Origin of the sequence: Helicobacter equorum (assembly GCF_900198655.1) — a bacterium.
Classification (GTDB): Bacteria; Campylobacterota; Campylobacteria; order Campylobacterales; family Helicobacteraceae; genus Helicobacter_F; species Helicobacter_F equorum.
In genome coordinates, this window is the sequence record NZ_FZPO01000036.1 from 1 (window position 1) to 55,020 (window position 55,020).

The window sequence follows — 55,020 nt, forward strand, 5'->3', positions numbered from 1 at the left end:
TTAGGAAGATTGCCAAATGTCAAGGAGTATTTAGACCTTGTTCCTACCAAACTTAAAGGCAAAGAAAATAATGTTTATACATACCTAAACTTCGATAAAATCGAAGACTTCAGCCTCTAATTTCAACAAGCAATAGGCTTTTAGCCTTATTGCTTATATGTTTTTCTCACTTTTACACGATGTATTTTTCTCATAAACTGCTATAACCGTGTGTCCGTAAGTGTTAGGTGGAATTTGTATCCAACGCTTTCCCAAGATTCCAAATTTATTAATAAATTTCCGTAAGATGCCCTTGTCAATAAGAGGGGTGGGCAAAAATTTTTTTGCCCACATTATACTTTTGTAGAATTCTCTGTGTTCTGGTTGTATAGGTTCATGATAAAGTTTTATAAGGTGCAAATCAAAAAGCTTTGCAATATAATGAAGGGTTTTGTCGCTGAATCTAGAAATATGGTGTGGGGGCATATTCAATATACCATTGACACAATCGTGTAAAAACGAATCTTCACTAGGCACAGCAATAATGAGTTTTGGAGTGTTGTTTAATGTATCCCCCCCCCCTAATTGATTGTAAACATGTAATTTGTGATTGTAGAAATGTATGTGGATTACTAACATGCTCCAATACCTGAAAACTACAACTCACATCAAATTTACCACAATGTTCTTTGCAATATTCTTCGATAGGAGTATTTTGGATTATAATTCCGCGTTTAGCTGCCATTTCTTTAGCCTGTGTGCTAAATTCCAAACCAATATAATTTTCCTTGTGTGGAAGAAACTCCGCAAACGCAGCCTTACCGCAACCTACTTCCAAAACTTTAGAATCTGGAGCGATAAAATCCTTAGCGTAATGATATTCGTGTTTTTCATCAAAATAATACCAAGGTAAAAGATTGAGAGCATTATAAAATGTATCGTTGCCAGTGGGAATGATTCCATTTTCACAAACAAAAAATCTAAGATCACATTCTTGGCAGTGCATATAGAGCAGATCACTAGAAACGATGTTTGATATATCTATACCAAAATTTTTTTGGTATAACGCGACAAGATCATCTCTTCGAACACGATCTTGAATGATTGTGGTATTGTGGTGACACAAAATACATTGCATGGCTAACTCCTTAATATTCATATATTTCTTTATTATATATCATAAATCTTGAATTTATGATATAGGGGTTGGTGATAAAAAAGATTGAAAATTATAGTTTTCATAAATATATTATGCAATAAAATATAAATAGTATAAAAAATACATATTTTGACTGATTGGCTGAATCTAGCAAAATGGATTGATTGTAAGGGACAAAAAACAATCAAAAATTACAACAGAATTACAACAATAAATGATGACTTTTCTGAGTATATGAGGTCTTGGTCTTCTATCTGGAATGTAAACAACACCTACTGCAACCTTAGACTATGATAAACGATTACGGCACTTGCGATCAAAGAATTTAAAATCTTAATAACACTCACCCAAAGAAGATACAATAATAAAGTTTTGATTGTTTGATTGGTTGCGGAGGAGGGATTTGAACCCCCGACCTTTGGGTTATGAGCCCAACGAGCTACCGGACTGCTCTACCCCGCGACATAAGAAAAATGTTTGAAAGAAAAAGAATATGGCTGGGGTAAAAGGATTCGAACCTCTGAATGCCTGGACCAAAACCAGGTGCCTTACCGCTTGGCGATACCCCACCATCGAGATTTAGAAACTGAAAGTGCGTATTATAGTGATTTACTTCTAAAAAGTCAAGGTATATGTAAAAATTACACGATATAATGCGCACCTAAGCTTTTTTCTCGTGTTAAAGCTGATTGCACGATATTTTGTGCCACGAGTAGGCGTAACTTTAACATGCGCCCTATGTTAGATTCTAATAACGCTTCAATCCCACCAAGCGCAACATTGAGTTTGTCTTTTGAGCGCACAATTCCCACCTTTTCCCACATAATTTTACGTAATACATCCCGCAAATGTGTATCTCCCTCTTTTTCCAATACACTTTCATCAAAAGGAAAATACCGCTTTGGATTTGCATACATAGTATTAAGAATCTCGCGTGCCGCAATTTTTCCAAATACAAGACCCTCCAAAAGCGAGTTTGATGCAAGACGATTAGCCCCATGCACGCCATTATATGCACATTCCCCTATGGCATAGAGGTTTGTCATGCCCCGCACTCTTGTTGTATCATCGCACAAGATTCCACCCATACAATAATGAAACGCTGGAGAAATAGGCACGAGATCGTTTGGTATATCAAGTTTGCATGCACTGAGCTCACGATAAATATTAGGAAAGCGCTTGGCAAAAGATTGCTTACTAAATGCTCTCAAATCCAAAAATGCCTCTTGATTATGCTTTTGACAATAATCAACAATTGCCCTTGCCACAATATCTCTAGGGGCTAATTCTCCTCTAGGGTCATATTCAAATAAAAACTGCTTTCCTTTAGAATCTATGACTTTGCCACCCTCCCCTCGCACTGCTTCACTAATGAGATATTTACGCGCGGTTTTGGTTTGTACATACACACTAGGGTGAAATTGTAACATCTCCATATGTGCCAATTTTAACCCATGCTCAAGAATAATTCCATGCACATCACCACCGATTGTATGCGCGTTTGTATGGTATTTAAAAAGCCCTCCAATACCACCACTTGCTAGCACAACATGATCACTATAAATATGCACCAATCCCTTTTTGGTTTGCACACTGACACCATAGCACCTATCATCTTCTAGTAGCAAATCAATAACACGAGCACTTTTCCAAAGCGTATGCCCCAAAGAATACATCAAAAATGTATGCAGATTGCGTCCCGTGCCATCACCTCCAGAATGCACGATACGCGCAATAGAATGGCCGCCTTCTTTGGTATAGCTTAGCGCTCCATTTTCATCTCTATCAAACCCAAATCCATCACTCAATAATTCCTGCAAGATTCCTAGACTTTCTGTGCTTAGTCTCTCTACACTTCTTACATCATTGAGTTGCGATCCTGCAAGGATTGTGTCTTTGACATGGAGTGGTATATCTGCCTTATCTCGCGCAATGGTGATTCCCCCTTGCGCATAAAAGGTATTGCACTCCCACGACTGATTTTTGCATAGCAAAAGTACACGCAAATTTTTTGGCAAATGACGCGCACAATATAATCCAGCTACTCCAGCCCCAACAATCACGACATCATAATGTAATCTTTCCATAAATCCTAATCTCCACTATCTTCACTAAGGCTTGTAGGGTGTATGCTATGCACACTTTGGGATTGAAACATCTCTTGTGAATCTGTATTGACATTTTGCGTCTTATTTGTATCCTCATCTCGCTCATAATAGGGTTTAGACTTATAGCCACAACCTATAACCATACCACATACCATCATTAAAAAATATGCTATCATTACGCTATGAAAGATTCTAAGCATATTATCTCCCTTCTTAAAGCACAGCCAGAATTTGCAAAACTTCTCATAAAAGATGAGATTAATCTCTTTAAGGCTGCGTATCTTACGCCATATTTGCAAGAGCAGATTCTCTTTATTTTTGTCAAAAACCAAACACTTTTTTTTGCTGCCAAGCACCCAGCGTTTTGCCAAGAGTTTAATTATACACGCGAGCAGATAATACAGACTTTAAGGCAATATCCGCAAAAATTTCCAACTCTAAGCAAACTTAGCGAAGCAAAAGCATATGTCCCACGCCACATCTTAGCCCCAAAACCAATCCCCACAACAGAGATTAAACGCTATTTTAGCGAACATTCAAAAGGCATATTTATCAATCATTCCACCAACCCAGAAATTCACGCACTTTTTGAAAAACTTCGCCTTGCAATTTTGTGCAACCAATCTACCCAAGAGTGATAAAGTTACCAACCTCTTGTGATAGTATGGCATACTGTGCAAGAGTGCAAGATCTCTGCGTGAATCTCTGCAGCTTTGAGAATCTGATTATTTTGCAACGCATCTTGAAGGGCTTGAATATTCTCTTCATCTCGTTTAAGCGTGTTCAACACGATATTTTCCTCCATATTTTGAGAACCATTGAGATAATCATAAATATTATATTTTTTGAATTCGCCATAGGTTTGTTTAAAGCGTTTGAGTCCTGTAGCAATTTGTCCTCTATCATTATACAAAAAGCCTTTTTGTATAATATTTATGCTGTATTCCATATCTTGCATTTTTTTGGTAATCTCACTAGCTCCCAAACACACACTTCCTAGCACAAACCCCAAAATCCACAGATACTTCATAACACACCTTATCTCAAAAATTGATGTGGTATTATAGTGTATTCTACATAATGAGTACTTATAATAATGGCACATAATTTGCTGGATTTTCTCTAAAGAATCTCACAAAAGGCTTAATATGAATCATAATACGATAGCACACACTTCACAAGATTCTCTATCATCACCCAAATATAGCACCAACTTTACACTGCCCTACTCACTAAGAGGCAATCTCATTCTTGTGAGTGTGTGCTTTGTTGCACTTTTGGGGCTTTGTATATTTTTTGCTACCAATGCCTATCGCGCCACAATCTCTCAAGAACACACACAAAGCCTTAGTGATCCACTACTAGCCAGTCAAGATTTATTAGAACAATTTGACTTTATAGGGCAAGTATATGTACGCCTTAGCAATCTACTTACAACCCCTCAAGATTCACAAAATAGAGCTCTTATTGTTGCTATGCTAAAGAGCTGGAATGAGAGTTTTGTCAAAAATACACAGGACTTACAACCATACTATCAACGCCTTGGTAAAGCATTAGAGATAGAATCCAACACAGAATTTGCCACACAGATTCAAGAAATTTTGCAACAAATCTCCCATTTTTTGTTTCAAAAAGCAAATAAAACTATTATGGACATCATAAAAGATTGGAATCTTACAAGCCCTGCGGATTCTTCTTTTATAAAAAGTATATTTACTAGCACACAAACTCTCTTTATCACCCTTGCTACCATAGTTTTAGTTGTGTGTATTATACTTTTTGTGTCTCTTATAAAAATTTTTACTTCATTTACGCACTTAAAGTACGATTGGCAAGGATTTTCTACTCTCATTGATGATATGTCTAAACCCACCATTACACAAAACAACACACTAGACACACAAGATATAGGGATTTTTGAACCACTCAAAAAGAGTATACAAACCCTGCATACACACCACACACAATCTTCTCAAAATGGTACTAAATCCAAACTCCCTAGCCAAACGCTAAACACGCTAAAAAGCCAAATGACTTCGTTAGAGCAAAATGCCTCCAAAAGTCTAGAATCTAGTGGAGATATTCTCCAAATGATCACAGATTCTATGGAGCAAACCACACAATCCCAAGAACAAATCGCCAAAGAACAAGAGCAATTTCAAAACGCTAGTGAAAGCTTTTCTACTCTCTTTGAAAAATTAAGTGAGAGTATTGAAGTCCAAAATGCCCTTGGTGTAAAACTCACAGATCTTAATGGAAGTGTTGTGCAAATCAAAGACATCTTGCAATTTATCGATGATATCGCAAATAGAACGAATCTTTTAGCGTTAAATGCCGCCATTGAAGCAGCAAGAGCTGGTGAGCACGGAAGAGGGTTCGCCGTAGTGGCTGATGAAGTGCGAAAACTAGCAGAATCTACCCAAAAAAGCCTCAAAGATATTGAAGTTAATATCAATCTCTTGGCTGGTAGTATCGATGAGATTTGCCACAATGCACAAGAAAGCACACACACATTTGAAACACTTATCCAAAAAAGCGAGGATTCTAAGCAAAATCTTAAAAACATTCAAGATGCACTTCAAGTCATCACACAAAATGTAAGCACACAAAATACTACTACACTCAATCTCTCATCACAAATCCGACATATGATACAATCTTACCAACATATACACAGCCTTATCATACAAAGTGCACAATACCTCAAACAAATGTAGTTTAGATTCTAGGTATGAAAAATCTTTTACTTGCTGCATACAAACCAACAAACATTAGCTCCAATCACTTTTTAACTCACCTAAAAACTCACATAGGCGAGAAAAAAGCAGGTTATAGTGGCACACTTGATCCATTTGCAAGTGGGCTTTTGGTTATAGGTTTTGGACACCATACGCGCCTTTTACCATTTTTGGAGTTAAATCCTAAACGATATAGGGCGACATTATGGCTTGGTGCCCACGCACCAAGTCTTGATAGAGATGGTATAGATTCTGTGTGTGAGATAGCTCCTTTTGAGATCACACAGATTATAGAGGTGCTAGATTCACTAAAAGGCGAGGTATCCTACACGCCTCCACGCTTTAGTGCAAAACATATTAATGGAACTCGTGCCTACAAGCTTGCGCGTGAGGGTATAGAATTTGCGTTACAAACAAGCACAATGCAAGTTTATGACATCACGCTATGTGCATATAATCACCCATTTTTAAGCTTTGAAGTATATATCTCAAAGGGTGCTTATGTGCGATCTATAGGCGAGATGATAGCACATAAGCTTGGTGTAAATGGTGCGCTTAGTGCCTTGCATAGAATCTCTGAAGGCTCTATAAGTTTGCACTCTCCCACAACATCTCTTTTTTATCTCACATTTCATACAATACGCTGTCCTTGTTTCATCATAGATTCCCAAAATACCCTGCTCTACGAAAATCTTGACTTATCGCCATACAAACATCTTATTGCCAATGGCGCAAAATTCTCTTTGCAAAACACAAAAAGTGGTGTATATAAAACTTATTTTGAGGATTTTTTTTCTATAATTGAAGTTTTAGCTAACAAAGAGGTACGATACCTTTATAATAGGATTCCATATGCTGATACTCTCTAGAAAACAAGATGATGGCGTAATGATAGGCGATGACATAGAAATAAAAATCATCTCCATTGACAAAGGCAGTGTGCGACTAGGTTTCAAAGCTCCAACAAATATGCTTATCTTGCGTTCTGAACTCAAAGATGCTATTGCTATGCAAAACCAACAAGCATCTATCCACGCTTCAAACGATCTCACTTTACCAAAGGTAGGCACTATCAAAAAGAAATAATATGCAACCCCTTATCCTCAAGAGTTACCCAAAACTCAATATTTTTCTCAAAATCATCGGTAGGCGAAGCGATGGATTCCATCTCCTCTCATCACGTTTTGTCCTAGCAAAAGGTGCACTTTTTGATACCATAAGTATAGAATCTAGCTCCACAGGCTTTGTGCTAGAGGGAGAATTTGGGTGCAAAATAGAATCTAATACAATCTACAAAGCAAAATGTGCCATTAAAGAACTTGCGCAAAACAAATACAGAGATTCTCGCTTAGTGGCTTTTATAGAATCTCTTAAGGTCTGTGTGCAAAAACGTATACCTGAAGGCGCGGGTTTGGGCGGTGGAAGTGCAAATGCTGCAAGTTTTGTGCATAGTGTATGCAATCTCTATCATATATCTTTAGATACGCAAGATTATGTGTATATTGCGCAACGATGTGGGGCTGATGTGGCATTTTTTTTACACCGCTATGAGAGTGCCAATGTCGGTGGCATAGGCGAAGAAGTCATAGCCTTTGAAGAAACTCTCCCCGAATTTGAAATATTCACACCAAAGATTCTATGCTCCACACCAGCAGTGTATAAGGCCTACGCTACACACACTACTAACTTTAGTCCTTTGCCAACTCAATGGCTTAACACAAAAAGCACACAAATCCTACAATCCCATACATTACAAGACCTTAATGATCTCTATATGAGCGCGTGCTCTGTGACTCCAGCATTAAAATCTCTACACAAAGATCTTGGTAGTGGTTGGTTTTTTAGCGGAAGTGGTAGTAGCTTTTTTAGACCCAAACTCTAATGCAAGATACAATGAATTGGTGGCGATATGCGTGTGTGATAGCTTTTTGCACACTAAAAATACCAGCATATCCACAAGAGCAATCAAGCCTTAACATCACTCCGCCTAAAACCTTACAAGAGTATGAATACGCAGAAGGTGATGAAAGAGGGCGTAATTTTCGCTCACCATATGCAAACCCAAAAGATGGTGTATATTTTTTGGACAAATATATCTCATCGCTAGAAAAATTCTATGAAGCCCTCAATCTCAATTCTGCCAAGGGTCAATATGCACACTTTCGTGGCAGAATCCTCATAGATCACAAAACCTATGACTCCCTCTCCCAATCCCAAAAATCCAAATTTCAAGGTGCAGTTGTGATGAGTCGTGTGTATATTAGTGCATTTCTCAAATATAGTGAATTTGGAGGCGTAGGTATAGGAGGAAAGTTTCAACCTTCTGATGAAAAAGTTCGGTATTTTAGCGTAGATGGTCGGTATTTTACTGATTTACAAGAGTTTGGTGTGGATCATTTGATATATCTTTTGTGTGTGCTACCACGCTTTGATAAATGTATTGTATTAGGCATAGGCGAGGAATGGTAAGAGGATTGGATCCCCCAATTTTAAGGGGGATAAGGATTAGAATTTATATGCGTAAGCAAATGTTAGGACATTATTTGGTGTTGATGAGTATTTGAGTGGTCTTCCATCTATATTCATACTTCCACCATCACCTACATTATAGCCACTTTTGTATTTGTAAGTGAGCCAAAACTGATGATGGGCATTTAGGAAGTAATGCACACCAATACTTGAAATAAAGCTTGTTTTGGTATAGGAATCTAGATTAATAGAGCCCTCTTCAGTCGCTGCAGCAAGACTCTGTCCTATAAATGTCCCGAGCTCATAGCCTATGCCGACATTCATACCAAATGTGTGATGTTGGCTTACAATAAAATCATAGAGATAAGAGGCTTCTATGCCATAATGCAAGGCTGAAGAATTGAATTTTGCTGTTAGTGTATAGGTGCTATTCTTGACGGTTATATCACTGCCATATCCTGCATATCCAAAGAATGCTTTAAAATTCCAACCCCAATTTTTTGCACTATATACTTGCCATCCTAATATAAGATTGATAGGTATGGCATAGGTGCTTTGCGTGCCAGATCCACTTTCGGATGTATTATTTGAGAAAATATAATTCTTTACGCCTGGCGCATAGCCTACTTCTACACCAATGAAGCATCCTGTATTTGCATATTCACCTTTACAGAATCCTAAGAATCCACTTTTGTCTATTAGATTTACATTTTTTTGTTGCAACTCTAAAAGCTCATTTTCTTTTTTTAATCTTGCGATTTCCTCATCAGTAGTCTCTGCATATGTTATGCTACTAAACATTGCCATAAAGGCTAAACTTAATGCTAATTTTCTTGTTTCCATGTCTCCTCCTTGTCTTTTGGTTTTATTTTTATTCTATTCATTCCATACTTAAAATTACTTTTATTGTATTTGCTTTATCTTATTTTACAATTTGCATATATCTTGATATGAGATTCCTACTCACAACTACATTTACTTATATTTTGCACAATTCACATCACAGAAAAATATTGATCACTCTCTTGGTATATCCATCTTTTAATTTTTAAAGGGATAGAACTTTGTATTATGGATTCATAAATTATGTGCTTTGTGTGTGAGTGCAGAATCTATAATCATAGTATCCTTTGGAGATACTCCATACATTGCATAAGGGCTTTTTTGCGATGAGAAATATCGTTTTTAGATTCTATTTGTGCGAGGGTTTGTGTGTAATGCTCTGGAACAAAGATAGGATCATAGCCAAAACCCTTATTACCTTTTGGCGTGATAATTACCTTGCCCTCACATAATCCTTGGAAATTTTGAGAGATACATTGCCCATCTATATACCCAAAAAGACAGACATTAGCGACAAAACGCGCACTAGATTCTTCTATCCCACGAGATTGCAACTCATAAATAACGCGCATAAGATTCATTTCATCAAGAGAGAAATTGTTGGGTTTTATGTCTTGCCAACTATTATCACCAAAATCCCTAGAGCTAAAACGCGCACTATAGATTCCAGGTGCACCACCAAGAACATCAACACATAATCCGCTATCTTCACTCAATACAAGATATTGTGTTTGCATAGGTAGTGTTGTGAGAGCTTGATATACTGCCTTTGCTTTCATAGTGGCATTTTGTTCAAAGCTTGTGCCATTTTCTTCTATCTCAAATGGAGGCATAATATCCCCCACATTAATAATCATCATATCAGGAAGTGTTGTTGCAAAAATAGCTGTAATTTCTGTTTTTTTATGGGGATTAGAAGTGGCAAGAACAAGCTGCATACAAATCCTTAGGAGAATATATCGTAGTGGTGTCCTTGATGCGATTTGAACGCATGACCTCTCGATTAGGAATCGAACGCTCTATCCAGCTGAGCTACAAGGACTAGTAAAAATAAAAGCCTGGATTTTACTTATATTTTTTTTGGAAATCAATAAAATAGGGAGTTTTTATATTTTTTTCTTTATAATGCAAACTATCATTTATCTTACCTCAAAAGGAATAGTATGTCAGTTAAAGTTGCTATCAATGGAACAGGGCGAATTGGATTATGCACCGCTCGTATCATCGGAACAAGAGAAGATATAGAATTAGTTGCACTCAATACCACCGCACCTATTGATACTCTCGTGCATTTATTGCGCTATGACTCTGTGCATAGAGGCTATAATGTGCAAAAAATCGATGAACGCACCATTCAAATAGGAAACAACAAAGTTGCAATTCTTTCAGATAGAGATCCTGCTAACCTTGATTTTAGCCGATATGGCGCACAAGGCGTAATCGAATGCACAGGTAAATTTAACTCTCTCCAAGCCTCAAGTGCTCATATTAAAGATAATGTCAAAAAAGTTATTATTTCTGCACCAGCTGATGAGGCACCAACATTTGTGTATGGTGTCAATCATCTACAATACAGAGGTGAAAGTGTCATTTCAAATGCTTCTTGCACAACAAACTGCCTCGCACCTATCGCAAAAGTGTTGCACGATGCATATGGCATACAAAGTGCATTAATGACTACAATACATAGCTATACAAATGATCAAAATGTGCTTGATGTCAAACACAAAGATTTGCGTCGTGCGCGTGCTGCAGCACTAAACATTATCCCCACAAGTTCGGGTGCTGCCAAAGCTGTGGGACTTGTGATTCCAGATCTTGTAGGGAAGTTTAATGGCTTTGCGGTGCGTGTGCCAACCCCAGATGTAAGCCTTGTAGATCTTAGTGTGAATCTAAACAAACCAGTAGACAAAGAAGCTATCAATGATCTGTTTAGAGAAGTCCAGCATACAAGTATGAAAGATATTATCTATGTAGATGAGCAAAAGTGCGTCTCGAGTGATTTTATTGGATCGCCATATAGCGCAATCTTTGTGCCAGATAAGACATTAGTCATTGGTAATAGTGCTAAAATCTTGGCTTGGTATGACAACGAAATGGGTTACTCGACTCGCCTTGTAGATATGAGTGTATATGCCCTCACACATTAAACCAACAAAAAGGAGGAGGGAAGCCTATGCTAGAATTCACACATTCTTTTACCTACACAACAAAAGACGATACAGAGCGTTTGACACAAATTTTTGAATCTATTACCAAAGAGCGTGCACAACAAACAAGCGGATATTACGCATTGCCCTTTAGTCAAAAAGCCTTGCAGGATTCACAAAAATATCTCAAGCAGCACAAAGATCTCATCGCAAAGCTTAAAAATATTGTAATTATTGGCGTGGGTGGTAGTTCGCTAGGATTAAAAGCGCTAGATACTATGCTTAGTCCTTTGCCACAACGCAATGCCATTAAGCTTGGATTCTTGGAATGCACGGATTGTATCGCAGTGGAAGCGGCTCTTAAAAAAATAAAAGTGAAAAATACACTTTTTATCGTTATTTCCAAAAGTGGTAGCACCATTGAAACTTCCTCTATTTTTAAGTATGTGCTAGAAACTTACAATCTCTTATCCAAGAAACATACATCACATATCGTGGCAATCACCGATGAAGATTCACCACTGCAAAAATGGTGTCATAAACACAAAATCGCCTCCATTGGGATTGACAAAAATGTCGGTGGGAGATTTTCTGTGTTAAGTAGCGTAGGAATCTTGCCTCTTATGCTGCTAGGATATGATGTAAAAAAACTTCTCCAAGGTGCCAAAGAACTTGCTATGAGATTTTTTGATCGCAAAGAAGATCATATCTTGCAAAAAGCACTTTATCTAGTGCAAAATCGTGAGCAATATCCTATCAATGTGCTTTTTTCTTATTCAAGCATACTCAAGGAATTTAACGCGTGGTATGTGCAATTATGGGCAGAAAGCCTAGGTAAGCTTAATATTCACGACAAAGCGGTAGGATTAACACCTATTGGGCTTGTGGGAAGTATCGATCAACATTCATTTTTGCAACTCATCGTGCAAGGCTGTAAAGACAAAAGTGTTACATTCATTTCGCTTAAACCCACACATTACCCAAAACCTCGCATTCCTCACACTACACTCACATTTTTAGAATCTACGGACTTCGCTAATGGTGTAAGTTTTGCGACATTACTAGATAAGCAATGTCTTGCCACGATGCAAACCCTACAGGCACAAGGAATTCCTACAGATTGTATTGTGATAGACACAATTTGTGAATATAATGCCGGAGCACTTGTGATGTATTATGAACTTTTGACCTCATGTGCGGGTTGTGCCTTAGAAATTAATACCTACGATCAACCGGGTGTAGAATTTGGTAAAACACGCCTAAGAGAGATGTTTTAGGCGTGTAACTTAGTAATATAAAAATATAATTGTAATTGCGTGACATACTCATATATCGCATACATAAGATCTGTTATTATGTCTATAGCTTGTATGTTAGTTGCATATACGCACTTGCTCCAGCCACACGATAAAAGTCATAATAGCGATTATTTGTAAGATTATATCCACTCAAAGAAAGATCCACGCCATTGCGCCATACATACCCTATTTTTGTATTAAGACTAAATTGACTTTCATAATATCCATATGTATTTGTAAGTGGCGTAGAATTTGTATCATTACTAAAAAATGCAGGAGCATAATACGCCCACATCACGCCATAAAAGCCACTCTTTGGAAGATATTTTAGAGTAATATTACTCATATGTCTAGGCACACCCGCAAGTTGTTTGCCCTCTGTGTATGGCATAGCACTATTTTGCAAGATTCTAGCATTGGTAAAAGTATAATTTGCCCCTACATATACATATGAACTAAGTGCGATCTCTCCCTCTAACTCCACACCATGGATACGACCAAGTCCTGCATTGGTATATTGCCAAGGATTATTTTGCACACCGCTACCTGCACGATAAATCATATCTTGTAATTCTGTGTGAAAATAATACACGCTTGTAGAAAACCTTTGTGTGCGATATTCTGTCCCAATCTCAAAGCTTAACGCGCGCTCTTGCTTGAGATTAGGATTTATCGCCCATACATTGCTTGCGTGAGTAAATTGATACATATCGCGCAATGTAGGGACTCTAAAGCCTGTGCCAATACTAGAACTTATACGCCAAGTAGGTAAAATAGACCAAGAAATACCAAATTTTGGGCTTATAGATGAAAGTGTAGATTCTATCGTATCGCGGTTTTGCTCTGATGCCTGATTGTTAAAAAAATATCCTCTATAATTATGCCAATAATCATAACGCACACCGATATCGGTAGAAAAATTTTCCCACCATTGCGAATCTAATCGCACATAACCAGAACCCACAAATGCCCTTTGACCAAAGCCACGAAAGCTATCAAGACGTGTAGCAGAATCGCGCCAATTTGTCATATTGCGTTGTCTTTGTGTGTAAGTATAATAACGAAATGCTAGGGCAGTGCTTAAAGAATGTATGTTTAAAAAACGAGTATTCCATACTATATCAAGATAATTGCTACTTGAATCTATATCCTGCGTAGTGCCTGCACCACCAAAACGATCGCCACCATCGCGATTTGCATCTTGCCAAGTACTTAAGAGATTGAGGCTAGAGAGAGAAATTTTTAGCAATGAATCTGCCCCAAAAGTATGCGTATAGGTAAGATTTCCCAAAATATGCGTATAATCCCCTATGCCACCTAATCCAGAACCCACAAAATAATCCTTGCCACCGACAAGATGTGTAGATCGCCCTGTAGCGTTGTCATACAAATAACTTGTAAAATGTCCAAAATCATAAGTATGGTTGGATACACTCGCCATTGCCGAAAGCATACCAACATCACCTATATCATATTCTGCCTTAAGACGCACATCATAAGTTTGGTATGCGCGTTTGCCACCTGTGCCTATGATGTGATTCCCCGCCTTGTCTATATAATAACCACTAAGTTGATTAAGGTTAGTGCTTGGTGCGATTGTAGGAAAACTAGTATAACCACCGCTTTGTGTATAACCACCGCTAAGCTTTATTCTAAGCCCACCTTGCAAGAACACATCACCCACAGAGGCATAAAGCTTTATTAGATTTGTATCTGCACTATCACGCACCAACTCATTGCCGTAGCCAACTAACAGATTAGATTCAAATTCCTTTGGCATTGCAGTGATAAAATTTACAACTCCCCCTATAGCGCCTGTGCCATAGAGACTAGAAAAACTGCCTCTAGCCACCTCTATGCGCTCGACATCATACAGCGAGATTTGATTTAAGATTCTGCTCTCACCTTCCAAATCGCTTAAAATAACGCCATCAAGCATAACCAATGTGCCATTATTAATCCCGCGAATGACGATCTTTGGACGAGGATTAAACCCCACATCATTTTGAATTCTCACACCAGGAAATTTTTTGATCGTATCAGTAAGCTTGATATTAGGAGATTTACGCACTTCTGTGGTATCTATAACGCTTACATTTCCGTGTATATGCGACACATCAGTTTCTAAAATAGAAGAGGTAATGATAGAATCTGATAGACGTTGTTTATCCTTGGCATACACAACCATACAACTCCCAAGACATAACAACACAAATTGCATTGTATAAACCTTAGTGAATCTCTTCATCATTCTAAAGCTCCTAAAAATATTGTGATTTTTTTGGTTATAATACCTCATAACTTAAAATAGAAAAGTAGTTATTATGAGAGTGTCCCATTATAAAATCTCATCAATATTATTGTTTTTGTGCTTTATGTGTAATAATCTTTTTGCACAAAACATATTACGAGTAGCCATTAGCCAAAATGTTGGCGCACTCAATCCTCAAGGATACAACACAAATGCAATGTTTGCACAAAATATGCTGTATGAAGGATTAGTGCGTTTGGATAAAAATGGTGTGCTTAGCCCTTCTTTGGCAATATCTTGGGAGATTAGCAACGATGACAAAGTCTATGTATTTACCTTGCGAGAGGGTGTGCAATTCTCCAATGGAGAAAGCTTTAATGCCGATGCGGTGGTGCTAAACTTTGAATCTATCCTCAAAAATAGAGTAAGACATTCATGGTGCGGACTTATCCATGCACTAGATTCTGTAAAAAAAATCGATGATTTCCATATAAAACTGCATTTAAAATATCCCTATGCTCCCACCTTGTATGAACTCTCCCTCATACGACCATTTAGATTTTTGGCTCCTAGTGCATTTCCTCCAGATCTTGATCTCATAAAACACGACCCCAAACCTATCGGAACAGGTCCCTATATGCTTGTAGATTCACAACCTGGTATTAGCGATAGTTTCACAAAAAATGCATATTATTGGGATAAAGATCATTACAATGGAATCTATTTTGATACGATTGTTATGCGTGTTATTTTTGATCCCAACACAAAGCTTAGCGCCCTAAAAAGCGGACAAATCGATCTTATCTATGGATATGACATAATCCCTATTGAGATGTTTTTACAAATTCAGCACGATAAGAATCTAAAAACATATCTCTCAGAACCAATCTTTATCACTTCATTGGTGTTAAATTCTAACAAGCTTCCTGCATATATGCGAGAGGCTATAGCTACAGCCATCAACAAACAAGAATTAATCCGCGGTGTATATGGAGATATGCAACCTTGTAGCGATTGGCTTTTTATCACGCGTGATGAGCTTCCAAATTTTAAGTCTCAACCCCAACATACACAAACCATACAACATAAATTTAACCCTCAATCTTGTCAAACACCAGATACAGAGAAAGCCAAAACCTTGCTTACACAAGCAAATCCTACGCTCCAAACGCCCATAAAAATAGAATTGCTTTATAGTGGCGATAGTCCAGCCCAAAAAATGCTCGCCCAAATTCTTGCTTATGAGCTCCAAAGCCTTGGTATTGAATTAAGCCTAAGTGCTAGTGAGCCGACGATATATCGCAACAGGCAATTAAATGGTAATTTTGAAATCTCTTTTAATGATACATGGGGTGCGCCCTATGAACCTTTAAGTATTTTGTATTCTATGCTTACACCAAGTCATATAGACTTTAGCGCACAATCTGGACTTGAAAATGTCGATACAATTCGGACACTAATCACAAAGCTTTTGGCTCAAAATCCTCATTCCAAAAATGCACAAGCTCTATTGCAGCAGATTCTTAGTCTATTGTCTCAAAGCTATATCTATATTCCACTAACAGCACAACGCAACAAAGCCATTGCAAACAAAGATATAAAAGGCATACAAATGGGTATTTTAAGCTATGAAATACCATTTTGGGAATTCTATAAATGAGCGCATATATCATAAAAAGACTTTTAAGCCTTATTCCTATCTTGCTTATTGCCTCATTTGCAATCTTTATATTTTTGCGTTTGGGTGGCACAGATCCAGTCACACAATTTTTGCTAAACTCTCATATCCCACAAACCCCACAACTTATTGCAGAACTCACAGAGGAATTTGGGCTACATAAGCCACTTTTGGAACAATACATAGTATGGTTAGGTGGCGTTTTTAAAGGAGATTTTGGCACCTCATATATGAATGGAAGAAATGTAGGAGCAGATTTTTTTTATTATCTACCAAACACACTATTACTCGTATTTTTTGGCTTTATGCTTACGCTTATACTATCAATTCCACTTGGAATCTTAAGTGCTATCTATGAAGGTAAATGGCTTGATAAGACATTGCAGATTCTTTGTCTTGTTGGTGTGAGTGTGCCAAATTTTTGGTTTGCACTCTTACTTATTGCATTTTTTTGTGTGTCATTGCAATGGTTACCAGCAATAAGTGATGGAAGTCTTGTATCCTTTATTTTGCCCACAATAAGCATTGCACTTATGTCAATTTGCATCAACGCACGCCTCATACGCGCAAATATGCTACAGGTGCGAACACAATACCATATCTTATATGCCACACTTCGCGATATTCCACGATACAAGATTATCACAAAACATATCCTCTATAATGCGCTTATACCCATTGTTACCGCATTTGGTATGCATATTGGCGAACTTATTGGAGGCTGTTTGTTGGTTGAAAGTATCTTTGCTATACCAGGCATTGGGCTTTATAGTATCCAAGCCGTTACTAATCACGATTATCCTGTTATCCAATGCTTTGTGCTTGTGTTATGCGGGATTTTTACGCTTTGTAATATCCTTACAGATATTCTGTATGCCCTTCTTGATCCTAGAATCTCTAAAAACTTTAAAGGTGCGCAATGAAATATGATACCTACACGCCTTATAGACATACATCTTTCTTTGCTCACACACATAATATAATCACCACTATGCTATTTGTTGTATTTGTCTTATTCGCTATATTTGCACCCTATATTACCCCCTATGATCCAAATGCTATTGATATCACGCAAAAATTTGCACCTATAAGCTTTGACCATATATTTGGTTGCGATCATTTAGGGCGTGATATTTTCTCTCGAATCTTGCATGGTATGCGTATTTCATTAGGTTCTAGCACAATAATCCTTACTTGTATCGTGATACTTGGTATTAGTATTGGTGGGTTATGTGGATTTGTAGGAGGCAAGATAGATTCTGTTATTATGCGAGTGTGCGATGTGTTGTTAAGTATGCCTACCTTGGTGCTTGCACTCTTTTTTGTGGGGGTGCTTGGTGTGGGATTAGTCAATGTGATTCTTGCGATTATCCTCACACATTGGGCTTGGTATGCTAGGATCGTGCGATCCATTGTCTTAAGCCTCAAGAACAAAGAATACATCGTGCTTTCTAGCTGTTATGGTTGCAATCAATTCCAAAGTTTTAGGCGCCATATCTTACGACCAGTCCTTAGTCAATGTATGATTTTAGCAAGTATGGATTTGGGGCATATGATGCTCCATATAGCCGCACTCTCTTTTATCGGACTTGGTGTGCAAGCACCTATGGCAGAATGGGGTATTATGCTTAGTGAAAGCAAAGATTATTTATGGAGCTACCCTCAACTTATGCTTTATCCAGGAGGGGCGTTATTTATTAGTGTAGCGCTGTGTAATATCATTGGAGAGAAGTTGCGTGCGTACTATGATATGCCAATCTCTCATACATAGACTTATAACAATGATGAGTAATATTCATGCAGTATGATAGTAATAATCTTACAAAAACTTGCAATGCAATTCATATTAAAAACCTTAGCGTGTGTGCTAATGATACGCTACTACTAGATTCTATAGATCTTAGTATCACGCGTGGTGCTATCACCGCATTGCTTGGTGCAAGTGGTAGTGGTAAATCCCTGTGTATGCGTGCTATTAGCAACTCACTATCATCTGATCTCACACAATTATGTGGCACCATATCAATTGATAACTCCCCCATGCACAATGCCTCTACATATGTTTCTCATATCCTCCAAAATCCTCAAAGCTATTTTAATCCGCTCTTTAGCATACGATCTCACTGCCAAGAGACACTAAAAGCTATGCACAAGCCTTATGATACACATCATATACATCACGTGTTTAAGGAAAGTGGTTTTAGAGATACAGATATAGAATCTGTGCTTAATGCGTATCCTTTTATGCTTAGTGGAGGAATGCTTCAACGCGCAATGATTGCCATCGCACTTTTGCGTGAAACTCCCTTTTTACTTGCTGATGAACCAACAAGTAACCTAGATACACATACTCAAGAAGAGATTCTTTTTACACTTGTAAAACTACGAGATACAAAGCATATTGGAATATTGCTTGTTACACATGATATGAGTATAGTAGTGCGTCTTGCGGATAGATTCTATACAATCCAAAAAGGAAAAGTATATACTAGTAAGCGTGAGGATATTATCTTGCCTCCCAAAGTATCCAAACCCTCTGCCTACACGCCTACAAAACCGCCAATATTACAGGTAAAAGAGGTTTATTATACATACAAAGAATACTTGTTTTTGCGATGTGTGCATACCCAAGTGCTTCATAATGTTCATTGTATGTTGCACGAAGGCATACATACCGCTATCGTGGGTCCTAGTGGTTGTGGTAAAAGCACATTTGCAAAATTACTAAGCAAAATCCTCATACCTCAAAGTGGGGAAATTATATTAGATTCTAAACCTCTGCATACATTTGGGCGAGAGTTATACACACAAGTGCAAATTTTATTTCAAGATTCTCTAGCGTCCCTAAACCCTACACTATGTATTTTTGAGAATCTTATCGAGCCACTGATATATCTTTGTAATATACGAGAAAAATCTACGCAACTAGCGCATATCACCCCACTTCTCACACAACTTGCACTTTCTGATAAAATCCTTTGGGCATATCCAAATATGTTATCTGGCGGAGAATTACAACGCGTATGTCTTTTGCGTGCCCTACTCCTAAAGCCAAGGATTCTTATCCTTGATGAGAGTTTGTCGGGACTTGATTATGCACTACAACTTGAAGTTATAGAATTCCTTCATACTCTCCAAGAAACGACTATTATTTGTATCACACACGATCTTTACCTAGCCTATAGACTTTGTAAGCAAATTATATTTTTCTCTGTTCCCTAATATTTGCACAAGATCCTATTCATAGATTTCTTGTCCAATAGCTACATAACGCACAAAATAATGTTCTACAAGTTTAGCACTTTGTTGGCATAGCACTTGCACACCTTGGGATTGTTGGTTGATACAAAATCGCTCTAACCATAGCTTGGCATCTTTTTTATCACGATAGTGGGTGGCAAGATCTATGTAAGTGCGTAGATACCAAAGCGCCAATTCCACATAATGTGCGTGGTGTATGGTAAGTTTGCTAAAATTTTTGGTTTCATCAAAACTAAGCACTCCACTCTCAAACATACCACGCAAATGGATAATTCCCTCACAATAATACGGGCGCACCTCAAGGCTTTCTCTCCACGCCATAAGTCCCACTGCTCGTTTAATACAATCATCAAATACCGCTTCCCATATCTGCTGATGTATAGGACTGCTTTGTTGTATCGCTATTACACACTGCTGTATGTCAAGGCAATGCATATCATCTAAATAATCTTGTAAAATCTTTGCAATAGGGCTAGAACCGAGCAAATATGCGACAATCCCTCCGGTTGTGGCTTTAAACTCTTCGATGTTTTTAAATTCACCACTTGCATTCATCACCTCTTCGCTACTTTCATCAATCCACAAAATATGCCCAAATTCGTGTCCATTGGTGCTGATATCATAAACGCTATGCCACAAATGCTCGTTGTCAATTAAAATCTCACGCCCACGCGCAATAAACGCTTTAGGAAAAAATTCATAGCTTAGACGCATTTGAGGCTTAGCACGCGCTTGTGCAATGATACGAAGAGGGAAGGCAAAAATTTTTTTACCCTCTTTTTTACTCACAACTTCATCATTTGGCACCACTTGTGCGCTAAAAAGCCCATTATTTTCTGCACCAAAGAAAAAAAGTGGGATAGATTCATATATCCTGCTTTGCTTAAGACTATGCTCGACAAACTCCCTACTACGTGCGTTATACCCTAACTTTTTGGCAAGCATATCAAAAGCATTTTGTATGTTGTGGGCGACATTGAGTGCATACACACCCTTATTATCGTTTGGCGTGCAAATACGCAAATCCCATTCTGGCGCCACTGCATGTCGATAAATATCTTCATAATACTCTAATGGATGCCCTATCTGCACAGGCGTATCAATACCCATCCACGCATAATCCACCGCACGCCAAGATTCTATAAGCTGCGTGCTATCATCACAACTCCACGCATTTTTTAGCGCATCAAGATATGTAATATATGCCTGTTTGCGATCAAAAATAGAATCTTGCAAAGACTGAAGGTTTTTGATACTCTGCTCTAATGCCTCTATAATCGCTCCTACTTCCTTAGGAAATGCCTTGATATAAGGCACACATACAAATTCACTCTCCTTTGTAAGTGTTGTATTAGGCATACATGGCAAGGAATATGTGCGTTGAACATTTTTATCTTCACTATCACGCTCCATTGTGGGCTCCAATCTCTCTAAAGCCTCTTGAAATGAAAATATCTCACTAAGACGCTCATTAATCCCATAAATAAGCTCTCTATCCCATAAGGTAAAAAATGTATTCATACATTGCCCAACTCTATACACACTCGCAAAAATCTCACGATAAAATGGGCTAAGAAGCTGTTTAGATTCTATGTTTTGTAGCACTTTGGTATGAGCCTTAGTATAATATGTACTTACAAAATCAAGCATGATCGTTCGTGCATACAAAATCTCATCACGCGATTTACCCAGAGATTTTAAAACTTCCAATACAGAATCTTCTCGTAAATTCACAATCCGCTCTATAAGTGCCACAAAATGCTCTCTTGTAGATTCTATTCCTAATTGCGCACATAAATCGCATAGTATCTTTTGCATAGCTTTAAGCTGCTGTGAATCTGATGATCTTTGCCTAGAATCTATGCATTGCACCACTTCATAGAATCTATAGTGCTCTTTCATACTCTCTGCATAGATTCTATACACTTCGCCCAAATCTGCTAAGAATTGCTCTGTGTGTTCATTTTTTCTCATATATACACTCTCTTAATGTTTATAGACTTATATGTCCCCTTTTATATATTCTAAATATCTACGGCTCTAAGTTCGACTTTTTGACCATTTACACTTACAATCTCGCATTGAATCTCTTGCCTTTGCCCTAGAATCTCACTCATTTTTTTGCTCTTATCACTTGTGCATTTACTGATATGCAAAAGCCCATCGCCTCCATGAGGCAACTCCACAAATGCCCCAAAATCCATAACTTTTTTTATCTTGCCACTAAATTGCATACCGCTATGATACCTTGCAAAATCTACATCCCTCACAAGATCTAAAATATATTGCTTAGCTCCTTGCAAATCTTCTTTTGTATTAGCGTGTATATGCACATTTCCCTGCTCTCTATCAAGATCGATGCTTACATTAAAATGCTCAATAATACCCTTAATGGTTTTACCTCCTTGACCGATGATATCCACCATTTTATGCACGCTCACAGGAAAAGTCGTTACTTTTGGCAAGACATCATAATTTGGCTCCACACCTTGGAGTGCTTCGCGCATCAAATGTAAAATATGTGCTCTTGCTTTTTTTGCTTGCATAAGCACATCGTGGAGAATCTCACTTGAGATCCCTCCAAGCTTTATATCCATTTGCAATGCACTAATGCCCTCTTCATTTCCAGCAACCTTAAAATCCATATCACCATCATGATCCTCTAATCCTGTAATATCAGTCAAGATAGCATATTGCTCTCCTTGTGTCACAAGTCCCATAGCCACACCTGCGATAAGTGTATGCATTTGCACACCACATGCTTGTAATGCCAAACTTCCACCACACACACTCGCCATAGAGCTTGACCCATTAGATTCTAAAATTTCAGACACAAGGCGAATGCTATGTTGTGAATCTTTTAGGCTCGATCGCAATGCCTTACGCGCAAGATTTCCATGTCCCAACTCACGACGCCCTACAGAGCCTATCATATCCACTTCCCCCACACTAAAAGCTGGGAAGTTATAATGGAATAAAAATTTATCTTTTTTTACTACTTCTCCAAGTGGCTCAATGCTTTGTGCATCATTATCACCACCTATGGTACAAACCACGAGAGCTTGTGTCTGTCCTCGCGTAAATAGCACACTACCATGTGCATAAGGCAAAGGATTCATCACAATACTAATAGGACGAACTTCATCAAGTTTGCGCCCATCTGCACGCACACTATCTTTCAACACCATTTCTCGCATAAGCGACTTTTTATACACACTAAGCGAATATTTGGCATCTTCTTCTTCATAGCCCTGTGCTACAAGATAAGCAATAATCTCATCAAAAAAATCGGCGCGCTCACTTTTAGAAGCTTGTGTAATAGCGTTTTTGACTAACTGGGCACACGAATTTTGTAAAAATTCTAGGGCTTTAGAATCTTGTTCTTGCAACACAAGTTCTAATGAAGGTTTGATAAAAGGTGCGAATGCCTCCTTAAAACACGCGCAATCTTTTTTGATTCTCTCTTTTGCGATCTCAAGTGCTTCCATTACTACAGATTCTGGTAAAACACTTGTATGATTGTCTGTATTCATTTCTATCATCAATAACTCATCATCTTTTCCACTCACAAAGAGATCTAGCGTGCTTTGAGCGCGTTGGTCTTTAGTGGGATTAACAATAAATGTTTCGTCTACAAATCCAAGTCGCACAGCACTTACACACATTTTTGGTATGCCCTTGATACCGATATTTGAAACATATAACGCACTTGTTGCAGCATGCAGTGCTCCTAATGCAAGATCACTCTTGCCATCATAGCTTAGCACCATCACCACAATATGTGTCACATATCCAAAACCTTTTGGAAAGAGTGGGCGCAAACTCCTATCAATCAGACGTGAGGTTAGAATTTCAAAATCATTTGGCTTACCTTCGCGCTTGATAAATCCAGATGGAAATTTTCCACACGCATATGCTTTTTGAATATATTGCACACTAAGAGGGATAAAATCTCCTTCAACAACTTTATTGCTTTGCACGCACACACTTGCCAAAATTCTAGTACCTCCACTCGCATACAGCACCGAACCATTACTTGCTTGTGCCACACTGCTAAAATCATACGATTCACTAAGGTTTTCTAATTCTACACATACTGCATTATGATTCATTGTTTGTATCCTTTCTTTTGTAGCTCAAATGTTTATCCAAAATCTCCTCAATCACCTTGCTTTCAAGTGGTTGTAATTCCTTGTAGTAATGCTCCACATTCACAAAATGCTCCACGCTTTGCACACATAATACTTCATCACATACTTCATTGAGTGATTTATACACACACATGGGTAAAATCGGCGTAGCCACCCTAATACTTTTGGCATTGAGATTCACACAAGTTTTAATCGCACACATCACAGTCAAGCCTGTATCAATGCCTTGATCAACAATAAGCACATCTTGCCCCCTAAGAGAAGAAAGTAACTCACCCTTACGATATTGATAACGCGTAGGAATGATACTCTCTTCATATTGTCTTCTGGCTTCACCATAAACATAATCTAGGCTTATGCCAAATGTATCGATAAGATTCTCATGCATGATGATATCAAGCTCTTCACTCACAATAGCAATCTGACATTCTGGATTTAATGGAGCGCAGAGAGTTTGGGTAAATAGATATTCTAGGGGAATTTTTAGAATCTTTGCAAGCTCATCAGCAAAATACGCTCCATCTAGGCTTGTGGCTAAAAGCACGCTTTGGCTAAAATCAAGGTTTCGCACCATAAGCACATCTACAAGCTTTTGCAACGCTTCTTGTCTATTGACAAATATTGTATTTTTCATAACTCTCCTTTCATAGATTTTATATTATTGTTGTTGCAATCGTTGCGTAAATCCAACTCCAGCAAGAGGCACAAATCTAAATTCTATCTTAATGTATTGATTAGCGATAGTTTCGATAGGATTACTAGCATTTGCAGTCAATATCGGACGCACATCGGCAGCAAACTTGAGTGCAACGCCAAAACAACGGATATCACGAGAGAGGACAACACTCCAATCTTTAAAATAATTATTTTGTGTATCATATCCTACATTTCCACTAAATTGAAAATATCCAAAGTCATATCGAAGACTCCCACGCAAAAAACCGCTTCTCTTTCTTGTGTCATTGTAAGTGCCACTTTGAATTGCTTGAGAATTTATCTGAAAAAAATAATTAAGTGTTGATTGCACACCAAAGTTATTGAAACTTGCTGTTATAGAGGCTTCATTAAAGGTTTTGGCAACATAAGAGTAAAAAATATTAGTTGTTAGCGTGAGAGAATCAAAAGGACTTAGACCAAATTCTTGACGCAAAGATTGGTTTTGGGTAAGAAGTTGATTTTGGGTATAAATCCTTTGGTATACGCGATAAAACAATAATTCCCTACCCTTGGTATTATAAAAATAATTTGAAAATTTGAGATCAAGTTTTGTCTGTGCGCTTCCAAAATCAATAATCTCATTTGGATTCCAATACGCCTCTAAGGCAGCAGAACTCATAGTTTGAGCAAGCGCACTATAAACATCATAGACTTGGTTACTTAGTGCATCTGAAGTATAGCGATAGGTTGGAGCGCTAAAAATTCCCTCAAGATGCATAGTGTGAAAAAAATACTTATATGCTTTGGCTACATCAGAATTTACTCCCACTTCATAATTAACATAGGCATACTGCATACTGCGCTCTACGCTATTGTTTGTGGCAGGATCAAGCACATCTTGGGCTTTATTGAGTGATACATTACTTGCAAACATATCAAGCTTGGCATTAAGATTCACATAATCATTAAAAATTGATATGTTCGCGCCTATTGGCATATTAATAGAATTTTGCCAATATGTATACCCCACTGAACGCGTAATATTTTTGCTCTGCACATCAAAAGCATAATACAAATATTTACTAAAAAGTGTGTCTAAAGAGTGGTGATATTGTAGATTGGGGAGTGTTTGGAATGTGTTTGCATTACTCTCTTGTGCGAGATTTGAGAAATATTTAAAATATATACCAACATAATGATTATCGCTTTGTCCAAAGTAATTAATCCTTGAAGTATGTAAGCGTGTGCTATAAGTCCCATTAAGTTTTTGGAGTCTTTTATATTCCAAATCATTCATATACATAACTGAGGTATAAAAATGATCTTTATAATTTTTAAAAAGCGCTTGAAGTACCCCTGCTCGTGAATACTCCACCTCAAAACCAAAAATTTCTTTATTTAAGAGATTGTATTTTTGAACATATTCATTGTATTGATGAAATGACCCAATGTTAAAACTTGCTATGTTATTTTTTTCATCAGCGATTCTAAATTCTGCATTACCACCATATCCTCGTGTCACACGAATTTGTGGAGATAATGTAAGATCCCATTGTTTATATGGTGCAACATACACAGGCTGGATATATACAAAACCTTCCCTACTTGTATTACCAAATTCTGGAGGGAGCAATCCGCTTTTTCGATCTGTAGAAGAAGGAAAAGCAAAATAAGGAAGATAAAAAAGAGGTGTAGATCCAAAATATAGCCTAGAATTCCAAGCACTCACATATTCTTTTTGGGAATCATAACGCCCTGAACTCGCTTTTATATGCCAAATTGGAAATTGCACATCACAACCCGAAATGACAGCTTGCTTAAAAGTATAAATCTTATCTGTATTTTGAATTTCTTGCCCAAAAAACCACATACCATCACTATTTTGCACATATGCGGGTTGCAATATTGTGTGTTTAGTCTTAAGATTCATATCTACCCTTGTTGCATCCACAAAAAGACTATCGCCACGATAGATTCTGACATTACCCTCTAGCATAGCACTCTCTTTCTCACGATCATATGTAATTGTATCTGCATACATATACACATCTTCACTAAGCATAAAGGCATTATCTTTGGCAATCACAACATTGCCATGTGAGGTTACGTTATTGGCAGAGAGTTCAAAAATCCTTTTTTTATCCTGTAATTCTGTAGCGTAGGCATTAAGAGCAAAAACGCATACAAATACAATATACCTAAAACGCATTTAATTACTTATCACAAGAGTTTTTGGAATCTTATCGTGCAATGTGCGTCTAAACACATCGCCAAAGGCTGGTAGATAACTAAGATAAAAAATATTGCTTCCTATGTATTTAAGCAATGCTCGTGTGAAGGCTTGAAAAAATAAGGGTTTATCCACAAAATCTATGCTAATAATACGAATCTTCATCACTATCTTGCCCAATGTCGCACCATAGAGCATACAAAAAAGCACCTCATAGACTATGTAAAAAACAAAGACCCATAGTGTAAGTGTTGCCATCATATCGCCTAAAATCTTTCCAGAATCTAAGGCAACCTGTATGGTTATAAGTTCTTCCCAAAAAATAAACGATATCGCTACGCCCAAAATACAAAGATCTAGGATATAGGCCACCATTCTAGCTTGTAATGACGCAAGGCTTAAATCCTCGCGTTCTAGTAATTGCTCAATCTTTGTATCCATACCCTATCTCTTATGAATTTAAAAATCTAATGCCACGCATAGCAATATCACTGCGATATTGCATACCTTCAAAATGGATAGATTCTATAATTTTATAAGCATTTCCTCGTGCTTGTATGAGAGTGTTACCCACACCCACGCTAACAAGCACACGCCCGCCTGTTGCTAAAAGTGCGCCATTTTGCACATCAGCAAAACTCAACTTTTTATCACTAGTATAAGAATCTGTGCTATGCTGTGTATTTATCTCTACTCCAGCAAAAGAAATATGTCCTAATGTGTTGTCAAAATCCTTGATAAAAATAGGCTTAGCCTCACTTTTAGTATAAGGATATGTCTTAGATGCAAGCACTACTCCCACGCTATAAGTATTCTTAAATCGCACTTGCAATGTCCCCAAATCTGAAGCAAGTAATAAATCTAGCAATGGTGTCTCAAGAGATGGCAAAAGCACCTCGCATTCAGGATCACCAAAACGCACATTAAATTCCAAGAGATATGGTGTAAGTTTTCCTTCTTTACGCACCACCATAATCCCGCCAAATAGCACCCCACAAAAAGGCATACCATCAAGTGCCATACCATCGATAGCTCTTTGCATAATGTTTGTCTGTATTTCCCCAAAAAGCTTCTCATCGCACATTGGCGTTGGCGTATAAGCACCCATTCCACCAGTATTTGGACCTTCATCATTATCCAAAAGTCGTTTGTGATCTTGTGCAGGATTAAGTAATAAAGAGGATTTTCCATCACTTAGTGCAAATACAGAAAGCTCAAAGCCATCTAAATACTCTTCAACCACAAGCATTTTTCCAGCTTCACCAAATAACTCCCCGCTAAGCATTTTTGAAGCATTTTCTAACGCCTCATCTACATCTTGTGCGATAATCACACCCTTACCTGCACATAAGCCATCAGCCTTTAACACGATAGGGGGTGTCAAGGTTGTTATAAATTCTTTGATTTGCACAAAATCACTACTTTTAATATAGCGTGCTGTGGGGATATTATGCCGCATAGCAAAATCTTTCATAAATGCCTTAGAGCCCTCAAGTTGGGCAGCCTTAGCACTAGGACCAAAAACCCTAATGCCATTTGTCCTCAACACATTACTCACGCCTTTAGTTAGTGGTTCTTCTGGACCTACAACCACAAGTGTAACATCTAATTCCTTACAAATACGCACAAGATCGTGATTGTCATCATAAGTAATGTTTTTGCCAAGCAACAATGTAGCACCATTTCCGGGTGCAAAATATAGTGCTTCCACTCGTAAATCTTGCGAAAGACACAATCCTATTGAATACTCTCTACCGCCATTACCAAGAATGAGAATCCTCTGTGTTTGCATGAAAAACCTTTGTATGATTGTAACCCAGATAAGCGTTACTCTAAATGTAACAAAGCCTAAAAAAGTAAAAATACAGAGATAAGAGATCATAATTAGGGGCAGATTCTCACCTTGCAAGGCTACAAACGAAAATACCAAAACACACATACAATACTACATATCCCAACAAGCTTTTTTAGTAACAGACTTGCGGTTATTTATGTGAGAAAAGCGCGTTACCTAGGCGAATGGAATTATAAAGTATATAGATTTAAAAACTTATAAAGAATTGTGGGCTGAATCTTGGGCTAGATTATCTCAAAAAATCATAAAATTATGTCTATTTTTATAAATAAACTTGACATTAAATGACTAAACTTATATAATGCCATATAACTTAAGATTATAAGGAGAGTATCATGAACATTTTTGAAAAACTCACAAACCAACTCAAAGAAACACTAGATAGTGCAGCAGCTCTTGCGCTCCATAACCAAAATCAAGAAATAAATATGGCACATATGTTTTGGGCATTACTCACAAATACCCAATCTGTGCTCAATCAAGCCCTAAATAAGCTCAATATCAATAAAGCTCCTATAGAACTAGAGGCACGTAGCGTAGCAGATAAGCTACCCAAATCTTCTAGCGTAGCAAAAGAGAATCTAAGCATATCAAAAAACCTTAGTGATGCACTTGCAAAGGCGCAAGGTGAGGCGACAAGAAATGGCGACTCTTATATTGCGGTAGATAACTTTATCATCGCCAATCTTACAGATTCTGTATATAAAGAAATTTTTGGCAAATATCTTGATAGCAGTGAGCTAAAAAAAACGCTTGAATCTATTCGTGCAGGGACAAAAATCACTGATCAAAATGATGATTCTAATTTTGAATCTCTTGAAAAATATGGTATTGATCTCACACAAAAAGCACTTAAAAATGCTATAGATCCCGTGATAGGGCGCGATGAAGAAATCACAGCAATGATGCAGATTCTAATTCGTAAAACCAAAAATAATCCTATCTTACTTGGAGAACCCGGAGTGGGAAAAACCGCTGCAGTGGAGGGTTTAGCTCAAAAAATCGTGGCAAAATCCGTACCTTTGTCTTTGCAAAATAAGCGTGTCATTGCCCTAGATATGAGTGCGCTCATCGCTGGAGCAAAATATCGCGGAGAATTTGAGGAGCGACTAAAAGCAGTTATTAATGAAGTCAAAAAAGCTGGAAATATCATACTTTTTATTGATGAGATTCACACAATTGTAGGAGCTGGAGCAAGCGAAGGTAGTATGGATGCCGCAAATATCCTAAAACCTGCCCTCGCACGTGGAGAACTCCATACTATAGGTGCAACAACGCTCAAGGAATACCGCAAGTATTTTGAAAAAGATGCCGCACTTACAAGGCGATTTCAACCCATCACGCTTAATGAGCCAAATACCAATGAAGCATTACAAATCTTGCGCGGTATTAAGCAAAAACTTGAAGCACATCATAATGTAAGCATTACAGATTCAGCACTTGTAGCGGCAGTTAAACTTTCTCAACGCTATATTCCTGATAGATTTTTGCCTGATAAAGCTATTGATCTCATTGATGAGGGTGCAGCCGAACTCAAAATGCAAATAGAATCTGAACCTTATGAGCTTAGTAAAATTAAGCGACAGATTCAAAGTCTTGAGGTAGAAAAACAAGCACTCAATATGGAAAAAGACAAAAACAATGCCACACGCTTGAAAGAAATTGAGCAATATTTGGCAAATTATAATGAAGAAAAACGCACTTTAGAGGGACAATTTGAAAATGAAAAAGAGGTATTTAGACAAATTGCAGAACTAAAAACGCAGCTAGATTCACTCCAAAGTCAATCAGAGATTGCCAAACGCAATGGGGATTATAATAAAGCTGCTGAAATTGATTATGGCAAAATCCCTCAAATCCAAGAAGAAGAGAAAAAACTCCAAGAAAAATGGGATACAATGCTAAAACAAGGCACATTGCTAAAAAATGCTGTAACAGAGGAAATTATAGCAGGTATTGTAAGTCGATGGACACAAATCCCTATCAAAAAAATGCTCCAAAGCCAAAAAGAGCGAATTTTGGGCATAGAAGATGAATTAGCAAAAAGTGTGGTAGGACAAGCAGAAGCGATACATGCTATTGCACGCGCTATTAAACGCAACAAGGCTGGATTAAGTGCGCCAAATCGCCCTATAGGAAGCTTTTTGTTTCTAGGACCTACAGGAGTTGGAAAAACACAAAGTGCTAAGAGTTTGGCGAATTTTCTCTTTGATAGCCCAAAAAATCTCGTGCGAATTGATATGAGTGAATACATGGAAAAACACTCTGTAAGTCGTCTCGTGGGTGCAGCACCAGGCTATGTAGGATATGAAGAAGGTGGTCAACTCACAGAAGCTATTAGACGCAAACCTTATAGTGTAGTGCTTTTTGATGAAATTGAAAAAGCACACCCTGATGTGTTTAATATCCTCTTGCAAGTGCTTGATGATGGACGATTAACAGACAATAAAGGTGTTGTGGTAGATTTTTCAAACACAATCATCATCCTTACAAGCAACATAGGGAGCGATAAGATTCTACAATTGCATGATAAAAGCGATCGTGAAAATGCGGTGCGTGATTTGCTAAAAGGCTACTTTAAACCGGAGTTTTTAAATAGACTTGATGATGTTGTGATCTTTAATCCACTAGAATTCAAAGATATTATGGGTATTGTGGATATTATGTTTGCACAAATTGCACAAGTCGCAGGACAAAAAGGTATCCAAATATCGCTAAGCGATGAGGCAAAAGCCTTTATCGCTAATGCAGGATTTGATCCTATCTATGGCGCTAGACCACTCAAACGCGCCCTTTATGAAGAGATAGAAGACAAACTTGCTGAACTTATCTTAGAAGACAAACTCAAAGAAGGTTCAAAAGTGCAATTTGTGCTTGAAAAAGATAGCGATAATCACGAATATATTCAAGCCATTTACTCATAGCTTAAGCTGTGGGTAAGGCTTAATAACACATATTGTATGATATAATACCCATAAATTTCACCATATAAGGCATAGGAATATCGGGCATAAGATTCTACTTTTGAGGTTTGTTAGTGCATTTGGTGTTTGATAAGAGAAGCAAAATCCTAAAGAAATCCATAAATTTATCATAAAATAACAAAGCCTCATAAAGCTTGTGTGCTAATAAGTGTGGTTTATGAAGTTTAAGATTTAAAGAAACTAAAACTTAATTACAAAACCTAAGGAAAATCTATGTGGCTAAGTATACGAAAGTATAGGCATTATATCTTTTCATTAGCAAGTATATATATCTTTGTGGGTTGTGGAGATTCCTCTATTCCACATACGCAAAATGCATTTACTCAAGCAAGCACGCATACCAGTGACACACATTCTTCTCAAAGCACTATAATCATAAGCTTTGTGGGAGATTGTGTATTGGGAGATTATAAAGGAAGTAGTGGTGCTACCTTTAATGCGAAATTTAAAGAAGTGGGCGAAGATTATAACTATTTTGGTAAAGGTGTGCTTGAGGTGCTAGGCAATGATGATCTTAGTGTAGGGAATCTTGAGGGTGTATTGACAGACAAAAATTTACACAATGCTTTTGTAAAGCCCTTTAGCTTCAAAGGTCCTAGTAAATATATCAATATCCTCAAAAATGCAAGTATTGAAAGCGTCAATATCGCCAATAATCACACACGAGACTATGGCACAGAAGGCTTTAGGGATACCATAGCTATTCTCACAAATGCAGATATTCCACACTTTGGCGAAGGCATACTTGATATACGAGAAATTAAAGGGCATAAATTTGGGTTTGCAGGACATCGCGGATGGAATCCAGACATAAAATATAGGGCAAAAAAAGAAGTAGAAGCATTGCGCGCCAAAGGAGCGGAGATTGTAATCTTTATCTTTCATTGGGGACAAGAGCGTCAACATATCGCCAATAAAACCCAAAGGGACATTGCCCATTATGTGATTGATAATGGTGCGGATCTCATCATCGGACATCATCCACATGTCCTCCAAGGCATAGAGGAATACAAAGGTAAAAAAATTGTATATAGTCTAGGAAATTTCATCTATGGTGGTGCAAAAAATCCAAAAGACAAAGATACGATGATTTATCAAGTGGAATTTAGATTTAATGATACAAAATCTGTACACACACTACAAAGAGATTCTGCACATAAAGCACAATATGTCTCAAACCTTAGTCCTATTGACGTATGGGAGGAACACAATGCAATTGTCATTCATCGTATTATCCCTGCAAACATTTCAAGCCAAAATGCCTATAACGACTATAGTCCTAGAATCTATCCAAAACAAAGCCAAGATTATGCACGCGTGATAAAAAGAGTGAGTGAATATAGCGAGGCACTAGAAAAATAACCTTAAAGGTTGTATTTAGGATTTTTTAGCACCAAAAGATTGCTACTAAGCAAGAGGGCTGCTTAGCAACTATAGGTAGTTAAAAATTCAAAAGGGTGTGGTCGCCCTTCCCAAGGCCAAATCTCTGTTTCAAATTTGTATTGTTTATAAGTTTGTATAAATTCTTCACTAAAAACACTACCCTCTTTAAGATATGCCTTATCCACAAGCATTTCTTCAATCGCATGGCGTAGTGTATGTGGTAATTGCTTAATGCCTTTTTCTCGAATCTCATCAAGGCTTAGTTCAAAGAGATTCATTTCCATTGGCTTACCTGGATCACTTTTTTGCTTAATCCCATCAAGCCCTGCCATTAAAAGTGCTGCAAATGCAAGATATGGATTACTAGAGCTATCTGGGAATCTAAATTCCATTCTCTTTGCCTTTTCTCCACTATTGTATGGGATACGAATACTTGCGCTGCGATTTTGTGCAGAATATGTAAGGATTGAAGGTGCTTCAAAACCTGGTATAAGGCGCTTATAGGAATTGGTGCTTGCATTTGTAAATGCCGCTAAAGCGCGTGCGTGTTTTAAAACACCACCTAAAAAATGTAATGCCAAATCACTCAAGCCCTCATAAGCATTACCTGCAAAAAGATTTTTGCCCTCTTTCCAAATACTAATATGTGTATGCATACCGCTACCATTATCATTATAGAGTGGTTTTGGCATAAATGTTGCTGTTTTGCCATTGAGGTGAGCAACCATTTTTACGACATATTTAAGCTTTTGGACATTATCGGCAGCTTCCAAAATGTCGCCAAATTTTACGCCTATCTCACCTTGTCCTTGTGCCACTTCATGATGCACGATAAATGTTTCTAGCCCCACTTGATTAAGCACTTTTACCATTTCAGCGCGAATATCTACCATAGAATCTACAGGTGCTACAGGCAAATATCCACCCTTTGTCCCAGGGCGATGTCCGATATTTACGCCCTCAAATTCCTTATCACGATTCCATTCTCCCTCTTCTGTATCAATCTCATAATATTGACAATTTACAGAATCTTTAATCTTGATAGAATCAAAGACAAAAAACTCATTTTCTGGTCCAAAATATGCCACATCACCGATTCCAGAATCTTTGAGATACTGCATAGCACGCTTTACAATGCTTCTTGGGCATTTTTCATAAGGTTGATTTTTATAAATATCCCACACATCACAAAACACTACCATTGTCGTATCAGCGGTAAATGGATCGATAAAATATCGCACAGGATCAGGAATAAGAATCATATCTGATTTATCGACAGGTTGCCAAGCTGGTGCTGAACTTCCATCAAAAGGTATACCCTCAAATATCTTTTCATCAACCGCACTTGCACTAAAAGCTATATGATTCCATACGCCCTTAATATCCGTGAATCGGAAATCTATGAATTCTACTTCATGAATTTTACATTCTTCAAAAAATTTAGCCACCGCTTGTTGATCGATTTGGATTTTATTCATTTTGAATTCCTTGCTCACAAAGATAAAATACTGCTGAGAACGGAATTATATGATTTTAGAACTTAAAATTCTCATAACCAATTTGCAACCTTAACTCTTAGCAAGCCCACCTAATGCAGTTTCTCTATATTTGTAATTTATATCTTTGCCAATTTCATGCTTCATCAAGCACGCTACCATATAGAATCTAATGTCTGTAAAGTCATGCCATATTTCATGCAGTGGTAAAAATTCTTTAAAGAATACATAATCAAATACAATATCTTTTTCCCACAAAGAGTGATTGTGTGTTCTTGTAGTGCATTATAAATGCTTAAGTCTTTTGCTTGTAATCCATTTAAAATTACTGCTTTATCGCTTAAATGCCCCTACCAGTAAGCCAAATAGAACCATAAAATGTAATTACAACCGCTATATTTCTGAAGGCAATTAATAACCTTGGTGCAAAATAAATTTCTAGCAAGCATTGCTCCAATCGTATGTGAAGAAGTGAGACCAACACCTTTTTAAAAATACTAAAGTTACTTGACATTACTCATGTCTAAAAACCATAGATAGTGGTAAGAATCGTTAGAATCCCTGTAATAAATACAAAAGCATCAAGGAATGGATTTTTAAACTTCTTAAGTTTAGATATACTCCAAATTGCAATAATTGGCATCAAAAATAAAATAACTGCAATAATAGGACCACCAAGCTTTTCAATAAAATCCAAGACACTAGGATCAAAATATGCAACCACAAGCATAATGATATACATTACAATGCCACTTGCTACAGAAATGACTTTAAGATTTGGATCCTCATTACCTGCAAGTTTGCAACATTTACGCACTATACCATATGCCCCCTCACGCGCACCAAAATAATGCCCAAAAAATGATGTCGTAATAGCCAAAAATGCAATTAAAGGAGCACCATATGCGATTAGAGGCTGATCTAATTTATTAGCAAAATACGAAAGCACAGGAATGTTTTGTTCCCTAGCATGCATAAGCTCATCAGAACTAAGACTTAAGACACATGAAAACACAAAAAACATCACAAACACAAGCAACAAGCTCGATGTTGAAAGCAAAATCTGATTAGACTTCACTTGTGCATATTGAGCACCATATTCTTGCTTAACACTAAGCGCAAATGTAGAAATAGCTGGAGAATGGTTAAAAGAAAAAACAAGCACAGGCAAGGTAAGCCATACAACGGTGAGAAACTCTTGCCAGCTAGGAACAAGAGACAAACTACCAAATGACCAATGAGGAATAAGATATACAGAAAAAGCAAAAAGAGCGATACACAAGGGATATACAAGCGATTCACACATTTTAGTAATGAATTTTTCGCTAAAAAGCATAATCCCCATAAAAGTACTCACGCCCAAAAACACCAATAATGCACGATATACAGGCATAATTTTATGGATAGACTGCCCTTTCTCATTGATGGAGCTAGTATAAATACTTTGGATACATTGCGCGATACTACTTTCATGAACTTCCCCATAAAGTGGTAGAATCTGATTATAAATAAAACTCTCAATCGTATTTGTTATCCCCACACAATATGCCAAGCAAATAGGAAAAATTGCAAAAAAATACAAGATTGAAATAAAAACACTCACTCCTCGCCCAAAATATTCCTCTGCAGCATGCGTAATGTCTTTATTGCCATCTGCTTGTGATACAAAAAGACTAAGCGCCCTGTGACTTAAGTACACCATAGGAAAAATCACGATACACATAACCACAATAGGCCAAAAACCACCGACCCCAGCTTTGATAGGTAAATACAAGATTCCAGCACCCACTGCAGTGCCAAAAAGCGAAAGCATCCAACGCGTATCAAAAGTATTCCGACTTAACTTCATTACCTCTCCTCTATATATTTTTGTATTTTAAGGTGTAGTAGTGTAGTAAATTTTTTATAAATCCCAAAGGGTGTATCAGTCATTTTACAATCATGAGAAAAAACTACACGCTAGAAACGCTGTATTTTATAGATTGTAATGCCCAAAAACAATAAAATTGTGTTACACTCCCAGTGGCTATGTGGTTATTAGGGCATATGGTATCTTATCGGCTATGTTTGGATTTTTAAGTGCGATTCCTATCATTTCTTTTGGAAGTATTTTGTTTATTGTATCGTATTTTCGGATATAAAAATTCTCTTTAGTGCCTTTGTGCTGTTGTGTTGGGCGAGATTGATATAGCTATGGTGGCATAACTGGATTATTTTTAGGCACAACATTTATCGGTGCTGGGGTTGCAGTAGCTAACATCCTCTTGCCTAGTTTTGTTAAGAAAAAATTTCCAAAACATACAACGACAATGATAGCACTTTATTCTTTTGCATTGAATCTCTCTTCAATTATGGGCATATGGCTTGTTTGCCCGTAACATATAGTATCGGTGTGTCTCATACTTTAGGATTTTGGCTTATTTTCAGTATCCTTGCTCTCATGTTATATTTTCCAAAAATACGCAACAATTGTATTTCAAGAGTAAAGACACGACCCAAACACACAAAAAGCCTTATGCGTGAAATAGGTGCGTAGAAAATTATAAAATCTTTATGGGCTTACAAAGATTTTTGACATATAGCACATTTGCGTGGCTTCCTGCGATTATTACACACAAAAACTATGGACTTGAATATGGCACTAAAGTGCTCTTATATTCACAATTTGTGTGTGCCTGTGGCGTTTTTTTGTCCTTTATTATTGGGTGTGTTACGTGAAAAACACAAAAACGTATATATGGCATTTTTGTGTAGCTTATATGTAATTGGGTATTTGTGTGTATTATTTGGTGAAAGCCAATGGACAATATATGTAGCAATTTTTTGTATAGGCACTCCTATGGGTGGAGTATTTGGTTTAATTTTATTATTTATTTCTCAAAAAAAAGTAATTCAGTTATGGTTACTACAAAGCTTTCTGCTATGGTCCAAGGATTTGGCTACCTCATAGTAGCAAGTGGTCCTTTTGCCATAGGGCTTTTATACGATCGTTTTGAGAGTTATACATATGGGATCATTATTAATGTTGTGTGTAGGGGTTGCATTAAATATCACTGGGATATTAGCACATAGACCCAAAATGATTGGCTAATGCTATTCAAAGCTCCCAAACCACTTGGCTATATCACTCCTAATAGTTTGTCGTAGCTGTATGGCAGCTATTGTAGTGTCGCTAGTGGCTTTTTGGAGGAGACTTAATGCACCATTGCGAAATTTACTAAGATAGGGGTGATCAATTTGTGCCCAATCCCCTAAAAAGACAATTTTACTTCCATCGCCTATTCTTGTCCCAATAAGCTTGATTGTCGCATTTGAGGCATTTTGAACTTCATCAAAAATCACAAATTTATTAGCAATCGTAATACCTCGCGCGTGTGCAATGTCTAAAACCTCAATATTATGTTTTTGTAAAAAATATTCTGTTGCCTCCATCTTCTCTATCGTTTTAACCTCGCCACGATATTCTATGCGTTTAGCTAAAGAACCTTGTTGAAGTTTATCAATCATACAATTTATGGCGCTATAGAGTGGATACATAAAATATCCAAGCTTTTGGCTTTCATCACCCTTACGGAATCCTAATTCTGCTTCTTTGTCGCTAGCAGTTACGGTATTGCGCAAATACATAATCCCCTCTACACTACCACTTTTAACCAAACTTAATCCCGCTTGTAGTGCAATGAGTGTTTTCCCACTACCAGTGGCACCTGTAACAATACTAATAAGATTTTTTGGATGTAAAAGCATAGCATAAAGCATTTTTTGCTCTAAATTTATGGGAATGATATAAGGTTTATGCTCCATGATAATCTCGTCAAAATCAGCAATTTCACACTTACCATCGACTTTTAAACCAAAGTGTTTTTTGCCAGTGCGATAGAGTGCAGAATCTGTATTATCTAATTCTATAAGCTCTAATAAACTCCAATTTTTTAACACCTGAAATTCTTTACTTGATTCAAAAGTGCTCAAACTCTCATCTTTGTGAATCTCAAAGGTATGCCAAAAATCTATATCTTGAGGATTCTCAACACGATCCCTAAAAAGTGATTGGGCATGTAAATTTTGCGTGAGGGCACGGATTTTTAGTGAAATATCATTAGTCAAAAGTATCAAATTATAGTCTTTGGCAATGGCTATGATTTTTGTATCATTAAAACTATGTTCTTGATGTGGTATGTCATAATGTGGGCGATAAATTAATATGATAGGTATCAAGTGTGTATCATACGAAAAATATATCTCTCGGATACAATCATTTTTGATCGGTGCTATTGTGGATTTAGAACATTCTGGTGTCTGTAGATTCCTAAAAAACTCTCGCACAAAATACCCCATTTCATTCATCAAATCCTTTTTTTTATCAAGTTCATCGATGATTGTATCAGAAAGAAAAAGAGTGTTTGCCCCGTCTTGATACAGATAGACAATGTTTTGAATATCATCTAAAATCACAGAGGTATCAAGCAAATATGATTTATTATTCAATTAGTAACCTTGTGCTAAAATCTCGCCCAAGATTGTAGCAAGTTTTGTCAAAAGATACAATCTCAAGACTTTTATTTACTAAGGAGAATCCAATGTCAGTAACATTTAAAGGAAATGCAGTAAGTTTAAATGGTAGAACTCTTAATGTAGGAGATAATGCACCAAAAGTTGAGCTTGTCGCTGGAGATTTGAGTGTCAAAAGCGTGGGTGGTGCAAGTGGTAAATTCCAAATTATTAATGTTGTGCCTTCACTTGATACGGGTGTATGTGCTACACAAACACGCACATTTAATCAAAAAGCAGCAAGTGTATCAAATACTGAAGTATTTGTAATTTCATTAGACTTACCTTTTGCACAAGGAAGATTCTGTAGCACAGAAGGTATCGACAAGGTTACAGCATTAAGCGACTTCAGAGCAAAAGCATTTGGTGAAGCATATGGAGTAGTTTTAGCAGGATCACCACTTGAAGGACTTCTAGCGCGCGCGGTATTTGTAGTCGATCCAGATGGTAAAATCGTATATAAAGAAATCGTTAGTGAAGTAACTAATGAACCAAATTATGATGCGGCTTTGGCAGCGGTAAAATAAATGCAAAATTTACAAGACATCGTAGCATTTATCGACGATTGTGGATTAGGTTTTTTAAGTACTAAGGGAACTTGTGGTAATCCACGAGTGCGCCCTGTGCAAAGTGTCATCTGCCACAATAACAGAATCTACTTTGCCACTGCTACAACAAAAAATTTCTACAAACATATCCAAAATCATTCGGGTATAGAGTATTGTGCTTGTAATCAAGATGGTAGCTTTTTGCGTTTGCGAGGAGAAGCAAGGATAGCACAACATCTTGATGTCAAAGAAGCGATGTTTGCCAAATATCCTATTGTGCAAGAAATATACAAGGAAGTTACAAATCCGAGTTTTGCAGTTTTTTATTTAGAAAATATTAGCGCACAACTCCAAAACCCACAGGGAGAGCGCACACTATTAAAGGTATGAATCTAAATCTTGGGTAGCTTACTCAAGCCCTCTCTCGCACTTTAGTATACTCAATTCTAGAAAGCCCTAGTATCAAAAATCCCAAGCTCATGACACCAATACAAAACAATAACAACAAAATACCAATCATAATCATAGATGTAGAACTATATACCTCCATAAATTTCACAAACAGATGCTCACTACTACTAAACACTGAAGTACTTACCAAAAACGGACTACCATTAAGAAAACCCACAAACATAAAAACAAATGCCACACATAACAATACAAACCCTACAACATAAATCACACAAAGTTTATAGCCGGTAATAAATGCTTTGATATTGGTTAAAAAGCCCATCTCTACGCTCATCTTATATTGTAAATACATATCTAAGATTAAAGTCACAACACCCCATAACGCTACAATACCCACAATCACATAAGCTTGAGTACTCAAAAACATTACATCATCAACCCCTATAAACCCAAGTGCAAAAGGTGCAAAAATCTGATAGCCAATACTTAACAAAATCATATATATACCATACCGAAACACAAATGTATTGGCAATCTTGCTAAAATGATAAAGCCCTACAAAAACAATCATAATACACACAAACCCAGCCAAAGCAGTAACAACACTTATAGATGGAAATACAATTGAGAGCAAACTTAAAATAATATATCCAAGAAACCCCCGATACATCATTTTCTTACTCTTTGCAAGAGTTGGACTTTCAGATATGCTAATAATCTCCATGTAAAACCTCCATATGTTATAAACACAAAACGCTCTTTGTTGTATTATAAAACAAGATTTCTTAAAGATATGGTGGCTTTAAAATCTAATATTGATGATAAGCAAATTTTTACTACATACTTTTATGTAAGCAAGGTTTTTACTCGCACAACACTATCACTTTGTGCAAGACTAAGGCGCACGATACTATCTTCTAAGCCTCCTAGCGAGTGTGGGACATTTGCTTGCAACGCAATCATATCAAGCGCCTCTAATACGAAGCGCTCCCCCTCTACCTCAAACCAAATTTTTCCCTTTAACACCTGCACGCTAATAGGAAATGGTGCTTTGTGCTCTTTCATCACGCCATCTTTTGCCATAAGAATCTGAATTTCTTTGGCAAAGGTATTTTGTGCTAATGGCGTAATTTTCACCTTTCCTTGCTCAAAATCTTGAGTATTCCAAGATATAGGCTTATTGATAGTATTCATACTTGCTCCTTAAAGATTCTAAGATTGTAGCGATGACCTAAAATCCATAGCGTAGGCTTATCCAATAGTTTCTACCTGGCAAATATACACCATACATATTTGAGTAATTGCTACTAACCGCAGTAATGTCGGCAAAATTTACATCAAAGAGGTTATTTACCACAGCGCTAAGTGTAAGTTCTTTTTGCAAATGAAAATTAAAACCTAAATCCACAATTGCATAATCTTTATAATATGTCCCATATAATGCCCGTGCTGCTGCTGCCTGACCATTATTACCTGTACTAATAGGAGTCATAAATTTACCTTGCACACGCACATAGGTATCAAAAAAGCTATTAGGCTTATAAGAAAGCTTTGTATTAAGCGTATGTTTAGAGAGGTAATTAACCGGTAAGCCCGTCTGTGCTCCAGAGAGTTGCTTACTATCAGCAAATGTATAGTTGATGTTAAATCCTATGCCATAGATTGGATTCATCTCAAAACTTGCTTCAAGCCCTCTTGTGAGTGCCTTATCTACATTTGTATACCATACACAAGTGCCATAGCCACATCGCTCACCATTAGGCAATACTTCGCCATTTGCCGCATTGGTGCCAGAGCTTCCAAAATTTTGTGCATAGACCTTGTCTCTAAAGTCTGTATAAAAGGCAGTCAATATAAAAAATCCGGGATTGACATCAAAAATCGTGCTTAGCTCATAATTCCAGCTTTTTTCGGCTTGTAGATTGGGATTGCCATAATACCCTGTTGAATTACTCTCATACAAAAACCCATTACCAAGTTGCGTAATGCTTGGGATTTTCATACCATTGGCAATACCTGCTTTGATAGTCCACCAAGAAGTCGGATTGACATTCACATAAAAGCGTGGGTTTGGCATGCCAGAATAGATATTAGAATAGTTATAGCGCAACCCAAGACTTGTAGAAACATATTCATTAAAGGTATATTCACCCTCTGCATAGGCTGCGGCTTGATGTTGGGTGAGTAATCCTCTAGTATCTCCATAGTTTTTGTATGTTTCATACATATAATACACACCACCATTTATCGCAAGTAACCCAGCTGTGTCAAAAAAATATTTTTTATGAAATTTTGAATCAAAGACATAATTTTGATTCTCTCGCATACTACTCCAATTTAAGATTCCAGAATCTGCCCCCACAACTACATCATTCGCGTGTGGAATCCTCCTAGTATTCATATATTGAAGGTATGTAGTAGTTTTACCCCAGTCATAATCCCCATCGTGATTTAAAATGACATTTGTTTTGGTGTTGGTGTTAAAAGCAGTTATTCGATTCTGCGAGGTATTTAAAGTACCACTTACACGATTCATATACTCTCCATCAAGATAGAAATTATTTTTGGCACTTGGTGAGTAATTTAGCCTCGCTCCAAGTGTCCAAGCACTATAACCTGTGGGAGAGTGTGTGGTATATGGATTTATCATTCTATTACTATTACCATTTGAAGTGAGCGGTATACTACTTGGGATAAAAAATAGATTCGCTCCAGAATCTTGATATTTCCCTCGCACACTTAATGAAAGTTTGTCTTTGACAATAGGCGTGGCAAGATACGCATTAATCCCCCACATATTCCCAAAGCTACCATATTTTCTATCTTGGGCATCGCTTTGCCAATTTGTATTATGCTCTTGGATTCTAGTCTCTAGCATAATGTTTGCTGTAATCTTATTGGGATTTTTCTTGGTAATGATATTTATTACACCACCCATCGCATCACTACCCCATACCACAGAAGCAGGACCACGCAAAACCTCGATACGCTCTATCATCGAAGTTGGTGGTATCATACCACTCATAAAACCATTAAATCCATTACTATGGAATCCAGAATTTACATTTTGTCGCTTACCATCTATAAGAATTAATACATAATCTGAACCTAAGCCACGCATAGAAATACTTGTATCACCGGTTTTGGTTGCACTCGCATCAACACCAGGGATATTTTGCACTGCATCACCCAAATCCCGAATAGGACGCGTGAGAATCTCTTCTTTTGGCACAACACTAATTGAAGCAGGAGCATCTTTAATCGTTTGCTTAAATCCTGTTGCTGTTGTTACTGAACGCAGTTGCACTCTATCATGCATTTCTTGATCGCTTTCCTCACTAGCTAAACCAAAATGTATAAATACCATACTTGCCAAAAATGCACTAGTTACATACCTATGGTACATAATCACTCCTTATGTAAAATTCTTTTTGAAAACTATTATGATAATGATTTTCAAAAAGAATTTTATTTTTAAAACCTTGAAATATTCTTAAATAAATAAGATTTATATACCAAAATATTATATGTGGCTAAAAAGAAACACCAAATCTTCTCTCATAACGCAGAATCTGACTAGCATTGCCCAATAACCCGCCACTATGGATAAATACCCATGGCTTTGCCAAATCCTCATTGCTAAAATATCCACGACATAAGGCACGCTCCAAAAGCACAAATCCCACACAATCATACAACAAATCAAACACAATACCCTGTAGCATGAGATTATGATACATAGCCCATATTTCCTTATGCAATGTCCCAAAGGCAAAATCTGCACACAACCTACGAGGAACTCCACCAATATCTCCAGCACAACACAATGCAACAAAATCCATATTGTAGCTGTATGTTTTTTGTGCTTGCAAAAAACTTCGCGCACTTACACCACTTCCAGCACTCATAAAGACAAGAATCTCATCACCATATGTCTTGCTTAATTCTTGCACCAAAGCATACATACCCCTCTGTGCCAACGCTTCACTCCCACCTTGTGGGATAAATAAACATGTGTGTGAATCTTTTTGTGCATACACTTTGTGCGCAAGAGTTTTAAGTTGCTCTACTCTACTTCCAGGTGGTGCAAACACATATTGCACATTGTGTGAAAGCCCAAAAGCATAATTTCCCATAGGATTATCATACAAAAATTTCGGTGGCGTTGGCGTGATGTAATACAATGCTTTATTATGTGCATACGCAATTGCACCTAAAGCTTGCATAGCATTAGATTGATTGCCCCCAAAACTTACAATGCTCTCAAAATCACAATACAATAACTCTAAAAATTTTCGCGCTTTGTTGCCATTAAAGCCTGTGATTCCAAAATCCAATAAATCATCGCGTTTGATAAAAATCTCTTTGCCACCCAAGATAATGCGATCTTTTGGTGATTGTGCCATAGAGTGGCAAAAGCCTGTCATTTCCCTAGACAAAATGCCCCAAACATCGCATCAAGCATTTGTGTGTATTCATATGGTCGGCTAATAGCGCTAATTGCCTTGATACATTCATTGATATGAAAAGAAAATAGCTCCAATTCCCCACTTTCTAGCTTTAATGCTGCTTGGTTTAGCGCATCGATTGTGTCTGTAATTTGTGCAATTTGATAACTTGAACTTAACACCAAAGCATCGTGCTTTTGCTCATTATCTAGCACATGCCCAATAGCATCAAGAATCTTATGTGGATTTAGATGAGTAAATGCCTCATCTTTGCCACATTTACTTGAGATTTCAATCACTTCTGAACTCGCTTGATGTGGTAGGGCGTGAAGAGTTTGTACAAGTAAGGCTTGAGATTGTGTATCAAGGGCTTTTAGCATATCGCATTTGTTAAGCACCATAAGCACCTGTGCCTCTTTTTGGGCTTGCAACATCTCTAATATCGCATAATCCTCTGAATCTAATGCCCTAGAAGCATCAAAAAGCGCGATAATGATATTACTTTGCTCCATAGCTGCAATGCTACGCTCTATGCCGATTTGCTCAATTGCATCATCGCTATGATGTATCCCAGCCGTGTCGATTAAACGCACAAGCGTGCCGTGTATATACAAACTCTCTTCTATAGTATCGCGTGTCGTCCCAGCTATGGGCGAAATGATAGCACGATCAAAAGCTAGAAGTGCATTTAATAACGAACTTTTGCCCACATTTGGCTTACCAACTATACAAAGCCTAAAACCCTCCACAAGCCCTACTCTGTGTATAGAATCCTGATACACAACCTGCAATGTATGAGAGAGTGCCTGCAACTTTTGTTGCATAGCTAAGCTTGTGTCTTCATCTAAATCTTCACTATAATCGATATTTGCCTCACTATAAGCAAGAAGTTCGATGAGCTGATCACGCACTTTATGGACAAATGTGCTTACCTCACCTTGTAGCTGACGCACTAAAATTTGTGTCGCAGAAGCGCTTTGTGCGTTGATAATTCCCGCAATAGCTTGAGCTTGTGCCAAATCAATACGCCCATTTAAAAAAGCGCGCTTGGTAAATTCTCCACTACGCGCACACACTGCACCAAGTTCCAAAGCCCTCTCTATTACAAGCCTTGCACACACCGCACCACCATGACAATGAATCTCACAAATATCCTCACCGCTATAGCTTTTTGGTGCCTGAAAATATAACAAAATCGCTTGATCTATGGGATTAGAAGCATTATCATACACATAACTAAGCGTCGCATGGCGTGGTATAAGGGTAGTGCGTTTAGAAAGTGTGAGTGTAATCTCTAGCGCACGTGCACCACTTAGGCGCACGATAGCTATAGCCCCAACTCCAGAAGCTGTAGAAATACCTACAATTGTAGAATCTAACTGCATTAGAGAGGTTTAAAATCGTTGATAATGATGTATCGTTGTCCTTCCTCATTAAGGCGAAAAGAAATATACTTATGAGGGAAAATCACGCGCAATTTACCAAGCGCAATGTATGCAAGCACTCCATCTAGGACTTTTGTTTGTGCCTTGCCTTCAGTGCGCACAATTCGAATAATGACATCTAAATACGCATCAATCATTTGCTCTTGATTGCGCAAAAACTCTGCAATCTCTAAACGCACGCCATAACCATATTTGGGGTGAATCCAATTAAACAATAAATACGAGATTGCCTTGTAACGATAGCCTCTCTCTCCGATAAGTAATGCACAATCAGGACCATCAAGCGTGATAGCAACCACATTTTCCTTATACGGCTCGACATTGATTGAATCTATCGCAAAAGGTAGATAGCTAAAAAGCTCTATGACTTCTGCCTTAATCTCATCAAAAATTTCTTGAGGATATGATGTGTATGCAAGATTTTTGTGATTTCTGTCGCTATTTGTGGAAAGTTTAGCATACGATTCAAATGCATAAGCAGATTCCAAATCCTGTTCTGGTGGTGTCGTATGTTGTCGTCTATGTCCTAGATTCTGTGTGCGTGTGGGCTTTGATTGCAATCCCTCTCCCCAAATATTCTCTTCTTGTGTATAAGTGTTTTTGGTGGGTTTTTCAAATTTTTCTTGTGAGGTGTGCTGTATCTTTTTTTCATCAACAATAATAATCGCATCTTTGCGACCTATACCCAAAATCCCATTACTAGGGTTTTGAACGATCTCATACTCCAAATCCACAACCGAACAATGCAATTCCTCCGAAGCTTTTAAGAGGGCATCTTGGAGTGTTTTGGCTACGATTTTTTTCATTTTTTACCTCCCTTATGCTCTTTGAAATGATTTTGTGCATGGTGTTGTGCAATTTGTGCTTGTTTTTTACGCTCTAGCATAGCATTAATGGACATTTGTTGAATGATTGAAAAAATATTATTTATTGTCCAATAAAGCACTAATCCTGCAGGGAATGGGAAAATGATAAAAAATATCATAAAAAACCATGGCAACATTTTGAAGATTTTTTCCTGCATAGGATCGGCAAAGTTTGAAGGGGTAAGGCGTTGGGAAACATACATACTCACACCCATAAGCACCGGAAGCACAAAGTATGGATCAATAGCCGAAAGGTCATTAATCCAAAAAATCCAAGCCGAATTTTTAAGCTCAATGGCATTATAAAGCACACGATAAATGGCAAAAAATACCGGAATCTGCAAAAGCAATGGCAAACAACCACCAAGCGGATTTGCTCCATGCTTTTTGTAAAGCTCCATCATATGCATTTGTAGCTTTTGGGGATCACCTTTATAGCGCTCTTGAATCTCTTTCATTTTTGGCGCTAGATCCTTAAGTTTTTGCATAGACACCATACCCTTATAGCTTAGTGGATACAAAATCACACGAACAATAAGTGTCAAAAGCACGATTGACCAACCCCAATTCCCACACACATCATATAGCCATGCTAAAAGCCAAAATACCCAACGTGCGAAAAATGTGATCATACCATATTCCACCACATCAGTAAGATTTGGGTTAATAGATTCTAAGATTTTAAAATCCTTTGGTCCGATATATCCTTGTAATACACTCTCACCACTAGATCGCACATATGGCATAGGATTTTTACTCCCATCAGAATCTAGACTCATATACAATCCTTTGGCAACATCAGGTGTAAATAACAAAGTTGTATAATACCTATCGACACTCGCAACAAAACTTGCCTTAGGAAAGTCCTTGCGCTCACCATCGCCATCTTCTATTTTTTGGATTGATCCATCTTCTTTTTTGAGTAGCACACCCCTAAAGACATATGTGTCTTTGTCTCCCATAGGACGCATACCATTGCTAATGAAATACTCAAGATTTGGATTGCTCACCTCTATACGCACATCATATGAGAGATTGCGATAAAAAGTCAAAGTTTTTGTGATACGCACATCGCCAAGATCTTGAGTGAGCACAATATTTTGCGATTCTCCATTAAACACGATGCGATTGCCTTGATTTGAAGTTTTTTCTAGCACATATGGTGTATTGTAAGCTTTTTTGTTAATTGCCACATCACTAAAGCGCATTTCAAGAGGTTTTAACTCCAAATCCCCAAAAAGTGGTAATTTTTCAATATGTTCTTTTTTGCTACTACCAAAACCCAGCCATGATCCCACGATACTAAAGAGACTTTCTTGTTCATCATGCGTGAATTTTTTGTCCTTAAGTGAAACTTGTCGGACACGCCCTAATGCGTCTATTTCTATCTCAAAATCTGCAGATTCAATAATGGCAATAAGAGAATCTTTGATTGCAAGATTATGTGTGGTAGCTTGTTGCAATATGTCTTTAGTATTTGGTGCTCGGCTCGCACTTATAGGCGATACAGAATCTACCGAAGTATGTTGAGTAGCTACTGGGGCTTGTGTATTTGGTTGCTTAGGTGGGAAAAGATACATATATATGCCAAAAAAAGCGATGCTTAACACCACCACAAGCATAATACGCCCTAATGGCGTATTGTCGTTGTTGTGTTGATTTGGGTTTGGATAATACATGGCAATGCCTTTAAAAAGATTTGATTATAACAAACAAACATCGTATTTGTTTTGGGTAAGAAATTGTAACCAAAAACAAAGGATTTTTATAGGGTATGAGCCAATATTTGATAGTTTTTTGCTTTTGTGTGGGAAAGTATAACCTTAGTGTTAAAGACATTGTAGGATAGTCAATACCACCTTTATGAAGTGAATTGCAAGACAAAACACGCACACAAGATTTATACAATGCCACAAAAGGTCTATCAAAATCAAAAAGCCACAACGCATAATGTGAGCAAGTCGGATAGAATCTACATTGTCGCCCCAAAAAGATTGAGAAGCTTTTTTGATACGCTATGATAGCAAAACGTACCAATGCACTAAGAATTCTACGCATACACTCTACTTACTATATTTTGGGGCTTTTTGTATGTGTATTTGAGTGCTTTTTGGCACATTGTGGCAAAATCCGCATAAGAGAGATCTTTAATCCCAATCTTTGGCACAAACACAAGACAAAGCCCCTTAAAGCTTTCATCTTGACACAATGCACGCATTCTCCGCTTATAAAGATTGCGTTTGGGTGCACACCCAATCTTTTTTGATACACTCAATCCTAAATATACATCAGCCTTGCGAGATTGTATATCTTGATAAATTCTAAAAGCTTTTTGGGAAATTTTGGGAGTTAATTGCTTGGGTAATAAAATGTAAAGGCTAAAGTATGGAGTATCAAAGCGAGATCCATTTCTAAAGATACAATCAAACTCACGCTTATTCTTTAGAGAATCTATCCTCAATGCTCGCATATAAATATTTACACACTAAGTCGTTTTCTACCCTTAGCACGTCTTGCGTTAATTACTCGGCGTCCATTTTTTGTTTTCATTCTTACACGAAATCCGTGAGTGCGTTTCTTTGGGGTATTATGTGGTTGATATGTTCTTTTCATTGTTGTGTCCTTTTGCTAACTTAAAGCTTGGAATTCTTCCAAAAAAATACTTAAAAAAAGGTTATTTAATCCCAAGCTCTTTGCTTAAATCCACAATCGCTTGGAGATTCTTATCGGCTTTTGTTATGACACGAAATTCCACCCTACGAGACTTATCATCATTTTCTAATGGCTTGGCAAAACTTAAGCCATTTGCACGCAAAACCTCTATAAGCCAATGCTTTTGTGAATCTATGTTTTTTTGATTAAAGCAATACTTTAGCACCTCAAATGCCCTAGCTTGTGAAAGTTCTGCATTGCCAAGGTACCTATCTTCTAACGTAGTGGCGCTTTGCCAGCCACTTGAAGTATGCCCCTCTATGCGAATCTCTTCGATATTTGTTTGATATTTTGGAAGTGAAAGGATACGTACATAGCGAGGGAAAAAGTCATCTAAAATATCCTTAAATCTTTGTTTTACATATCTATCGCCCGTGTCAAAAAGCACTTCAGGCTCTCTAAATCGTATAGTATTATCTGTATCAATCTGTGCGTCCCAACGCGCCAAGTCTTTAGAAAATTCTTTTTGTAAATCTACATAAAGTTCTGCCTGTAGATTTGAATAATGTTGGGCAATAGATCGCATTTTATCATTCATTTGGCTAAGTGTCTTGTTTTGTTGGTTTAGCATTTCTTGATCTTTTTGCGAAAGCAGCATAAAAGAAATCATAATAAGCAAAAAAATCATCATAATCCCTGCCATCATATCAGAGATGCTAATCCAATGATTATGTGAGGATTGTCTATCCATAACCTAACGCCTTGTGCCAATAAGTTCTTTGATACGCTCTAAAAACCATTCATAGTTTTGCCAAAAACTATCCACACTCTCACTCATTGCTTTATCAAGATTGCGTAGTGAATCTTGCATATCTTGAGAGAGTGTAGCATTATCTTGCAATGCACGACGCATATGTTGCCCTAGATTCTCATACAAACTATGCAAATGCGTAACATTTTGTGTAATATCGCCTTGGGTTTGATTCATAAAATGCATAATCTGCTTTTGGAAGTTCCCAAATTCTGTAAGGATTTGTGTGCTTGTATCTTTAGGGATACGTACAGATTCTTTGCTTAGTTTTTGGAGCACCTTGAGATATTCTAACGTAAGGGATTTGATATAGGTATGTGCTTGTTGATACTGCGTCTGTAAGTTTTCAGCAAGATGTTTGCTTAGTTCAAGACTTTGATTTTTAGCCCCCTCAATCCCTTGTGTCAGAGAATCTATGCCCTCACGATAGAGTTGTAAATCCGCATTCAAGGCAGTATGCAATGCCTTTTGGTGTTGTTCTTGCATACCTAAAAGTTGAGTAGAAAATGTCTCTATGATAGTTTTGTGCTGTGTGCTAATCTCATCTTTTAGTGTCCTAAAGTCTTCCAGATTCTGTGTATGCAATGCCTTAGCCCCTTGCGCAAAGTTTTCGATCTGTCCCAAGAGCAATTCCAAACCCTCTTTAGCCTCATTCCCAAAAGTTTGTATAAGTGTATGCGTAGATTGTGTGAGTGAGACAAATTCTGCTTGTAAGATTTGCAGACATTCTTTAAGGGTGGATTCTATATTTTGTGTGCTATGTGCGATTATATCCTTGCTAAAGGCTTTGAGATTTGAGAAATTATCTTGAGCTAGTTGTGTGAGCGAATCCCTATGTATTTGTAGTTGAGAATCTAATGTATGCGTATGTGAATCTATACTTTCTTTCAGATACTCTGCACTCTGGGTGATATGTGTTTGCAAAGTACCACTAAGTCCCTTGCTATATTCCGCTATGTTTTCTACAAGAGTGCTAATGTATTGTTTGGCTGTTTGGCTACCCTCTTTGGCAACAACAAAAAATGTCTGAAGATTTTGTAAGCACTGCTTAGAATCCCCCTCCAAACTCGCGATAGTTTCAAGATGCGTCGCCAAATTTTTTTGTATAGATTCAAAAGACTGCATAAGACGCAATGTATTTACATAAAATTCTTGCACTTGGGTATTTTGCTCTGTAATTTTTTCTAGATTCATAGCTGTGTGTGAAAGTGCGTCTTTAGCATTATCAAGCGATTGCTGTGTGCTCATCAAAAGCGCCTTACTTTCTTGCACAAAGTCTTTATACTCTTCTTGCCATTGCAAAAGCTTTACAACCGCACTATTTAGTTCCTTAAAATTCTCCCCAAATTGATCTTGTAAATTTGTATTAAAATCCTTAATCACAGATTCTAAAGCCCTGATAAGTTCTTGCGAAGCACCCTTGGCAAGTTGTGAAACCGCCTCTTGAAGCGTATGATTTATAAGAGAAAATTGAGACTGCATAAGGGCATTATTACGCTCATACAAACTATGAATATCTTGTGTGCTAGGCAATGTCTGTATATGTGTCAAAAGCTGTGGCAAAGTATGCAAATGCGTAAAATGCTGTGCTTGTTTGGCTAAATATTCTAGGTTACTCTCTTCACCGCTTTTTAATGGTGTGCGTTTTTGCAAAATCGCTAAAATAATTGCCAATCCCATACCCAAAATTGATGTATAAAATGCAGTCTTTAAACCATTAAGCAACAAAGGCACAGAATTTTCTAAATGTGTAGTATCAAAACCCCAAAGCCCCACAAAGATTCCCACAAAAGTCCCCAAAACCCCTGTGCTCATAATAATAGATTTCAAATCCCTATGGATTCCGCCTACATAGCTTTTATAATCCCACACACAAAGCGCAATCATAAAAACACTAAAGACAATATTGACACCAAAAATCACTGCTTGCATTCTATTTCCTTACATTCTTAGTGATACAAATTCCACCCTTAGCCCATTAAGCAATCTTATTCCTTGTTTGGAGGAAGTTTTTGCGTAACAACATACACATTTTCAAAACCAAGCATTTGCAAAAGCGCACTTACTTCCAAAAAATGCTCTAATCCGCTTTCTCTATCGCCCTTTATGACAATCTGTGTGTGCTTGGGCGTTTTTTCTAGCCATGCTTTGAGTGCTTGTGAATCTAGCTGTTTATTATGCACAAAATATTGCCCTTGCTTATTGATGACAATCATTTCTTCTTGTATCTGTGCTTCTTCACCAGATTGCACACCATCTTCTAGCTTAGGAATCTCTACCTCAATGCGACTGTGTTGCACAAAACTTGCACTTGTAAGCACGATAACAAGCAATACAAGCATAATATCAATAAATGGGATAAGGTTTAGAGAATCAATTTTTTTCATACTCTTACCCTAAATATCATAATTACTTGGAGAATGTATCGTAGGATTATGCGCGATATCCCATTGCGTGAGAATCACCTCCGTCTTGCGAAGCAAAAAATTATAAAACACGATTGAAGGTATCGCCACAAAAAGCCCTGCTGCCGTTGTTTTAAGCGCCAAAGAAAGCCCAGACATAATAGCTTGCGTATCCACAAGTGAGTTACTACCAATCTCTACAAAAGTTACCATTATCCCAAACACCGTCCCCAAAAGCCCAATATATGGTGCATTTGATCCAATAGTTGCGATAAGAGTAAGTCGCTTATGAAGTGCCAACTCTAAAACTCTCTTATCCCCAAAGGCACGCACATTGATAGTTCTAAAAAACAAATATCGTTCTATGGCTACACCAAGCACGATAACACTTAAAAATAACAAAAATCCAAGCACACCATAATCAACTACTGCACGCATTTACAATCCTTTCAAAGCATTTTTTACGCTACTTTGTGCCTCTTTTTTAAGTTCTTTTTGTTTGAGAGATTCACGCTTATCATAAAGCTTTTTTCCTCTGGCCAATGCAATTTCAAGCTTAATGATATTTTTGTGATTAAAATATATACTAAGTGGCACGATTGCTAGACTCTGTGTAGCGACTTTACCAAACCATTTATCAATCTGACGCCTATGTAATAAAAGTTTTCTTGTCCGCCTTTCATTTGGGCGAAAATGCGTATTTGTATGCGTGAGTGCGCTAAAATGCGCATTAAACAAAAATGCTTCACCTTTCATAATCCGCACAAAGCTATCCTTTAGATTAACTGCTAAAGCTCTTGCTGCTTTCACTTCACTTCCCAAAAGCACAATCCCCACCTCCAAAGTCTCTAGAATTTCATAATCAAAATACGCCTTTTTGTGCTTGTTGATGGGTTTGTAAGCATTGTTTTCTCGTGAGTGCACCCTCTATCCTTGAAACTTATCTTTTGTCCATTATATCTTAAATTTAACATTTTTAGATTTTGCATATTTGGCATGTGCTTTAAGCGTTTTGCAAAAAAAAAAAAAATAGAATGTCATACTCTAAAGATCGTTAATTGCACAAAGGAACGCCATGAGAAATCTTATTAAAAAATTATACAGAAAAATACTTCCCCTACATTGGCGAAAATTATTCTATAAATATCGCCACAAAGACACAATCGGTTATCAACGATGGTGCGATAATACTATTCCCAATGTCCTTGATCGTTATATTGCACTTACCACCCCAACACGCGATAGGGAAACACAAAAAAGCTCTTAAAGGATAATCTGCGCATAATCGAGATAGAAATCTCTTCATTTTGTAATCGCACTTGTTGGTTTTGCCCAAACTCCATCGTAGATAGAAAGAAAAAAATCGAGTTTCCAGAATCTGTCTTTTTACGATGTATTGATGATCTTGCTGAGATTGGGTATGAGGGAGATCTCAATTTTCATCGCTTTAATGAAACACTAGCAGACAAAGATCTTATCCTAAGGCGTCTTTCACAAGCTAGATCCAAACTCCCCAAAGCACAACTCGGAATATTTAGCAATGGTGACTATCTCACACGCCAATATCTTGATGAGCTTAAAAATGCTGGTATGAGCTATATGGTTATGAGTTATTATCTCAAAAAAGGTGAAAACTTTGATAAAAACAAGGTGCTCAAACCAGCGATGCAAAAAATGGCACAAAAACTCAATCTCAAATACGAAGTAACCATAGACACACCACAAGAATATGGCGTAACTTTTAAATATCCTGGGGTGGACTATATCTTATATCGCTGTTGGAATCCTGATGCAAGCGGTTTTGATAGAGGCGGTGTCATCAAGAAGTTTAGCCAAAGAGAAACCAAAATCCGTGATTATGGGTGCCATTTTCCATTACAAAGCATCTATATTGATTACAACTGCCTCACGATGCCTTGTTGCCATCTACGAAGTGATATAGATTCACACAAAGATTTGATCCTAGGTGATGTTTCCAAACAAGATCTGTTTAGTCTCTTTAGTAGCCCAAAATACATACAAATACGTCAACTTCTCACACCAAATACACAAAAATGCGGACCTTGTGCAACCTGCACCGCTAATGTAAATCTATCTAATTGGTTCAAAGCCTAGTTTAGTATTTTTAAGGCTGTGCTATATCAAAATACTTCATCTCAAAGAATTCACAAAGCACAGCCAATCCCCACCTCC

General features: G+C 37.4%; 50 protein-coding genes, 3 tRNA genes and 2 pseudogenes. 20 read left to right on the plus strand and 35 right to left on the minus strand.

What is annotated here, in order from left to right:
- Positions 1-508: 508 nt before the first annotated feature.
- From C6H22_RS06050 to C6H22_RS06070, 5 genes are all read right to left on the minus strand, one after another.
- Entirely contained in the window at positions 509-1,117 is a 609-nt protein-coding gene (locus tag C6H22_RS06050; RefSeq protein ID WP_233707070.1) for a class I SAM-dependent methyltransferase, read from the minus strand.
- Between the two features lie 406 nt (positions 1,118-1,523).
- Positions 1,524-1,600, minus strand: a tRNA-Met gene (locus tag C6H22_RS06055).
- Positions 1,601-1,632: 32 nt separating this feature from the next.
- Positions 1,633-1,707: transfer RNA gene (locus tag C6H22_RS06060), tRNA-Gln, on the minus strand.
- Between the two features lie 72 nt (positions 1,708-1,779).
- On the minus strand, positions 1,780-3,225 hold the full coding sequence (nadB, locus tag C6H22_RS06065) for an L-aspartate oxidase (RefSeq protein WP_104694436.1): 1,446 nt from the start codon (positions 3,223-3,225) through the stop codon (positions 1,780-1,782).
- A gap of 5 nt (positions 3,226-3,230) precedes the next feature.
- The gene (locus C6H22_RS06070; protein ID WP_104694437.1) at positions 3,231-3,446 is read right to left on the minus strand and encodes a hypothetical protein; all 216 of its coding nucleotides are present in this window, start codon (positions 3,444-3,446) and stop codon (positions 3,231-3,233) included.
- On the opposite strand from C6H22_RS06070, the gene C6H22_RS06075 reads away from it, so the two are divergent.
- On the plus strand, positions 3,429-3,884 hold the full coding sequence (locus C6H22_RS06075) for a hypothetical protein (protein ID WP_104694438.1): 456 nt from the start codon (positions 3,429-3,431) through the stop codon (positions 3,882-3,884). The genes C6H22_RS06070 and C6H22_RS06075 overlap by 18 nt on opposite strands.
- A gap of 5 nt (positions 3,885-3,889) precedes the next feature.
- Here the strand turns inward: C6H22_RS06075 and C6H22_RS06080 are convergent, their stop codons facing one another.
- Entirely contained in the window at positions 3,890-4,276 is a 387-nt protein-coding gene (locus C6H22_RS06080; protein WP_104694439.1) for a hypothetical protein, read from the minus strand.
- A 118-nt stretch (positions 4,277-4,394) separates the two neighbouring features.
- On the opposite strand from C6H22_RS06080, the gene C6H22_RS09110 reads away from it, so the two are divergent.
- Genes C6H22_RS09110 through C6H22_RS06105 form a run of 5 tightly spaced genes read left to right on the plus strand, consistent with a single transcriptional unit; the run spans position 4,395 to position 8,453 of the window.
- Positions 4,395-5,963, plus strand: a complete 1,569-nt coding sequence (locus tag C6H22_RS09110; RefSeq protein ID WP_104694440.1) for a methyl-accepting chemotaxis protein — start codon at positions 4,395-4,397, stop codon at positions 5,961-5,963.
- 14 nt (positions 5,964-5,977) lie between these two features.
- Positions 5,978-6,853 (plus strand): tRNA pseudouridine(55) synthase TruB, encoded by an 876-nt coding sequence (gene truB / locus C6H22_RS06090; protein WP_104694441.1) that lies wholly within the window; start codon positions 5,978-5,980, stop codon positions 6,851-6,853.
- Positions 6,837-7,070 (plus strand): carbon storage regulator, encoded by a 234-nt coding sequence (locus C6H22_RS06095; protein WP_104694442.1) that lies wholly within the window; start codon positions 6,837-6,839, stop codon positions 7,068-7,070. The genes truB and C6H22_RS06095 overlap by 17 nt, the downstream gene beginning before the upstream one ends.
- Before the next feature lies 1 nt (position 7,071).
- Positions 7,072-7,866, plus strand: coding sequence for a 4-(cytidine 5'-diphospho)-2-C-methyl-D-erythritol kinase (locus tag C6H22_RS06100; RefSeq protein ID WP_104694443.1), 795 nt, complete (start codon positions 7,072-7,074; stop codon positions 7,864-7,866).
- A gap of 11 nt (positions 7,867-7,877) precedes the next feature.
- Positions 7,878-8,453, plus strand: a complete 576-nt coding sequence (locus C6H22_RS06105; RefSeq protein ID WP_104694444.1) for a hypothetical protein — start codon at positions 7,878-7,880, stop codon at positions 8,451-8,453.
- A 36-nt stretch (positions 8,454-8,489) separates the two neighbouring features.
- On the opposite strand, the gene C6H22_RS08650 is transcribed toward C6H22_RS06105, so the two are convergent.
- The 3 genes from C6H22_RS08650 to C6H22_RS06120 form a co-directional block, all read right to left on the minus strand.
- Entirely contained in the window at positions 8,490-9,296 is an 807-nt protein-coding gene (locus C6H22_RS08650) for an outer membrane beta-barrel protein (protein ID WP_233707071.1), read from the minus strand.
- Positions 9,297-9,571: 275 nt separating this feature from the next.
- Positions 9,572-10,234: a non-canonical purine NTP pyrophosphatase gene (locus tag C6H22_RS06115; protein WP_104694445.1), complete on the minus strand. Its 663-nt coding sequence runs from the start codon at positions 10,232-10,234 to the stop codon at positions 9,572-9,574.
- A 27-nt stretch (positions 10,235-10,261) separates the two neighbouring features.
- Positions 10,262-10,338 (minus strand) — tRNA-Arg (locus tag C6H22_RS06120).
- Positions 10,339-10,459: 121 nt separating this feature from the next.
- Here C6H22_RS06120 and gap point away from each other — a divergent pair.
- Positions 10,460-11,446 (plus strand): type I glyceraldehyde-3-phosphate dehydrogenase, encoded by a 987-nt coding sequence (gene gap, locus C6H22_RS06125; RefSeq protein ID WP_104694446.1) that lies wholly within the window; start codon positions 10,460-10,462, stop codon positions 11,444-11,446.
- Positions 11,447-11,472: 26 nt separating this feature from the next.
- The gene (locus tag C6H22_RS06130; protein ID WP_104694447.1) at positions 11,473-12,723 is read left to right on the plus strand and encodes a glucose-6-phosphate isomerase; all 1,251 of its coding nucleotides are present in this window, start codon (positions 11,473-11,475) and stop codon (positions 12,721-12,723) included.
- An 82-nt stretch (positions 12,724-12,805) separates the two neighbouring features.
- Here C6H22_RS06130 and C6H22_RS06135 read toward each other — a convergent pair whose 3' ends face one another.
- Positions 12,806-14,995 (minus strand): TonB-dependent receptor, encoded by a 2,190-nt coding sequence (locus tag C6H22_RS06135; RefSeq protein ID WP_158654645.1) that lies wholly within the window; start codon positions 14,993-14,995, stop codon positions 12,806-12,808.
- A 73-nt stretch (positions 14,996-15,068) separates the two neighbouring features.
- Between C6H22_RS06135 and C6H22_RS06140 the strand changes: the two genes are divergently transcribed.
- From C6H22_RS06140 to C6H22_RS06155, 4 genes are read left to right on the plus strand one after another with little or no spacing between them, the layout of a single operon-like run.
- On the plus strand, positions 15,069-16,655 hold the full coding sequence (locus tag C6H22_RS06140) for an ABC transporter substrate-binding protein (RefSeq protein WP_233707072.1): 1,587 nt from the start codon (positions 15,069-15,071) through the stop codon (positions 16,653-16,655).
- Positions 16,652-17,596, plus strand: coding sequence for an ABC transporter permease subunit (locus C6H22_RS06145; protein ID WP_104694449.1), 945 nt, complete (start codon positions 16,652-16,654; stop codon positions 17,594-17,596). The genes C6H22_RS06140 and C6H22_RS06145 overlap by 4 nt, the downstream gene beginning before the upstream one ends.
- Entirely contained in the window at positions 17,593-18,444 is an 852-nt protein-coding gene (gene nikC / locus C6H22_RS06150) for a nickel ABC transporter permease subunit NikC (RefSeq protein ID WP_233707073.1), read from the plus strand. Before C6H22_RS06145 ends, nikC begins: the two co-directional genes overlap by 4 nt.
- A gap of 26 nt (positions 18,445-18,470) precedes the next feature.
- The gene (locus tag C6H22_RS06155) at positions 18,471-19,895 is read left to right on the plus strand and encodes an ABC transporter ATP-binding protein (RefSeq protein WP_104694450.1); all 1,425 of its coding nucleotides are present in this window, start codon (positions 18,471-18,473) and stop codon (positions 19,893-19,895) included.
- Positions 19,896-19,910: 15 nt separating this feature from the next.
- On the opposite strand, the gene ciaB is transcribed toward C6H22_RS06155, so the two are convergent.
- Genes ciaB through purD form a run of 6 tightly spaced genes read right to left on the minus strand, consistent with a single transcriptional unit; the run spans position 19,911 to position 28,764 of the window.
- A complete protein-coding gene (ciaB, locus tag C6H22_RS06160) occupies positions 19,911-21,908 on the minus strand; it encodes an invasion protein CiaB (RefSeq protein ID WP_104694451.1) in 1,998 nt (665 codons plus the stop codon).
- A gap of 50 nt (positions 21,909-21,958) precedes the next feature.
- Positions 21,959-24,046, minus strand: coding sequence for a polyribonucleotide nucleotidyltransferase (locus C6H22_RS06165; RefSeq protein ID WP_104694452.1), 2,088 nt, complete (start codon positions 24,044-24,046; stop codon positions 21,959-21,961).
- The gene (locus tag C6H22_RS06170) at positions 24,036-24,719 is read right to left on the minus strand and encodes a phosphoribosyltransferase (RefSeq protein ID WP_104694453.1); all 684 of its coding nucleotides are present in this window, start codon (positions 24,717-24,719) and stop codon (positions 24,036-24,038) included. The genes C6H22_RS06165 and C6H22_RS06170 overlap by 11 nt, the downstream gene beginning before the upstream one ends.
- 24 nt (positions 24,720-24,743) lie before the next feature.
- Positions 24,744-26,951, minus strand: a complete 2,208-nt coding sequence (locus tag C6H22_RS06175; RefSeq protein ID WP_104694454.1) for an LPS-assembly protein LptD — start codon at positions 26,949-26,951, stop codon at positions 24,744-24,746.
- Complete coding sequence (locus tag C6H22_RS06180; protein WP_104694455.1) at positions 26,952-27,413, minus strand: RDD family protein; 462 nt, start codon at positions 27,411-27,413, stop codon at positions 26,952-26,954.
- A gap of 10 nt (positions 27,414-27,423) precedes the next feature.
- The gene (gene purD, locus C6H22_RS06185; protein ID WP_104694456.1) at positions 27,424-28,764 is read right to left on the minus strand and encodes a phosphoribosylamine--glycine ligase; all 1,341 of its coding nucleotides are present in this window, start codon (positions 28,762-28,764) and stop codon (positions 27,424-27,426) included.
- Between the two features lie 398 nt (positions 28,765-29,162).
- Here purD and C6H22_RS06190 point away from each other — a divergent pair, with 398 nt between their 5' ends.
- A complete protein-coding gene (locus tag C6H22_RS06190) occupies positions 29,163-31,751 on the plus strand; it encodes an ATP-dependent Clp protease ATP-binding subunit (protein WP_104694457.1) in 2,589 nt (862 codons plus the stop codon).
- A 273-nt stretch (positions 31,752-32,024) separates the two neighbouring features.
- The gene (locus C6H22_RS06195) at positions 32,025-33,173 is read left to right on the plus strand and encodes a CapA family protein (protein WP_104694458.1); all 1,149 of its coding nucleotides are present in this window, start codon (positions 32,025-32,027) and stop codon (positions 33,171-33,173) included.
- A 62-nt stretch (positions 33,174-33,235) separates the two neighbouring features.
- Here the strand turns inward: C6H22_RS06195 and glnA are convergent, their stop codons facing one another.
- The 3 genes and pseudogenes from glnA to C6H22_RS06210 all read right to left on the minus strand — a co-directional run bounded on the left by glnA (position 33,236) and on the right by C6H22_RS06210 (position 36,539).
- A complete protein-coding gene (gene glnA / locus C6H22_RS06200; protein WP_104694459.1) occupies positions 33,236-34,672 on the minus strand; it encodes a type I glutamate--ammonia ligase in 1,437 nt (478 codons plus the stop codon).
- A 213-nt stretch (positions 34,673-34,885) separates the two neighbouring features.
- Positions 34,886-35,204, minus strand: a pseudogene (locus C6H22_RS09185) (serine dehydratase beta chain); the annotation flags it as partial.
- Between the two features lie 9 nt (positions 35,205-35,213).
- Positions 35,214-36,539, minus strand: coding sequence for an aromatic amino acid transport family protein (locus tag C6H22_RS06210; RefSeq protein ID WP_104694461.1), 1,326 nt, complete (start codon positions 36,537-36,539; stop codon positions 35,214-35,216).
- 1,049 nt (positions 36,540-37,588) lie between these two features.
- Between C6H22_RS06210 and C6H22_RS08655 the strand changes: the two genes are divergently transcribed.
- A complete protein-coding gene (locus C6H22_RS08655; protein WP_158654646.1) occupies positions 37,589-37,762 on the plus strand; it encodes a hypothetical protein in 174 nt (57 codons plus the stop codon).
- Between the two features lie 21 nt (positions 37,763-37,783).
- On the opposite strand, the gene C6H22_RS06220 is transcribed toward C6H22_RS08655, so the two are convergent.
- Positions 37,784-39,178 carry a PhoH family protein gene (locus tag C6H22_RS06220; RefSeq protein ID WP_104694463.1) on the minus strand — a complete coding sequence of 465 codons (1,395 nt, stop codon included), beginning with the start codon at positions 39,176-39,178 and terminating at the stop codon, positions 37,784-37,786.
- Between the two features lie 92 nt (positions 39,179-39,270).
- Here C6H22_RS06220 and tpx point away from each other — a divergent pair, with 92 nt between their 5' ends.
- The gene (gene tpx, locus C6H22_RS06225) at positions 39,271-39,768 is read left to right on the plus strand and encodes a thiol peroxidase (protein WP_104694464.1); all 498 of its coding nucleotides are present in this window, start codon (positions 39,271-39,273) and stop codon (positions 39,766-39,768) included.
- Positions 39,769-40,179: a pyridoxamine 5'-phosphate oxidase family protein gene (locus C6H22_RS06230; protein WP_104694465.1), complete on the plus strand. Its 411-nt coding sequence runs from the start codon at positions 39,769-39,771 to the stop codon at positions 40,177-40,179. It begins immediately after the preceding gene.
- A 22-nt stretch (positions 40,180-40,201) separates the two neighbouring features.
- On the opposite strand, the gene C6H22_RS06235 is transcribed toward C6H22_RS06230, so the two are convergent.
- From C6H22_RS06235 to smpB, 15 genes are all read right to left on the minus strand, one after another.
- Positions 40,202-40,924, minus strand: coding sequence for a hypothetical protein (locus C6H22_RS06235; protein WP_104694466.1), 723 nt, complete (start codon positions 40,922-40,924; stop codon positions 40,202-40,204).
- Positions 40,925-41,046: 122 nt separating this feature from the next.
- Positions 41,047-41,394: a cupin domain-containing protein gene (locus C6H22_RS06240; protein ID WP_104694467.1), complete on the minus strand. Its 348-nt coding sequence runs from the start codon at positions 41,392-41,394 to the stop codon at positions 41,047-41,049.
- 37 nt (positions 41,395-41,431) lie between these two features.
- Positions 41,432-43,606 (minus strand): TonB-dependent receptor domain-containing protein, encoded by a 2,175-nt coding sequence (locus C6H22_RS06245; protein WP_104694468.1) that lies wholly within the window; start codon positions 43,604-43,606, stop codon positions 41,432-41,434.
- Positions 43,607-43,733: 127 nt separating this feature from the next.
- On the minus strand, positions 43,734-44,627 hold the full coding sequence (locus C6H22_RS06250; RefSeq protein ID WP_104694469.1) for a 1-aminocyclopropane-1-carboxylate deaminase: 894 nt from the start codon (positions 44,625-44,627) through the stop codon (positions 43,734-43,736).
- Positions 44,624-46,033 carry a tRNA uridine-5-carboxymethylaminomethyl(34) synthesis GTPase MnmE gene (gene mnmE / locus C6H22_RS06255; RefSeq protein WP_104694470.1) on the minus strand — a complete coding sequence of 470 codons (1,410 nt, stop codon included), beginning with the start codon at positions 46,031-46,033 and terminating at the stop codon, positions 44,624-44,626. Before mnmE ends, C6H22_RS06250 begins: the two co-directional genes overlap by 4 nt.
- Complete coding sequence (locus C6H22_RS06260; protein WP_104694471.1) at positions 46,033-46,899, minus strand: Jag N-terminal domain-containing protein; 867 nt, start codon at positions 46,897-46,899, stop codon at positions 46,033-46,035. The genes mnmE and C6H22_RS06260 overlap by 1 nt, the downstream gene beginning before the upstream one ends.
- Positions 46,896-48,638, minus strand: a complete 1,743-nt coding sequence (gene yidC, locus C6H22_RS06265; protein ID WP_104694472.1) for a membrane protein insertase YidC — start codon at positions 48,636-48,638, stop codon at positions 46,896-46,898. Before yidC ends, C6H22_RS06260 begins: the two co-directional genes overlap by 4 nt.
- 10 nt (positions 48,639-48,648) lie before the next feature.
- Positions 48,649-49,017 (minus strand): membrane protein insertion efficiency factor YidD, encoded by a 369-nt coding sequence (gene yidD, locus C6H22_RS06270; RefSeq protein ID WP_104694473.1) that lies wholly within the window; start codon positions 49,015-49,017, stop codon positions 48,649-48,651.
- Positions 49,010-49,429, minus strand: coding sequence for a ribonuclease P protein component (gene rnpA / locus C6H22_RS06275; protein ID WP_104694474.1), 420 nt, complete (start codon positions 49,427-49,429; stop codon positions 49,010-49,012). The genes yidD and rnpA overlap by 8 nt, the downstream gene beginning before the upstream one ends.
- A gap of 8 nt (positions 49,430-49,437) precedes the next feature.
- Complete coding sequence (gene rpmH / locus C6H22_RS06280) at positions 49,438-49,572, minus strand: 50S ribosomal protein L34 (RefSeq protein ID WP_023946862.1); 135 nt, start codon at positions 49,570-49,572, stop codon at positions 49,438-49,440.
- Between the two features lie 61 nt (positions 49,573-49,633).
- Positions 49,634-50,362: an OmpA family protein gene (locus C6H22_RS06285; protein ID WP_104694475.1), complete on the minus strand. Its 729-nt coding sequence runs from the start codon at positions 50,360-50,362 to the stop codon at positions 49,634-49,636.
- Positions 50,363-50,365: 3 nt separating this feature from the next.
- Positions 50,366-52,354 carry a coiled-coil domain-containing protein gene (locus C6H22_RS06290; protein ID WP_104694476.1) on the minus strand — a complete coding sequence of 663 codons (1,989 nt, stop codon included), beginning with the start codon at positions 52,352-52,354 and terminating at the stop codon, positions 50,366-50,368.
- A 56-nt stretch (positions 52,355-52,410) separates the two neighbouring features.
- The gene (locus C6H22_RS06295) at positions 52,411-52,809 is read right to left on the minus strand and encodes an ExbD/TolR family protein (RefSeq protein ID WP_104694477.1); all 399 of its coding nucleotides are present in this window, start codon (positions 52,807-52,809) and stop codon (positions 52,411-52,413) included.
- A gap of 9 nt (positions 52,810-52,818) precedes the next feature.
- Entirely contained in the window at positions 52,819-53,265 is a 447-nt protein-coding gene (gene exbB / locus C6H22_RS06300; RefSeq protein ID WP_104694478.1) for a TonB-system energizer ExbB, read from the minus strand.
- A complete protein-coding gene (gene smpB / locus C6H22_RS06305) occupies positions 53,266-53,751 on the minus strand; it encodes an SsrA-binding protein SmpB (protein WP_104694479.1) in 486 nt (161 codons plus the stop codon).
- A 151-nt stretch (positions 53,752-53,902) separates the two neighbouring features.
- On the opposite strand from smpB, the gene C6H22_RS06310 reads away from it, so the two are divergent.
- The 3 genes and pseudogenes from C6H22_RS06310 (at position 53,903) to C6H22_RS09195 (ending at position 54,942) form a co-directional block, all read left to right on the plus strand.
- The gene (locus tag C6H22_RS06310; protein WP_104694480.1) at positions 53,903-54,094 is read left to right on the plus strand and encodes a hypothetical protein; all 192 of its coding nucleotides are present in this window, start codon (positions 53,903-53,905) and stop codon (positions 54,092-54,094) included.
- Between the two features lie 74 nt (positions 54,095-54,168).
- Positions 54,169-54,375 (plus strand): annotated as a pseudogene (locus C6H22_RS09190) (radical SAM/SPASM domain-containing protein); the annotation flags it as partial.
- A gap of 42 nt (positions 54,376-54,417) precedes the next feature.
- A complete protein-coding gene (locus C6H22_RS09195) occupies positions 54,418-54,942 on the plus strand; it encodes an SPASM domain-containing protein (RefSeq protein ID WP_104694481.1) in 525 nt (174 codons plus the stop codon).
- Positions 54,943-55,020 lie beyond the last annotated feature (78 nt).

What these genes read in the sequence shown, in the direction of transcription:
- C6H22_RS06050 (WP_233707070.1), bottom strand. Translation starts at nt 1,117, where the DNA reads ATGCAATGTATTTTGTGTCACCACAATACCACAATCATTCAAGATCGT.
- nadB (WP_104694436.1), bottom strand. Translation starts at nt 3,225, where the DNA reads ATGGAAAGATTACATTATGATGTCGTGATTGTTGGGGCTGGAGTAGCT.
- C6H22_RS06075 (WP_104694438.1), top strand. Translation starts at nt 3,429, where the DNA reads ATGAAAGATTCTAAGCATATTATCTCCCTTCTTAAAGCACAGCCAGAA.
- C6H22_RS06070 (WP_104694437.1), bottom strand. Translation starts at nt 3,446, where the DNA reads ATGCTTAGAATCTTTCATAGCGTAATGATAGCATATTTTTTAATGATG.
- C6H22_RS06080 (WP_104694439.1), bottom strand. Translation starts at nt 4,276, where the DNA reads ATGAAGTATCTGTGGATTTTGGGGTTTGTGCTAGGAAGTGTGTGTTTG.
- C6H22_RS09110 (WP_104694440.1), top strand. Translation starts at nt 4,395, where the DNA reads ATGAATCATAATACGATAGCACACACTTCACAAGATTCTCTATCATCA.
- truB (WP_104694441.1), top strand. Translation starts at nt 5,978, where the DNA reads ATGAAAAATCTTTTACTTGCTGCATACAAACCAACAAACATTAGCTCC.
- C6H22_RS06095 (WP_104694442.1), top strand. Translation starts at nt 6,837, where the DNA reads ATGCTGATACTCTCTAGAAAACAAGATGATGGCGTAATGATAGGCGAT.
- C6H22_RS06100 (WP_104694443.1), top strand. Translation starts at nt 7,072, where the DNA reads ATGCAACCCCTTATCCTCAAGAGTTACCCAAAACTCAATATTTTTCTC.
- C6H22_RS06105 (WP_104694444.1), top strand. Translation starts at nt 7,878, where the DNA reads ATGAATTGGTGGCGATATGCGTGTGTGATAGCTTTTTGCACACTAAAA.
- C6H22_RS08650 (WP_233707071.1), bottom strand. Translation starts at nt 9,296, where the DNA reads ATGGAAACAAGAAAATTAGCATTAAGTTTAGCCTTTATGGCAATGTTT.
- C6H22_RS06115 (WP_104694445.1), bottom strand. Translation starts at nt 10,234, where the DNA reads ATGCAGCTTGTTCTTGCCACTTCTAATCCCCATAAAAAAACAGAAATT.
- gap (WP_104694446.1), top strand. Translation starts at nt 10,460, where the DNA reads ATGTCAGTTAAAGTTGCTATCAATGGAACAGGGCGAATTGGATTATGC.
- C6H22_RS06130 (WP_104694447.1), top strand. Translation starts at nt 11,473, where the DNA reads ATGCTAGAATTCACACATTCTTTTACCTACACAACAAAAGACGATACA.
- C6H22_RS06135 (WP_158654645.1), bottom strand. Translation starts at nt 14,995, where the DNA reads ATGATGAAGAGATTCACTAAGGTTTATACAATGCAATTTGTGTTGTTA.
- C6H22_RS06140 (WP_233707072.1), top strand. Translation starts at nt 15,069, where the DNA reads ATGAGAGTGTCCCATTATAAAATCTCATCAATATTATTGTTTTTGTGC.
- C6H22_RS06145 (WP_104694449.1), top strand. Translation starts at nt 16,652, where the DNA reads ATGAGCGCATATATCATAAAAAGACTTTTAAGCCTTATTCCTATCTTG.
- nikC (WP_233707073.1), top strand. Translation starts at nt 17,593, where the DNA reads ATGAAATATGATACCTACACGCCTTATAGACATACATCTTTCTTTGCT.
- C6H22_RS06155 (WP_104694450.1), top strand. Translation starts at nt 18,471, where the DNA reads ATGCAGTATGATAGTAATAATCTTACAAAAACTTGCAATGCAATTCAT.
- ciaB (WP_104694451.1), bottom strand. Translation starts at nt 21,908, where the DNA reads ATGAGAAAAAATGAACACACAGAGCAATTCTTAGCAGATTTGGGCGAA.
- C6H22_RS06165 (WP_104694452.1), bottom strand. Translation starts at nt 24,046, where the DNA reads ATGAATCATAATGCAGTATGTGTAGAATTAGAAAACCTTAGTGAATCG.
- C6H22_RS06170 (WP_104694453.1), bottom strand. Translation starts at nt 24,719, where the DNA reads ATGAAAAATACAATATTTGTCAATAGACAAGAAGCGTTGCAAAAGCTT.
- C6H22_RS06175 (WP_104694454.1), bottom strand. Translation starts at nt 26,951, where the DNA reads ATGCGTTTTAGGTATATTGTATTTGTATGCGTTTTTGCTCTTAATGCC.
- C6H22_RS06180 (WP_104694455.1), bottom strand. Translation starts at nt 27,413, where the DNA reads ATGGATACAAAGATTGAGCAATTACTAGAACGCGAGGATTTAAGCCTT.
- purD (WP_104694456.1), bottom strand. Translation starts at nt 28,764, where the DNA reads ATGCAAACACAGAGGATTCTCATTCTTGGTAATGGCGGTAGAGAGTAT.
- C6H22_RS06190 (WP_104694457.1), top strand. Translation starts at nt 29,163, where the DNA reads ATGAACATTTTTGAAAAACTCACAAACCAACTCAAAGAAACACTAGAT.
- C6H22_RS06195 (WP_104694458.1), top strand. Translation starts at nt 32,025, where the DNA reads ATGTGGCTAAGTATACGAAAGTATAGGCATTATATCTTTTCATTAGCA.
- glnA (WP_104694459.1), bottom strand. Translation starts at nt 34,672, where the DNA reads ATGAATAAAATCCAAATCGATCAACAAGCGGTGGCTAAATTTTTTGAA.
- C6H22_RS06210 (WP_104694461.1), bottom strand. Translation starts at nt 36,539, where the DNA reads ATGAAGTTAAGTCGGAATACTTTTGATACGCGTTGGATGCTTTCGCTT.
- C6H22_RS08655 (WP_158654646.1), top strand. Translation starts at nt 37,589, where the DNA reads ATGGTTACTACAAAGCTTTCTGCTATGGTCCAAGGATTTGGCTACCTC.
- tpx (WP_104694464.1), top strand. Translation starts at nt 39,271, where the DNA reads ATGTCAGTAACATTTAAAGGAAATGCAGTAAGTTTAAATGGTAGAACT.
- C6H22_RS06230 (WP_104694465.1), top strand. Translation starts at nt 39,769, where the DNA reads ATGCAAAATTTACAAGACATCGTAGCATTTATCGACGATTGTGGATTA.
- C6H22_RS06235 (WP_104694466.1), bottom strand. Translation starts at nt 40,924, where the DNA reads ATGGAGATTATTAGCATATCTGAAAGTCCAACTCTTGCAAAGAGTAAG.
- C6H22_RS06240 (WP_104694467.1), bottom strand. Translation starts at nt 41,394, where the DNA reads ATGAATACTATCAATAAGCCTATATCTTGGAATACTCAAGATTTTGAG.
- C6H22_RS06245 (WP_104694468.1), bottom strand. Translation starts at nt 43,606, where the DNA reads ATGTACCATAGGTATGTAACTAGTGCATTTTTGGCAAGTATGGTATTT.
- C6H22_RS06250 (WP_104694469.1), bottom strand. Translation starts at nt 44,627, where the DNA reads ATGACAGGCTTTTGCCACTCTATGGCACAATCACCAAAAGATCGCATT.
- mnmE (WP_104694470.1), bottom strand. Translation starts at nt 46,033, where the DNA reads ATGCAGTTAGATTCTACAATTGTAGGTATTTCTACAGCTTCTGGAGTT.
- C6H22_RS06260 (WP_104694471.1), bottom strand. Translation starts at nt 46,899, where the DNA reads ATGAAAAAAATCGTAGCCAAAACACTCCAAGATGCCCTCTTAAAAGCT.
- yidC (WP_104694472.1), bottom strand. Translation starts at nt 48,638, where the DNA reads ATGTATTATCCAAACCCAAATCAACACAACAACGACAATACGCCATTA.
- yidD (WP_104694473.1), bottom strand. Translation starts at nt 49,017, where the DNA reads ATGCGTAGAATTCTTAGTGCATTGGTACGTTTTGCTATCATAGCGTAT.
- rnpA (WP_104694474.1), bottom strand. Translation starts at nt 49,429, where the DNA reads ATGCGAGCATTGAGGATAGATTCTCTAAAGAATAAGCGTGAGTTTGAT.
- rpmH (WP_023946862.1), bottom strand. Translation starts at nt 49,572, where the DNA reads ATGAAAAGAACATATCAACCACATAATACCCCAAAGAAACGCACTCAC.
- C6H22_RS06285 (WP_104694475.1), bottom strand. Translation starts at nt 50,362, where the DNA reads ATGGATAGACAATCCTCACATAATCATTGGATTAGCATCTCTGATATG.
- C6H22_RS06290 (WP_104694476.1), bottom strand. Translation starts at nt 52,354, where the DNA reads ATGCAAGCAGTGATTTTTGGTGTCAATATTGTCTTTAGTGTTTTTATG.
- C6H22_RS06295 (WP_104694477.1), bottom strand. Translation starts at nt 52,809, where the DNA reads ATGAAAAAAATTGATTCTCTAAACCTTATCCCATTTATTGATATTATG.
- exbB (WP_104694478.1), bottom strand. Translation starts at nt 53,265, where the DNA reads ATGCGTGCAGTAGTTGATTATGGTGTGCTTGGATTTTTGTTATTTTTA.
- C6H22_RS06310 (WP_104694480.1), top strand. Translation starts at nt 53,903, where the DNA reads ATGAGAAATCTTATTAAAAAATTATACAGAAAAATACTTCCCCTACAT.
- C6H22_RS09195 (WP_104694481.1), top strand. Translation starts at nt 54,418, where the DNA reads ATGAGCTATATGGTTATGAGTTATTATCTCAAAAAAGGTGAAAACTTT.